The 57,671-nt window shown below is 59.0% G+C and carries 45 protein-coding genes, 1 tRNA gene and 3 pseudogenes (2 of these 49 cut by a window edge); 20 read left to right on the forward strand and 29 right to left on the reverse strand.

From position 1 onward, the window contains the following. The 10 genes from bioB to AB4P94_RS09080 all read left to right on the forward strand — a co-directional run. Window positions 1–42: the 3' portion of a biotin synthase BioB gene (gene bioB / locus AB4P94_RS09035; protein WP_395610267.1), read on the forward strand. It extends 1,014 nt beyond the left edge of the window; the window shows 42 of its 1,056 coding nt (coding positions 1,015–1,056); the start codon falls outside the window, past its left edge; its stop codon occupies window positions 40–42. 166 nt (window positions 43–208) lie between these two features. Further along, complete coding sequence (gene bioF / locus AB4P94_RS09040; protein WP_395610268.1) at window positions 209–1,390, forward strand: 8-amino-7-oxononanoate synthase; 1,182 nt, start codon at window positions 209–211, stop codon at window positions 1,388–1,390. Then, entirely contained in the window at window positions 1,383–2,114 is a 732-nt protein-coding gene (locus tag AB4P94_RS09045) for an alpha/beta fold hydrolase (RefSeq protein ID WP_395610269.1), read from the forward strand. The genes bioF and AB4P94_RS09045 overlap by 8 nt, the downstream gene beginning before the upstream one ends. After that, window positions 2,107–2,919 carry a malonyl-ACP O-methyltransferase BioC gene (gene bioC, locus AB4P94_RS09050; RefSeq protein WP_395610270.1) on the forward strand — a complete coding sequence of 271 codons (813 nt, stop codon included), beginning with the start codon at window positions 2,107–2,109 and terminating at the stop codon, window positions 2,917–2,919. Before AB4P94_RS09045 ends, bioC begins: the two co-directional genes overlap by 8 nt. Further along, on the forward strand, window positions 2,916–3,596 hold the full coding sequence (gene bioD / locus AB4P94_RS09055; protein ID WP_395610271.1) for a dethiobiotin synthase: 681 nt from the start codon (window positions 2,916–2,918) through the stop codon (window positions 3,594–3,596). The genes bioC and bioD overlap by 4 nt, the downstream gene beginning before the upstream one ends. A 106-nt stretch (window positions 3,597–3,702) precedes the next feature. Continuing rightward, window positions 3,703–3,984: a pyrroloquinoline quinone biosynthesis protein PqqE gene (locus AB4P94_RS09060; RefSeq protein ID WP_395610272.1), complete on the forward strand. Its 282-nt coding sequence runs from the start codon at window positions 3,703–3,705 to the stop codon at window positions 3,982–3,984. 339 nt (window positions 3,985–4,323) lie between these two features. Further along, window positions 4,324–6,129 carry a phenylacyl-CoA dehydrogenase gene (locus AB4P94_RS09065; RefSeq protein ID WP_395610273.1) on the forward strand — a complete coding sequence of 602 codons (1,806 nt, stop codon included), beginning with the start codon at window positions 4,324–4,326 and terminating at the stop codon, window positions 6,127–6,129. A 203-nt stretch (window positions 6,130–6,332) separates the two neighbouring features. Next, window positions 6,333–7,622 (forward strand): diguanylate cyclase, encoded by a 1,290-nt coding sequence (locus AB4P94_RS09070; protein WP_395610274.1) that lies wholly within the window; start codon window positions 6,333–6,335, stop codon window positions 7,620–7,622. Window positions 7,623–7,712: 90 nt separating this feature from the next. Further along, entirely contained in the window at window positions 7,713–9,482 is a 1,770-nt protein-coding gene (locus AB4P94_RS09075; protein WP_395610275.1) for an acyl-CoA dehydrogenase C-terminal domain-containing protein, read from the forward strand. A 248-nt stretch (window positions 9,483–9,730) separates the two neighbouring features. Further along, the gene (locus tag AB4P94_RS09080) at window positions 9,731–11,509 is read left to right on the forward strand and encodes an acyl-CoA dehydrogenase C-terminal domain-containing protein (protein WP_395610276.1); all 1,779 of its coding nucleotides are present in this window, start codon (window positions 9,731–9,733) and stop codon (window positions 11,507–11,509) included. Between the two features lie 226 nt (window positions 11,510–11,735). Here the strand turns inward: AB4P94_RS09080 and AB4P94_RS09085 are convergent, their stop codons facing one another. Continuing rightward, complete coding sequence (locus tag AB4P94_RS09085) at window positions 11,736–12,635, reverse strand: LysR family transcriptional regulator (protein ID WP_395610277.1); 900 nt, start codon at window positions 12,633–12,635, stop codon at window positions 11,736–11,738. Between the two features lie 209 nt (window positions 12,636–12,844). Here AB4P94_RS09085 and AB4P94_RS09090 point away from each other — a divergent pair, with 209 nt between their 5' ends. Continuing rightward, window positions 12,845–14,107, forward strand: a complete 1,263-nt coding sequence (locus AB4P94_RS09090; protein WP_395610278.1) for an aspartate aminotransferase family protein — start codon at window positions 12,845–12,847, stop codon at window positions 14,105–14,107. A 185-nt stretch (window positions 14,108–14,292) separates the two neighbouring features. Next, window positions 14,293–14,451, forward strand: coding sequence for a YqaE/Pmp3 family membrane protein (locus AB4P94_RS09095; protein ID WP_010207008.1), 159 nt, complete (start codon window positions 14,293–14,295; stop codon window positions 14,449–14,451). Between the two features lie 5 nt (window positions 14,452–14,456). Here the strand turns inward: AB4P94_RS09095 and pqqE are convergent, their stop codons facing one another. From pqqE to AB4P94_RS09140, 9 genes are all read right to left on the reverse strand, one after another. Beyond that, on the reverse strand, window positions 14,457–15,587 hold the full coding sequence (gene pqqE, locus AB4P94_RS09100; protein ID WP_395611314.1) for a pyrroloquinoline quinone biosynthesis protein PqqE: 1,131 nt from the start codon (window positions 15,585–15,587) through the stop codon (window positions 14,457–14,459). After that, window positions 15,580–15,855, reverse strand: a complete 276-nt coding sequence (pqqD, locus tag AB4P94_RS09105) for a pyrroloquinoline quinone biosynthesis peptide chaperone PqqD (RefSeq protein ID WP_046069808.1) — start codon at window positions 15,853–15,855, stop codon at window positions 15,580–15,582. Before pqqD ends, pqqE begins: the two co-directional genes overlap by 8 nt. Next, window positions 15,852–16,604, reverse strand: a complete 753-nt coding sequence (gene pqqC / locus AB4P94_RS09110) for a pyrroloquinoline-quinone synthase PqqC (RefSeq protein ID WP_122735992.1) — start codon at window positions 16,602–16,604, stop codon at window positions 15,852–15,854. Before pqqC ends, pqqD begins: the two co-directional genes overlap by 4 nt. An 11-nt stretch (window positions 16,605–16,615) precedes the next feature. Further along, the gene (gene pqqB / locus AB4P94_RS09115; RefSeq protein WP_032883902.1) at window positions 16,616–17,527 is read right to left on the reverse strand and encodes a pyrroloquinoline quinone biosynthesis protein PqqB; all 912 of its coding nucleotides are present in this window, start codon (window positions 17,525–17,527) and stop codon (window positions 16,616–16,618) included. Between the two features lie 71 nt (window positions 17,528–17,598). Continuing rightward, window positions 17,599–17,673 carry a pyrroloquinoline quinone precursor peptide PqqA gene (gene pqqA / locus AB4P94_RS09120; protein WP_003194766.1) on the reverse strand — a complete coding sequence of 25 codons (75 nt, stop codon included), beginning with the start codon at window positions 17,671–17,673 and terminating at the stop codon, window positions 17,599–17,601. 158 nt (window positions 17,674–17,831) lie between these two features. Further along, entirely contained in the window at window positions 17,832–20,195 is a 2,364-nt protein-coding gene (gene pqqF, locus AB4P94_RS09125) for a pyrroloquinoline quinone biosynthesis protein PqqF (RefSeq protein WP_395611315.1), read from the reverse strand. 48 nt (window positions 20,196–20,243) lie between these two features. Continuing rightward, a complete protein-coding gene (locus AB4P94_RS09130; protein WP_395610279.1) occupies window positions 20,244–21,038 on the reverse strand; it encodes a carbon-nitrogen hydrolase family protein in 795 nt (264 codons plus the stop codon). Window positions 21,039–21,048: 10 nt separating this feature from the next. After that, window positions 21,049–22,731, reverse strand: a complete 1,683-nt coding sequence (locus AB4P94_RS09135; RefSeq protein WP_395611316.1) for a flavin monoamine oxidase family protein — start codon at window positions 22,729–22,731, stop codon at window positions 21,049–21,051. A 167-nt stretch (window positions 22,732–22,898) separates the two neighbouring features. Continuing rightward, window positions 22,899–23,345, reverse strand: a complete 447-nt coding sequence (locus tag AB4P94_RS09140; RefSeq protein WP_078734923.1) for an Lrp/AsnC family transcriptional regulator — start codon at window positions 23,343–23,345, stop codon at window positions 22,899–22,901. An 889-nt stretch (window positions 23,346–24,234) separates the two neighbouring features. On the opposite strand from AB4P94_RS09140, the gene AB4P94_RS09145 reads away from it, so the two are divergent. The 3 genes and pseudogenes from AB4P94_RS09145 to tnpC all read left to right on the forward strand — a co-directional run bounded on the left by AB4P94_RS09145 (window position 24,235) and on the right by tnpC (window position 29,172). After that, window positions 24,235–26,967 carry a DNA methyltransferase gene (locus AB4P94_RS09145; protein ID WP_395610280.1) on the forward strand — a complete coding sequence of 911 codons (2,733 nt, stop codon included), beginning with the start codon at window positions 24,235–24,237 and terminating at the stop codon, window positions 26,965–26,967. Between the two features lie 316 nt (window positions 26,968–27,283). After that, window positions 27,284–27,643 (forward strand): IS66 family insertion sequence element accessory protein TnpB, encoded by a 360-nt coding sequence (tnpB, locus tag AB4P94_RS09150; protein WP_395610281.1) that lies wholly within the window; start codon window positions 27,284–27,286, stop codon window positions 27,641–27,643. 18 nt (window positions 27,644–27,661) lie between these two features. Continuing rightward, window positions 27,662–29,172, forward strand: a pseudogene (gene tnpC, locus AB4P94_RS09155) (IS66 family transposase). Between the two features lie 50 nt (window positions 29,173–29,222). Here the strand turns inward: tnpC and AB4P94_RS09160 are convergent. From AB4P94_RS09160 to rpsU, 7 genes and pseudogenes are all read right to left on the reverse strand, one after another. Then, window positions 29,223–29,950 (reverse strand): annotated as a pseudogene (locus tag AB4P94_RS09160) (IS3 family transposase); the annotation flags it as partial. Window positions 29,951–30,010: 60 nt separating this feature from the next. Next, a pseudogene (locus tag AB4P94_RS09165) lies at window positions 30,011–30,684 on the reverse strand (tyrosine-type recombinase/integrase); the annotation flags it as partial. Between the two features lie 128 nt (window positions 30,685–30,812). After that, a tRNA-Ile gene (locus AB4P94_RS09170) sits at window positions 30,813–30,889 on the reverse strand. A gap of 16 nt (window positions 30,890–30,905) precedes the next feature. Beyond that, window positions 30,906–34,649: an EAL domain-containing protein gene (locus AB4P94_RS09175; RefSeq protein WP_395610282.1), complete on the reverse strand. Its 3,744-nt coding sequence runs from the start codon at window positions 34,647–34,649 to the stop codon at window positions 30,906–30,908. Window positions 34,650–34,783: 134 nt separating this feature from the next. After that, window positions 34,784–36,634 (reverse strand): RNA polymerase sigma factor RpoD, encoded by a 1,851-nt coding sequence (gene rpoD / locus AB4P94_RS09180; protein WP_395610283.1) that lies wholly within the window; start codon window positions 36,632–36,634, stop codon window positions 34,784–34,786. Window positions 36,635–36,701: 67 nt separating this feature from the next. Next, window positions 36,702–38,672 (reverse strand): DNA primase, encoded by a 1,971-nt coding sequence (gene dnaG, locus AB4P94_RS09185; RefSeq protein ID WP_395610284.1) that lies wholly within the window; start codon window positions 38,670–38,672, stop codon window positions 36,702–36,704. Window positions 38,673–39,119: 447 nt separating this feature from the next. Continuing rightward, window positions 39,120–39,335 carry a 30S ribosomal protein S21 gene (gene rpsU / locus AB4P94_RS09190; protein WP_002551877.1) on the reverse strand — a complete coding sequence of 72 codons (216 nt, stop codon included), beginning with the start codon at window positions 39,333–39,335 and terminating at the stop codon, window positions 39,120–39,122. 202 nt (window positions 39,336–39,537) lie between these two features. Between rpsU and tsaD the strand changes: the two genes are divergently transcribed. Next, window positions 39,538–40,563 carry a tRNA (adenosine(37)-N6)-threonylcarbamoyltransferase complex transferase subunit TsaD gene (tsaD, locus tag AB4P94_RS09195; RefSeq protein ID WP_395610285.1) on the forward strand — a complete coding sequence of 342 codons (1,026 nt, stop codon included), beginning with the start codon at window positions 39,538–39,540 and terminating at the stop codon, window positions 40,561–40,563. 20 nt (window positions 40,564–40,583) lie between these two features. Here tsaD and plsY read toward each other — a convergent pair whose 3' ends face one another. Beyond that, window positions 40,584–41,153 carry a glycerol-3-phosphate 1-O-acyltransferase PlsY gene (gene plsY / locus AB4P94_RS09200; protein ID WP_395610286.1) on the reverse strand — a complete coding sequence of 190 codons (570 nt, stop codon included), beginning with the start codon at window positions 41,151–41,153 and terminating at the stop codon, window positions 40,584–40,586. Between the two features lie 74 nt (window positions 41,154–41,227). Between plsY and folB the strand changes: the two genes are divergently transcribed. Both folB and folK read left to right on the forward strand, forming a co-directional pair. Further along, window positions 41,228–41,581 (forward strand): dihydroneopterin aldolase, encoded by a 354-nt coding sequence (folB, locus tag AB4P94_RS09205; protein WP_348056543.1) that lies wholly within the window; start codon window positions 41,228–41,230, stop codon window positions 41,579–41,581. Next, window positions 41,572–42,090, forward strand: coding sequence for a 2-amino-4-hydroxy-6-hydroxymethyldihydropteridine diphosphokinase (gene folK, locus AB4P94_RS09210; protein WP_395610287.1), 519 nt, complete (start codon window positions 41,572–41,574; stop codon window positions 42,088–42,090). The genes folB and folK overlap by 10 nt, the downstream gene beginning before the upstream one ends. 124 nt (window positions 42,091–42,214) lie before the next feature. On the opposite strand, the gene AB4P94_RS09215 is transcribed toward folK, so the two are convergent. The 11 genes from AB4P94_RS09215 to AB4P94_RS09265 form a co-directional block, all read right to left on the reverse strand. Continuing rightward, window positions 42,215–43,444, reverse strand: a complete 1,230-nt coding sequence (locus AB4P94_RS09215) for a multifunctional CCA addition/repair protein (protein WP_395610288.1) — start codon at window positions 43,442–43,444, stop codon at window positions 42,215–42,217. A gap of 63 nt (window positions 43,445–43,507) precedes the next feature. After that, a complete protein-coding gene (locus tag AB4P94_RS09220; RefSeq protein ID WP_395610289.1) occupies window positions 43,508–45,073 on the reverse strand; it encodes a SpoVR family protein in 1,566 nt (521 codons plus the stop codon). Next, entirely contained in the window at window positions 45,070–46,341 is a 1,272-nt protein-coding gene (locus AB4P94_RS09225; RefSeq protein WP_395610290.1) for a YeaH/YhbH family protein, read from the reverse strand. Before AB4P94_RS09225 ends, AB4P94_RS09220 begins: the two co-directional genes overlap by 4 nt. Window positions 46,342–46,454: 113 nt before the next feature. Further along, window positions 46,455–48,377 (reverse strand): PrkA family serine protein kinase, encoded by a 1,923-nt coding sequence (locus AB4P94_RS09230; protein WP_026013778.1) that lies wholly within the window; start codon window positions 48,375–48,377, stop codon window positions 46,455–46,457. A 285-nt stretch (window positions 48,378–48,662) separates the two neighbouring features. Beyond that, complete coding sequence (gene glpE / locus AB4P94_RS09235; RefSeq protein WP_395610291.1) at window positions 48,663–48,992, reverse strand: thiosulfate sulfurtransferase GlpE; 330 nt, start codon at window positions 48,990–48,992, stop codon at window positions 48,663–48,665. Between the two features lie 9 nt (window positions 48,993–49,001). Continuing rightward, a complete protein-coding gene (locus AB4P94_RS09240; RefSeq protein WP_395610292.1) occupies window positions 49,002–49,853 on the reverse strand; it encodes a symmetrical bis(5'-nucleosyl)-tetraphosphatase in 852 nt (283 codons plus the stop codon). Further along, complete coding sequence (gene apaG / locus AB4P94_RS09245) at window positions 49,853–50,233, reverse strand: Co2+/Mg2+ efflux protein ApaG (RefSeq protein WP_395610293.1); 381 nt, start codon at window positions 50,231–50,233, stop codon at window positions 49,853–49,855. The genes AB4P94_RS09240 and apaG overlap by 1 nt, the downstream gene beginning before the upstream one ends. Window positions 50,234–50,491: 258 nt before the next feature. After that, window positions 50,492–51,304, reverse strand: a complete 813-nt coding sequence (rsmA, locus tag AB4P94_RS09250; RefSeq protein WP_395610294.1) for a 16S rRNA (adenine(1518)-N(6)/adenine(1519)-N(6))-dimethyltransferase RsmA — start codon at window positions 51,302–51,304, stop codon at window positions 50,492–50,494. Next, window positions 51,301–52,290 carry a 4-hydroxythreonine-4-phosphate dehydrogenase PdxA gene (pdxA, locus tag AB4P94_RS09255; protein ID WP_395610295.1) on the reverse strand — a complete coding sequence of 330 codons (990 nt, stop codon included), beginning with the start codon at window positions 52,288–52,290 and terminating at the stop codon, window positions 51,301–51,303. Before pdxA ends, rsmA begins: the two co-directional genes overlap by 4 nt. Then, window positions 52,287–53,627, reverse strand: coding sequence for a peptidylprolyl isomerase (locus AB4P94_RS09260; RefSeq protein ID WP_395610296.1), 1,341 nt, complete (start codon window positions 53,625–53,627; stop codon window positions 52,287–52,289). Before AB4P94_RS09260 ends, pdxA begins: the two co-directional genes overlap by 4 nt. Further along, window positions 53,602–56,400 carry an LPS-assembly protein LptD gene (locus AB4P94_RS09265; RefSeq protein ID WP_395610297.1) on the reverse strand — a complete coding sequence of 933 codons (2,799 nt, stop codon included), beginning with the start codon at window positions 56,398–56,400 and terminating at the stop codon, window positions 53,602–53,604. Before AB4P94_RS09265 ends, AB4P94_RS09260 begins: the two co-directional genes overlap by 26 nt. Before the next feature lie 130 nt (window positions 56,401–56,530). On the opposite strand from AB4P94_RS09265, the gene AB4P94_RS09270 reads away from it, so the two are divergent. Together AB4P94_RS09270 and murU are read left to right on the forward strand one after the other, a co-directional pair. Beyond that, on the forward strand, window positions 56,531–57,556 hold the full coding sequence (locus AB4P94_RS09270) for an aminoglycoside phosphotransferase family protein (protein ID WP_395610298.1): 1,026 nt from the start codon (window positions 56,531–56,533) through the stop codon (window positions 57,554–57,556). Further along, on the forward strand, window positions 57,553–57,671 hold the 5' end (the start) of the coding sequence (gene murU, locus AB4P94_RS09275; RefSeq protein WP_395610299.1) for an N-acetylmuramate alpha-1-phosphate uridylyltransferase MurU. 556 nt of this gene lie beyond the right edge of the window; only the first 119 of its 675 coding nucleotides appear in the window; the start codon lies at window positions 57,553–57,555; its stop codon lies beyond the right edge, outside the window. The genes AB4P94_RS09270 and murU overlap by 4 nt, the downstream gene beginning before the upstream one ends.

Here is a 57,671-nt window from a genome sequence, read left to right on the forward strand (position 1 = left end):
GAGCAAAAGAGCAGCGAGCAGTTCTATAACGCCGTGGTTTGACGCCTAGCTCTTCATTTGGAATGCCTTCCAAATGTGGGAGCGGGCTTGCTCGCGAATACGGTGTGTCAGCCAGCACATCCATCACTGACCCACCGTATTCGCGAGCAAGCCCGCTCCCACATTTGATCGCATTCAGTCTCTAGTTCTTTGATTCACCGAGGCCAGCATGTCTTTCGATCTCGCCGCGCGCCTCGCTGCCCGCCGTGCCGAACACCTCTACCGCCAACGCCCGCTGCTCGACAGCCCCCAAGGCCCGCAAGTGGTGGTCGACGGCCAACCCTTGCTCGCCTTCTGCAACAACGACTACCTGGGCCTGGCCAACCATCCGCAAGTGATCGAAGCCTGGCGCGCCGGGGCGTCCCGTTGGGGCGTGGGCGGTGGCGCCTCGCACCTGGTGGTCGGCCACGCTACACCGCACCATGAACTGGAAGAAGCCCTGGCCGAGCTGACCGGGCGCCCCCGCGCCTTGCTGTTTACCACCGGTTACATGGCCAACCTCGGCGCGGTCACCGCGTTGGTGGGGCAGGGCGACACGGTGCTGGAAGACCGCCTGAATCACGCGTCATTGCTGGATGCAGGCTTGCTGTCCGGCGCACGGTTCAACCGCTACCTGCACAACGACGCCGACAGCCTGGCCAAACGCCTTGAGAAGGCCACCGGCAATACGCTGGTGGTCACCGACGGCGTGTTCAGCATGGACGGCGACCTGGCCGACTTGCCCGCGCTGGCCCGCCAAACCCGTGCCAAAGGCGCCTGGCTGATGGTGGACGATGCCCATGGTTTCGGGCCGCTGGGTGCAAACGGTGGCGGTATCGTCGAGCATTTCGGCCTGAGCCAGGAGGATGTGCCGGTATTGGTCGGCACGCTGGGCAAAGCGTTCGGTACTGCCGGGGCCTTTGTGGCGGGCAGTGAAGCGTTGGTCGAAAGCCTGATCCAGTTCGCCCGGCCCTATATCTACACCACCAGCCAGCCACCCGCTCTGGCGTGCGCCACGCTGAAAAGTTTGGAGCTGCTGCGCACCGAGCATTGGCGCCGTGAGCACCTCAATGGCCTGATCCGCCAGTTCCGCCAGGGCGCAGAGCAATTGGGGCTGGACTTGATGGACAGTTTCACGCCGATCCAGCCAATCCTGATCGGCGACAGCGCAAGGGCTGTGCGCCTTTCACAGATGCTGCGCGAGCGGGGGTTGATGGTCACTGCGATCCGCCCGCCGACCGTGCCGGCCGGCAGCGCGCGTTTGCGCGTGACCCTGACGGCGGCCCACAGCGAAGCGCAGGTGCGACTATTGTTAAACGCATTGGAGGAGTGTTTCCGGTTGTTAAACATTACGGAGCCCGACCATGCGTGACCGATTGATCTTGCTGCCCGGCTGGGGCCTCGGCGTTTCGCCGCTGGAACCTTTGGCCGCCGCCTTGCGCGGGCTCGACGAACATCTGCAGGTGCATATCGAGCCCTTGCCTGTGCTGGACTCCAGCGACCTGGGTGAGTGGCTCGACGAACTCGACGCCACGCTGCCAGACAACGCTTGGCTAGGCGGCTGGTCCCTGGGCGGCATGCTCGCCTCCGAGCTGGCGGCGCGGCGCGGCGAGCGTTGCTGCGGCCTGCTGACCCTGGCGAGCAACCCGTGTTTTGTCGCCCATGACGGCTGGCCGAATGCGATGCCCGCCGAAACCTTCGACGCGTTCCTGGCCGGTTGCCACGCCGATTCCCAAGTCACCCTCAAGCGCTTCGGTCTGCTGTGTGCCAAAGGCGCCGAAGACCCGCGCGGGCTGTCGCGACTATTGGTCAGCGGCGCACCGACTGCGCCGTCCAGCGTGCTGATGCCCGGCCTGGAACTGCTCGCCCAGCTCGACACGCGCGCAGCCTTGCTCGCCTATCGCGGCCCGCAATTGCATGTGTTCGCTGGCCTGGATGGGCTGGTACCCGCTGAAGCTGCGAGGGACCTGCTGGCTTTGTTGCCGGATGTTGAAATCGGTTTGATTGAACAGGCCGGTCACGCTTTTCTACTGGAAGACCCCCACGGTGTCGCGGGGGCCATTCAGGCTTTTTTGCACGAGTATGTTGATGACTGATTTAAACCACCCCCCACTGCCGGGCGCCTTGCCGGACAAGCGCCAGGTGGCGGCGTCCTTCTCCCGTGCGGCCGCCAGCTACGACAGCGTGGCCGAACTGCAACGCGCGGTGGGCCATGAATTGCTGGCTCGCCTTCCACAGGCAATCGCACCGCAGCGCTGGCTGGACATGGGGTGTGGCACCGGTTTTTTCAGCCGCGTGCTGGGCGAGCGCTTGCCCGCCAGCCAAGGCGTGGCGCTGGATATTGCCGAAGGCATGCTTAACCATGCGCGGCCATTGGGCGGCGCCGAGCAGTTCATCGCCGGTGATGCCGAACGCCTGCCATTGCAGGGCGGCAGTTGCGGGCTGATCTTTTCCAGCCTGGCGGTGCAGTGGTGCGCGAACTTCGATGCGGTGCTCAGCGAGGCTTGTCGCGTGCTGCAACCTGGCGGTGTGTTCGCGTTCGCGAGCCTGTGCGTGGGCACGCTGGATGAGCTGCGTGAAAGCTGGCGTGCTGCGGACGGCTTGGTTCACGTCAACCGTTTCCGCCCCTTCGAGGCCTATCAACAGTTGTGCGCCAACAGCGGTTTGCGCGTGCGCAGCCTGGAGCGCCAACCCCATGTGCTGCATTACCCGGATGTGCGCAGCCTGACTCACGAACTGAAAGCGCTGGGCGCGCATAACCTCAACCCGGGCCGGCCGGGAGGGTTGACGGGCCGCGCGCGGATTGTTGCACTGGTGGACGCTTACGAGCAGTTCCGTCAGGCCAAGGGCCTGCCCGCCACGTACCAAGTGGTGTACGCCGTACTGGAGAAACCGCTATGAGCGCCGCTTATTTCATCACCGGCACGGACACCGATGTCGGCAAGACCACCGTCGCCGCCGGCCTGCTGCATGCCGCACGGCTGGCGGGGAAAAGTACCGCCGCCGGAAAACCTGTGGCTTCGGGCTGCCAGTTGACGAGCAAAGGCCTGCGCAACAGCGATGCGTTGGCACTGCTGGCCGAGTGCTCATTGGCGCTGACGTATGAGGAGGTCAACCCGGTGGCTTTCGAACCGGCCATCGCGCCTCACTTGGCGGCACGGGAGGCGGGCGTCGGGCTGACGGTGCAGTCGTTGTTGAAGCCAATGCAGCAGATTCTGGCGCGTCAGGCGGACTTCACCCTGATCGAGGGCGCAGGCGGTTGGCGCGTGCCGCTGGCTGGGCAGGACAACCTGTCGGACCTGGCCATGGCGCTCAAGCTGCCGGTGATTCTTGTGGTAGGCGTGCGCCTGGGCTGTATCAGCCATGCCTTGCTCACGGCTGAAGCCATTGCGCGGGACGGTTTGCCGTTGGCGGGCTGGGTGGCCAATATCATCGACCCCAAGACCTCTCGTCTGGAAGAGAACCTCGCCACCCTGGCTGAGCGCTTGCCGGCGCCCTGCCTGGGCCGGGTGCCTAAACTCAAGCACGCCGGGGCCGCAGCGGTGGCCGAGTACCTGGAGTTGGACCTGCTTGACTGATTTTGGCTATCGCGAAGGCATTATGCCATTAGTGTTTTTGACGGGCATTTTGCCGGGATGTCTGCTTCAATTCAGGTTCATGATTCTCTAAAGGCAGGCTTACGCCATGGAAATCTCTGGAAGCAGCGCGTTTTATTCGGGGCTGAGCAGCATTCAGACCGGGCAGAACCGTGTCGACCAGGCGGCCGGCAAAATCGCCGGTAACGCGACGACCCAGCCCTCGGATGCACAAAGTGATCGTCTGCAAGCCAACGATCGCGCCCAGCCGTCCAATTCGGCGAGCAACATGGTCGAAATGGCTCAGGGCAAGTTTCAGGTGGAGCTGGGCGCGAAAGTCGCCAAGGCTTCGGATGAAATGCTCGGCACGTTGATCGACACCTACGCTTAAACCCCCTCTTTATTGGCATACGCAACTTCCCTGTGGGAGCGGGCTTGCTCGCGAATGCATCACCTCGGTATTCAGCCAAACCGAGTTGCCTGCATTCGCGAGCAAGCCCGCTCCCACATTTGCTCTGTGTTGTCCTCTTGAACTTCTACACTTTCTGAATCACGTGGCAACCCGTCGCAGGCCTTGCCGTGCGCGCCATTGATCCGCGTCATGACAAACGGCTTCGGTGCGACGCTTGACATCCCCAGGTCGTAAACGTATGTTTCAAACACCTGTTTGACCGCCACAACACATCCACGCGGTTGTTCATCCCAGATACATCAGCAGAGGTTTATCGCTATGCCTGACTACAAGGCCCCCTTGCGTGATATTCGCTTCGTTCGTGACGAACTGCTTGGCTATGAAGCGCACTATCAGAGCCTGCCGGCTTGCCAGGACGCTACCCCGGACATGGTTGACGCCATCCTTGAAGAAGGCGCCAAGTTCTGTGAGCAAGTGCTGGCACCGTTGAACCGCGTGGGTGACATCGAAGGTTGCACCTGGAGTGAGTCAGGCGTTAAGACCCCTACTGGTTTCAAAGAAGCCTACAAACAATTCGTTGAAGGCGGCTGGCCTAGCCTGGCCCACGACGTGGAGCACGGCGGCCAAGGCCTGCCGGAATCCCTGGGCCTGGCGGTAAGCGAAATGGTTGGCGCCGCCAACTGGTCGTGGGGCATGTACCCTGGCCTGTCCCACGGTGCGATGAACACCATTTCCGAGCACGGTACCCCTGAGCAGCAAGACGCCTACCTGACCAAACTGGTGTCGGGCGAATGGACCGGCACCATGTGCCTGACCGAACCGCACTGCGGCACCGACCTGGGCATGCTGCGCACCAAGGCTGAGCCTCAGGCCGACGGTTCCTACAAAGTCTCCGGCACCAAGATCTTCATCTCGGCCGGTGAACACGACATGGCCGACAACATCGTCCACATCGTACTGGCCCGCCTGCCGGACGCACCGGCCGGCACCAAAGGCATCTCGCTGTTTATCGTGCCGAAATTCCTGCCAAACGCCGACGGTTCGGTGGGTGAGCGCAACGCGGTGACCTGTGGCTCCCTGGAGCACAAGATGGGCATCCACGGCAACGCCACCTGCGTGATGAACTTCGACGCGGCCACCGGTTTCCTGATCGGCCCGGCGAATAAAGGCTTGAACTGCATGTTCACCTTTATGAACACCGCTCGCCTGGGCACCGCGCTGCAAGGCTTGTCCCACGCTGAAATCGGCTTCCAGGGCGGCCTGAAATACGCGCGTGACCGCCTGCAAATGCGCTCCCTGACCGGCCCGAAAGCGCCAGACAAAGCCGCTGATCCGATCATCGTGCACCCTGACGTGCGCCGCATGCTGCTGACCATGAAAGCCTTCGCCGAAGGCAACCGTGCGATGGTGTACTTCACCGCCAAGCAAGTGGACATCGTCAAGTACGGCACCGACGACGAAGCCAAGAAGCAAGCCGACGGCCTGCTGGCCTTCATGACCCCGATCGCCAAGGCCTTCATGACCGAAGTTGGTTTTGAGTCTGCCAACCACGGCGTGCAGATCTACGGCGGCCACGGTTTCATCGCCGAGTGGGGCATGGAGCAGAACGTTCGCGACAGCCGCATTTCGATGCTGTACGAAGGCACCACCGGCATCCAGGCGCTGGACCTGCTGGGCCGTAAAGTGCTGATGACTCAAGGCGAAGCGCTCAAGGGCTTCACCAAGATCGTGCACAAGTTCTGCCAGGCCAACGAAGGCAACGACGCCGTAAAAGAGTTCGTTGCACCGCTGGCTGCATTGAACAAAGAGTGGGGCGAGTTGACCATGAAGGTCGGCATGGCCGCGATGAAAGACCGTGAAGAAGTCGGTGCCGCCTCGGTGGATTACTTGATGTATTCCGGCTACGCCTGCCTGGCTTACTTCTGGGCCGACATGGCGCGCCTGGCGGCCGAGAAACTGGCTGCCGGCACCACCGAAGAGGCGTTCTACAACGCCAAGCTGCAGACGGCGCGCTTCTACTTCCAACGCATCCTGCCGCGTACCCTGGCCCACAAAGCCACCATGCTGTCGGGTGCCAACAACCTGATGGACATGAAAGAAGAAGACTTCGGCCTGGCTTACTAAGCCTTCCGGTTCTCTTGAAAACCGCCGCTTCCCTTGGGAGCGGCGGTTTTTTTATACGCGATAAAAAACACAGCGTGGCACTCAGGGATTGCAGTTGGCGGCCGTTACAGTAGTGGCAATGTGATACAGGTCACATTGAATGTGCTTAACTGTGTGCAGTGAAGGCACTGTGCCATCTGTCTGGGCGGGTCGGAGCTTTACCCTTGTCACGCGTGTCTGCTGTACGTTTCAGTCATTTTCTTCCTTCGTTGCTGCTGTTAATGGCCGGGCTCTCGGCTGCGTACGTCAAAGACCTCAACGTGTTCTTCACCTCGCTGTTCAACGTGCTGCCCACTCTGGTGCTGTTGCTTGGCGGTTCGTATTGCGCGGTGTATCGGCGCCAACGCGAGCTGTTCCTGATGATCACGGTGTACATCGTCTACTTCTTGCTGGACACCCAGACCGATTTCTACCGCGACAACGGCCGTGTGCGCGAAGACGCCGCCGTAGTGTTTCACCTGTGTTGCCTGCTGCTGCCGTTGCTGTTCAGTATTTACGCGCTGTGGCAGGAAAAAACCCACCTGTTCCGCGACTTCATCGCACGCTGCGCGGTATTGGTGGCCGTGGGCAGCGTGGCATTGGCCCTTGAGCAAAGCTTTCCCCAGGCCGTGCTGAGCTGGTTGGCGGAAATTCGCTGGCCGGCATTGCATGGCAGCTGGATGAGCCTGATCCAGCTGTCGTACCCGATGTTCCTGATCGGCTTTCTTACCTTGGCGGCGCAGTACTGGTACCAGCCGCGCCCGCTGCACGCCGCGCAATTGGTTGGTTTGCTGGGGCTGTTCTGGATGTTGCCGCAAACCTTCATCCTGCCGTTCACCCTGAACATCATGTGCAGCCAAGTGATGCTCATGATTGCCGCCGGTGTGGCCCACGAGGCGTACCAAATGGCGTTCCGCGACGAGTTGACCGGCCTGCCGGGGCGCCGAGCACTGAATGAACGTATGCAGCGGCTGGGCCGCAACTATGTGTTGGCGATGACTGACGTCGATCACTTCAAGCGCTTCAACGACACCCATGGCCACGACGTAGGCGACCAGGTGCTGCGCCTGGTGGCGAGCAAACTGTCGAAGGTCAACGGCGGCGGGCGTGCCTACCGTTATGGCGGAGAAGAATTCGCGGTGGTGTTCGCGGGCAAGACCCTGGATGAATGCATGCCGCATCTGGAGGAGATCCGCGAGATCATTGCCGACTACGACATCAAGCTGCGCAACCCGGACCGCCCGCACGACGACCATCAGGGCCGCCAGCGCCGCGTGGGTAGTGGTGCGTCGAGTGTGTCGGTGACGGTCAGCATCGGCGTGGCCGAGCGTCAGGCCGAGCAGCGCACGCCGGAAGAAGTGCTCAAATCCGCCGACCAGGCGCTGTACGCCGCCAAGGGCGCCGGGCGCAACTGCGTGGTCGCGGCCGGGCAAACCCGGCGCGGCGCGGTGCGCATGGAAACCGCTGCCGGTTGAGTGATGGCGGTGTATTCAGCGGTTCTACAGTGATTGTTCGAGGCGCTGGCCGGCAGTAGGTTGAAAGCATCTGCTGCCGGAGACATTGCCATGCCTGACTACAAAGCTCCCCTGCGCGACATGCGCTTTCTGATCGACAACGTGTTTGATTTCCACGGCCATTACGCGGCGCTGGGCGCTACCGACGCCAGCCCGGACATGGTCAATGCGATCTTCGAAGAAGGCGCCAGATTCTGCGAAAACGTGCTCTCGCCGCTCAACCGCAGCGGTGATGAAGAGGGCTGCCATTTTGACAATGGCGTGGTCACCACGCCCAAAGGTTTCAAGGAAGCCTTTGCGCAGTATGTTGAAGGCGGCTGGCACGGTTTGGCGGCGGACCCGGCCTACGGCGGCCAAGGTTTGCCGTCGTCCCTGGGCCTGGTGCTCAGCGAGATGATCGGCTCCAGCAACACCTCCTGGGGCATGTACCCCGGGCTGACCCACGGCGCGATGACGGCGATCCATGCCCATGGCACCGAAGAGCAAAAAACCACTTACCTGAACAAACTCACTGCGGGCGAATGGACCGGCACCATGTGCCTGACCGAAGCCCACTGCGGCACCGACCTGGGCTTAATCAAGACCCGCGCCGTGCCCCAGGCGGACGGCAGCTATGCGGTCACCGGCAGCAAGATTTTCATCTCCGCCGGCGAGCACGACATGAGCGCCAATATCATCCACTTGGTGCTGGCCAAGTTGCCGGACGCGCCGGCGGGCACCAAGGGCATCTCGCTGTTTATCGTGCCCAAGTTCCATGCCGACTCGGGCGAGCGCAACGCGGTGCACTGCGGCTCCATCGAACACAAAATGGGCATCAAGGCCTCGGCCACGTGCGTGTTGAACTTCGATGGCGCCAAGGGCTTTCTGATCGGCGAGGCCAACAAAGGCCTCAACTGCATGTTCACCATGATGAACCACGCGCGCCTGGGCACCGGCATGCAGGGTTTATGCAATGGCGAGGCAAGCTTTCAGGGCGCGATCAAATACGCCAACGACCGCCTGCAAATGCGCTCGCTGACCGGCGCCAAAGCCCCGGAAAAAGCTGCCGACCCGATCATCGTGCACCCCGACGTGCGCCGCATGCTGTTGACCATGAAGGCCTTCAACGAAGGCAACCGCGCGCTGACCTACTTCACCGCACAATTGCTCGACACCGCGCACCTGAGCAGCGACACCGCCGCACGCCAGGAAGCCGAAGACCTGCTGGCGTTCCTCACACCCATCTGCAAAGCCTTCATGACCGACACCGGCCTTGAGGTGACCAACCACGGCATGCAGATATTCGGCGGCCACGGCTACATTCGCGAATGGGGCATGGAACAGTTGGCGCGTGATGCGCGGATTGCGCCGATCTATGAAGGCACCAACGGCATTCAGGCCCTCGACCTGCTGGGGCGCAAGGTGTTGGGTAGCCAGGGCAAGCTGCTGCGTGGGTTTACCAAGATCGTGCACAAGTTCTGCGCGGCGAATGCCGAGCATCCGCAGCTCAAGGCTTATGTGGCGCAGCTTGATCAGCTGAATGGGGAATGGGGCGAGCTGACGATGAAAGTCGGCATGGCGGCGATGAAAAATCCCGACGAAGTCGGCGCGGCGGCTGTGGATTACCTGATGTACAGCGGTTACGTCATCCTTGCCTACTTGTGGCTGCGCATGGCGATCGCGGAACAATCACATGACGACGCTGAGTTCGCCCAGGCCAAATTGGCCACCTGCGATTTCTACTTCAAGCGTTTATTACCGCGCACGGCCACGCATCGAGCGGCTGTGGAGGCGGGCAGTGAGTGCCTGATGAGCTTGCCTGCTCAGCTATTTGCCCTATAGACGCTGGCACCGCGCGGTTTAAGTGTGGGAGCGGGCTTGCTCGCGAATGCGCCGGATCAGTCAACAAATTGGGTGGCTGACCCACCGCATTCGCGAGCAAGCCCGCTCCCACATTGGCTCTGTGTATGACTTATAAATACTAAGTGGTCACAAAAGGACCCTATGTGTCTGAAAAGTTGTTCGGGTACACTCTGAGCCTGTAAAACCGATCCTGTCGAATTACTTTTCATGTTCTCACGAGGTTTGCCATGGCTGATTACAAAGCGCCGCTGCGTGATATGCGCTTCGTCCTCAACGAAGTTTTTGAGGTCGCCAACACTTGGGCCCAATTGCCGGCATTGGCAGACACCGTTGATGCCGAAACCGTCGAGGCAATTCTCGAAGAAGCTGGCAAAGTAACAGCCAAATCCATCGCTCCGCTGAGCCGTAGCGGCGATGAACAAGGCTGCCGCTGGGACAATACCGCCGTGTTCACACCGGACGGTTTCCCTCAAGCCTACAAAACCTACGCCGAAGGTGGTTGGGTGGGCGTGGGCGGTGACCCGGTATTCGGCGGCATGGGCATGCCCAAGGCGGTGTCGGCTCAAGTTGAAGAGATGATCAACTCGTCGAGCCTGGCATTTGGCCTTTACCCGATGCTGACTTCTGGCGCCTGCGTATCGATCAATACCCACGCCAGCGAAGAACTCAAGGCCACTTACCTGCCGAAGATGTATTCGGGCGAGTGGGCCGGTTCCATGTGCTTGACCGAAGCGCATGCCGGCACTGACCTGGGGATTATCCGCACCAAGGCTGAGCCACAGGCGGACGGTTCCTACACCATCAGCGGCACCAAGATCTTCATTACCGGCGGCGAGCACGACCTCACCGAAAACATCATCCACTTGGTGCTGGCCAAGCTGCCGGACGCACCGGCCGGGCCCAAGGGCATTTCGTTGTTCCTGGTGCCGAAGTTCATGGTCAATGCCGACGGCAGCCTGGGTGCGCGCAACCTGGTGAGCTGTGGCTCGATCGAACACAAGATGGGCATCCAGGCTTCCGCGACTTGCGTCATGAACTTCGACCAAGCCTTAGGCTTCCTGGTGGGCGAGCCGAACAAGGGCTTGGCGGCGATGTTCACCATGATGAACTACGAGCGTTTAGGCGTGGGCATCCAGGGCCTGGCGTCTGGCGAGCGTTCCTACCAGAACGCGATTGAGTATGCGCGTGACCGTCTGCAAAGCCGTTCGCCGACGGGTGCCAAGGCGAAAGACAAGGTCGCCGACCCGATCATCGTCCACCCGGACGTGCGTCGCATGCTGCTGACCATGAAAGCCGCAAACGAAGGCGGCCGCGCGTTTTCCACCTATGTGGCCACGCAACTGGATATCGCCAAGTTCAGTGAAGACGCCGCTGCCCGCGAGCGCGCAGACAACCTGGTGGCCTTGCTGACCCCGGTTGCCAAGGCGTTCCTCAGTGATCTGGGCCTGGAAACCACCGTGCTGGGCCAACAAGTGTTTGGCGGCCACGGCTATATCCGCGAGTGGGGCCAGGAGCAGCTTGTTCGGGATGTGCGCATCACCCAGATCTACGAAGGTACCAACGGCATTCAGGCCCTGGATTTGATGGGGCGCAAGATCGTCGGCAGCGGTGGCAAGTTCTACACCTTGTTTGCGGACGAGATTCGCCAGTTCATCGCCACCGCAGGTGCCGAGCTGGGTGAGTTCACCCGGCCGCTCAGCACTGCAGTGGATAACCTGGATGAATTGACCGCCTGGGTGCTCGACCGCGCCAAGACCGACCCGAATGAAATCGGTGCCGCCTCGGTGGAGTACCTGCATGCGTTTGGCTACGTGGCCTACGCCTATATGTGGGCGCGTATGGCCAAAGCCGCATGGGGCAAGGAGGCCGAGGAAGATTTCTACGCCAGCAAGCTGGGCACTGCGCGCTTCTACTTCGCGCGCTTGTTGCCGCGTATTCATTCTCTGAGTGCGTCGGTAAAAGCCGGTAGCGAATCGCTGTTCCTGCTCGACGAGTCACTGTTCTAAGGGCTTGGAGGGCGTGTAAGCAATCTCTTACATGACGTGCTGCTATTCGTCCTCTATCGCCAAATTGGATCCACGGATAATCTACTTCACATGGACGTCGCGCAGGAAGCGCAAAGCAACAACAGGGACACGTAGGATTCTGCCAGGATGGCGGAGTGAAATGGATGTCAGGGAAACAGTCTGCAAAGCCCCGCTTCGGCGGGGTTTTCTTTTGCCCGCGAAAAAGTCAGGCGCTTGCCTGCGGGGCGTTCATTACGTCTTCCAGCAAGGTGCGCAGCAACGCCACCGTCGCTTGCTGGCGCTGCACGTCGCGGCACACCAACCCCACTTTCAACGGCACCCTCGGTTCACTCAAGGGTTTCCACAGCAATGCCTTGCTGTTGTGCTCGTCCTGGGAGCGCCCAGGCAGCACCGTCGCCAGTTTTGTGTGAGGCAGGCTGTCGAGAATCCCCGCCATCGTATTCAGCTCAGCCTGCACCTGCGGGCGCCGCCCGAGGTTTGCGAGCTGGCCCTGCCAGATTTGCCTGACTTGAAACTCTTCACCCAACAGCAGCATTGGCAGCTCCGCCGCCTGCTTCAGCGAGACTTTCTTGAATTCCCGCAAGGGATGGTCTTCGGGTATGACGACCTTCAACTCATCTTCGTACAACAGCACGCCGGTCAACCCAGGTTGTCGCGGCGGCAAGTAGCTGATGCCGATATCCAGCGAGCCATTCAACAACCGCCGCTCAATCTCAAGCCCGGTCAATTCGTAGATCTGCACCACCAGATGCGGCTGGGCCTTGCGCACCCGTTCCAGCATCTGGGGCACCAGGCTGGTGTGCACGGTTTGCAGTACGCCGATAGCCAGGGTGCGCATCGCCTGGCCCTTGAAGTTGCGCAAGGCTTCGACCGCTTGCTGCATACCATCAATCAGCGGCAGCGCGTGGTTATACAAGGTATGCGCCGCCAGAGTGGGCAACAGGCGCTTGCTACTGCGTTCGAACAGGCTGACATCAAGGTTCTGTTCAAGTTGGCGAATCTGCTGCGATAAAGCGGGTTGAGAGATCGACAGACGCTCCGCAGCGCGCCCTACGTGGCCTTCCTCATACACCGCGACGAAATAACGCAGTTGCTTGAAATCCATAAGACTTACTTATCGAAAAAGCTGGAAAATCGAAATGGCCGCTGGCCCCTTGGGCGCCTAGTCTAGCGCCTATTCGCAGGGCTTACAGGGCCAGATCAGGCAATGAACAGCGTTTATGTTGATGGCGTTTGCATAGGCAAGACAAAAAACCTCCAGCCAGGCTGCACAGGGTGGGCCGACCAAGGTCCGGTTGCCAGTGGGGGTGAACTGTGAATCTGTTTCGCCGACCTGCGCCGAGCCTGGACGATCTGGTTCTCGATGCCCCGCGTGATGATCTTTCCAGTGAATGCCTGATGCCCACGGTTGTACGCCCTCCGCAAGTCTTTGTGCGAGGCGACGGCTCCTGGCTTTCGGACAGCGACGACCGTGCCTACCTGGACTTCAGCCAGGGCGGCGGCGCCAATAGTCTCGGCCACCGTTCACCAGCAGTGCTCAGTGCCTTGACCGAGCAGATGCACGCAGTAGTTAACCCAGGGGGAGGCCTGTACAACCGGGCTCAACTCAACCTTGCCGACCGGCTGTGCCACCTCACCGGCAGCGACCAGGCGTACCTGCTCAATAGCGGCGGGGAAGCTTGCGAAGTGGCGATCAAGCTCGCGCGCAAATGGGGCCAACTGCATCGCGGTGGCGCGCACCACATCATCACGGCCGGCGGAGGTTGCCATGGCCACAGTTTTGCCGCGATGGCCGCATCGGCCGGCTCTGGTAACAATCGTTTCGAGCCGCAATTGCCGGGTTTCAGTCACGTGCCTTTCAACGACCTGCCGGCGCTGCATGCTGCTGTCGATGCGCAAACCGTGGCGATCATGCTGGAGCCGATCCAGGGCGCAGCCGGCGTGATTCCTGCGACGCAACACTACCTCAAAGGTGTGGAGCGTCTGTGCCGCGAACTGGGTATTTTGCTAATTCTCGATGAAGTGCAAACAGGCATCGGCCGGTGCGGCTCCTTGCTGGTGGAAGAACACTATGGTGTGCGCGCCGACATCATCGCCCTCGGCAAAGGCCTGGGCGGCGGCGTGCCACTGGCGGCGCTGCTGGCGCGCGGCAGGGCCTGTTGCTTTGAAGTGGGCGAACTTGAAGGCACCCATCACGGTAATGCACTGATGGCCTCTGCCGGTATCGCGGTGCTGGACGCCGTGACGCAAAACGGTTTTCTCCAACAGGTACGTGAATCCGGCTTGTGCCTGGGCGAAGGACTCTCCCGCCTGGCCTACCGTTACGAGCACGGTCAATTACGCGGTAACGGGCTGATGTGGGGCCTGACTTTGTCGGATGATTCTGCGGATGCGGTGGTAAAAGCTGCGCTGCATGAAGGTCTTATTCTCACCGCCCCGCAGCCCGACTGTCTGCGGTTCACCCCAGCGCTCAACGTCAGCAAAAATCACATCGACGAAATGCTCCTGCGCCTGGCTCGTGCCTTCTCCCGCGTGCGTACCGCGCAACTGCAATGCCGCAAGGGCATCGCCGTTTAACACCCCTGCTTCCCGAACCGTCTCGCGGCATACGCGGCGCCTCCGGCCTGATTTTTTTGGCTGGGGGCGTTTTTTTGTGGGTCAGTTAAAGGATGGCGCAATGCCAGATTCCACTGAACCCTCACAAACCCCCAAGGTCGATTAGCTTAACGGCTCACACGAGCCGATTTTCTGGAGCTGACCCCATGGACATCATTCGTATCATCATCGCCATCCTGCTGCCGCCACTGGGTGTGTTCCTGCAAGTGGGTTTCGCCGGCGCGTTCTGGCTGAATATTCTGTTGACCCTGTGCGGTTACTTCCCCGGCATCATCCACGCGGTGTACATCATCGCCAAGCGCTGAGGCCGTCAGCCTTTTGCGATGAGCCTTGAGTTGCGCTCGTTGCGAAAGGCCAACTGCTCGATGGTCTGGGTGGCGTGTTCGGCTTCTTCCCGTGCCTGAAGGATGATGCCGTGCTGCTCGGACTTGCTGCACACCGGGTCGGCGTTGCTCGCGTCACCGGTGAGCATGAACGCCTGACAGCGGCAGCCGCCGAAGTCCTTTTCCTTTTCATCGCATGAGCGGCAGGGCTCGGGCATCCAGTCGTAGCCGCGAAAACGGTTGAAGCCAAACGAGTCGTACCAGATGTGCTGCATGCTGTGGTCGCGCACATTGGGAAATTGCACCGGCATCTGTCGGGCGCCATGGCAGGGCAGGGCGGTACCGTCCGGCGTCACTGTCAGAAAGATGCTGCCCCAGCCGTTCATGCAGGCTTTCGGGCGTTCCTCGTAATAGTCCGGCGTCACGAATATCAATTTGCACGGGTGGCCTTCGGCTTCCAGCTTGGCACGGTATTCATTGGTGATACGTTCGGCGCGCACCAGTTGCTCGCGAGTCGGTAACAACCCCACACGATTGAGTTGCGCCCAGCCGTAGAACTGGCAGGTGGCGAGCTCGACGAAGTCCGCTTCCAGCGCAATGCACAGTTCGATGATGCGATCGATCTTGTCGATATTGTGCCGGTGAGTGACGAAGTTCAGCACCATCGGATAACCGTGAGCCTTGACCGCGCGGGCCATTTCGAGCTTTTGCGCGAAGGCTTTTTTCGAGCCGGCCAGCAGGTTGTTCACCTGCTCATCGCTGGCCTGAAAGCTGATCTGGATATGGTCCAGACCGGCCTTTTTGAAGTCGCTGATTTTCTGCTCGGTCAGGCCGATGCCGGAGGTGATCAGGTTGGTGTAGAAACCCAATTGGCGTGCTTCAGCGATCAGCTCGGCAAGGTCCTGACGCACCAGCGGCTCACCGCCGGAAAACCCAAGTTGCGCTGCCCCCATCTCCCGGGCTTCGCGAAATACCTTGATCCACTGCTCGGTACTCAACTCCTTGCCCTGCTCGGCGAAATCCAGCGGGTTGGAGCAATACGGGCATTGCAGCGGGCAGCGGTAAGTCAGCTCGGCGAGCAGCCACAGCGGCAGGCCGATGGGCGGTTTTTCAGGCAAGGGTGATCCAGTGCTCAGCACGGGCGACCTCCATGAATTGCTCGATGTCTTCACCGAGCTCGGGCACGCCGGGAAACTGCTTGTCCAACTCGGCGATGATGGCGGCCACGTCGCGCTCACCGTCGATCAAGCCTCCGATCAGCGCGGCGCTGTCATTGAGCTTGATCATGCCTTCGGGGTAGAGCAGCACATGGCCCTTTTGCGCGGGTTCGTATTGGTAGCGATAGCCCTGACGCCAGGTCGGTTTTTTGCTGCGATCAAAGCTCATAAGGTGATCCCTTTATGCCAGACCCGCTGCTCGGTCACGCTGTGGTAAGGCGGGCGTTTCAGTTCGTAGGCCATGCTCATGGCATCGAGCATGCTCCACAGAATGTCGAGTTTGAACTGGAGAATCTCCAGCATGCGTTCCTGGCCTTCACGGGTGGTGTAGTGCTGCAGGGTGATTGCCAGACCGTGTTCCACATCGCGCCGCGCCTGGCCCAGGCGGGTGCGGAAATATTCATAACCGGCCGGATCGATCCAGGGGTAATGCTGCGGCCAGCTGTCGAGGCGCGACTGGTGGATCTGCGGTGCAAACAGCTCGGTCAGCGAGCTGCTGGCGGCTTCCTGCCAGCTTGCGCGACGGGCGAAGTTCACATAGGCATCGACCGCAAACCGCACGCCAGGCAACACCAGTTCCTGGGAGCGCAACTGGTCGGGGTCCAAGCCGACGGCCTGGCCCAGACGTAACCAGGCTTCGATGCCGCCGTCTTCGCCGGGGGCACCATCGTGGTCGAGCAGGCGCTGGATCCACTCGCGACGGATTTCGCGGTCCGGGCAATTGGCCAGGATCGCCGCGTCTTTCAGGGGAATGTTCACCTGGTAGTAAAAACGGTTGGCGACCCAGCCCTGGATTTGCTCGCGGGTGGCGCGGCCTTCATACATCGCCACGTGGTACGGGTGATGGATATGGTAGAAGGCGCCCTTGGCACGCAGGGCGGCTTCAAATTCCGTGGTGGTCAGCGGCGTGTCAGTCATTTCGTCAGCTCCTACAATTCAATGCTCATGCCGTCGTAAGCCACTTCGACATTGCGCCGCACCAGTTCCGCTCGCTCGGGGGAGTCTTCATCGAGGATCGGATTGGTGTTGTTGATGTGGATAAGCACCTTGCGCTGTTCGGGCAACTGCTCCAGCACTTCCAGCATGCCGCCGGGGCCGTTCTGCGCCAGGTGGCCCATCTCGCGCCCGGTACGGGTACCGACGCCACGGCGCTGCATTTCGTCGTCATCCCACATCGTGCCGTCCACCAACAGGCAGTCGCTGCCGGCCATGATTTCCAGCAACGGTGCGTCGACCTTGCCCAGCCCCGGGGCGTAGAACAGTTTGCCGCCGGTGCGCAGGTCTTCGACGATCAAGCCGATGTTGTCGCCCGGGTGGGGGTCGAAGCGGTGTGGCGAGTAGGGCGGCGCGGCGCTGCGCAATGGCAGCGGGGTGAAGCGCAGGTTGGGGCACGCCGGGATGGTGAAGCTGGCGTCCAGTTCGATGCGGTTCCAGGCCAGGCCACCGTTCCAGTGGGTGAGCATGGTGAACAGCGGGAAGCCGGTGCTGAGGTCTTCATGGACCATGTCGGTGCACCACACCTGGTGCGGGCAGCCTTCGCGCAGGCTCAAGAGACCGGTGGTGTGATCGATCTGGCTGTCCATCAGGATGATCGCGCTGATGCCGGTATCACGCAGGGCGCGGCCGGGTTGCATCGGTGCGAAGCCTTGCAGTTGCGCGCGAATATCCGGTGACGCATTGCACAGCACCCAATTCACGCCATCGTCGGAGATCGCAATGGACGATTGGGTACGCGCTTGGGCCCGCAGGCTGCCATCGCGAAAACCTGCGCAGTTCACGCAGTTGCAGTTCCACTGCGGGAAGCCACCGCCGGCGGCGGAACCTAGGATCTGGACAAACATGGACGCTCCATCAGGCAAAGCTCAAAACAAAAACGCCCCGGGCGAACCGAGGCGTTGTATTACCAGGCGTATCAGCGGCTGGCGAAGTACATGGTGACTTCGAAACCGATGCGCAGATCAGTGTAAGCAGGCTTGGACCAGGTCATATTCATTCTCCTGTGGAGGGATGGGACGTTCACTACTGAGTCATACATATAGTCCACCTCCAGTCGGAGATGTTCAGATATTGCGTATGAATGTTACTTAATTCTTTTCAGGATAGCGCTACCCTGATGGAAAAAGCCTGTTGCAGGGTTGGCAACGATCAGCCTGCCGCTTGCCAGGAATCCGAGGTGCGCGGGCCATTGGCCACGCAGCGCCAGCCGCCTGTAGCGTGGTTGAGTTGCTGGGCGGCGAGCAATAAATCCTCGCGTGTGCGGGTCTGGATGAGCTGTTGAAGCTGTTCCAGATAACCCGACGGATGGCCGGCCCGCTGTGCCTGCCAAAGCAAATCGGCGGCTTGGGCGAGCGGCAGTGCAGTGAATTGCTGCGCCAGCGTCTCGTTGCCCAGGTCAGTGCTGCTTTCGATCAACGACGGCAGTTGCTTCAGGAAGGTTTGCAGGTGATCGACGATTCCTTCCAGGGATACGCTGGGGGATTGCACGCCGAACAGCAGGCCAGTTTGCCCATTGATCTGTCGGACGCCGCTGAAGACGGCGTAGCCGATTTGCAACTCTACACGCAGGCGCTGGTAGAACGACCCTTGAAGCAGATGACCGAGCAGGCGCCATATGGCCTCGTCAGCCAAAGAATGGGTGGGTGCTGGGCAGAACAGTAGCAGCGCGGCTTCGCTGGCGTCAGTTTTCACCTTGTGCCACAGATGTTGGCTGTCGAGGGCTGGCGACAGGCGCTCAAGGGTTGCCGGTTGCCCGGGTAAGCGCAGCGCAGCGCTTCTGACCGCCGCTTCGCATGGCGAAGGTAGACCGAATGCCATTCCTTGCCAGCGCGCGGTGGCCCACGACGCAGGCGTGTCTCCGGGTTCGGAATGCGTGGCGGCACAGCAGGCGGGCAGCGCCTTGAGCAGTTCACGAATAGCGATTAAGGGCGTTGTTGCAGGCGGCGCGTCCAGCGGCTGGTTCAGCTGATGCGCCAGCGCCTCCAGCACGGCGGGCATGGGCTCATGCAGGCCGACCATTTTTACCAGCCAATCATTGGCAATGGTTTCGAAAGAAACGTCGAGCCCCGCCTGACGGGCGTTTTCGCGCAATGGCTGCAAGGTGCTTTCCAGCCCGGCGGGCACGGGCGAATCAAAGCGCCAGTGCAGGTACAGTGCGCCCTCTTCGTTGTCGTTAGCCAACGCCTGGCTGAAGATCAGTGCTGAGGTCTCCCTGCGCCCCCGTGAACGATCCTGCGCAAAGGTGCGCAAACCACGGTGGGCACTGGTCTGCCCGCGAATCAGGCCTGCGCGTTCCTCTTTCTGGGGCGGGCGCAGGAACGGGTTGTTGGGTGGGAGCTGCCACGTGTGCCGGGGCGCAGGCAAGTGCAGTGAACCGAGCATGTCCTTGAGGCTGGCGATAGCGTGTTCCGACAAGTCTTCGCGATCATTGCGTGCCAATGCCAGCGCGCCTTGGGTGTGTTGTTGGCGTGCGGCAAGCAGGGCGAACTCTTCTCGCAGTGGAGTCCAGTCGCTGTGTGCGAAGAAGCTCAGCCAGTCGTGCAGAAGCGCCTCGATTCGCGTAGCCGAATCGCTTGGAGTCACGAGGGTGAAGTCGATATCCAGCACGGCTTGCCCGGCGAACTGGTAAAGCACGGACGCATGCAGCGCGGTGGCCAACCTGTGTGCTTTCAGTTCAGCCAGTAAACCGCCGGGCGCCGTGGCGTTGAGCCAGGTACAGAGGAACTCCAGGGCTTCACGCGGCGCGTCGCAGGTGACGACATGGTGCAGGTGGTTGTTTGCAATGTGCTGATAGCGGCGCACTTCATCAAGCATCAAGGCGGGCGGAACGGCTTGGGGGCGCAACGGCCCCGAGGTCAATGGTTCGCTGAATGCCTGAGCCAGTGTTTCCAGTTCTGCCAACGACTGCGGGCCCGCAAGGCTCAAGGTCATCTGCCCGCTCTGATAGAAGTGAGCGTGGAACTCCTGCAATGCCTGCTGAAATGTCTCACGCTCAACCGGCAGGCTGTCCCGGTTCCCGGCATGAAAGCCGCGTAAAGGATGATCCGCAGCCAAGCCTTGCAGCAACGCAACCTGTTGCTGCGCCGCTGCGTCCTGGGACCAGGCGACGAACTCCGCGTGCAGCACCTCGCGCTCGCGCAGCTGATCGTCAATCGTCAGGCGTGGATGGGTCAGCATGTCGCCCAAACGCTCCAGCCCACCTTTACAACTCGCCACCGGCAACTCAAAGAAAAAGTCCGTAGTGCGCTCGCGGGTGCTGGCATTGACCTGCCCACCGTGACGCTGCACGTAGGCCATCAACCCTTCGCCTGTGGGAAACCGCTCGGTACCCAAAAACAGCAGATGCTCCAGAAAATGCGCCAACCCCGGCCACGCCAAGGGTACGTCGTGGCTGCCGGCAGCCACCCGTAAAACAGCGGCACAGCGCTTCAAGCGCGGCGCATGGCGCAGGGAAACCCGCAGGCCATTGGCCAGGGTCAGGTGAAGGTGCTGAGGGTGGGCCGGCGCAGGCATGGGCACTTCCGAAACGTAGAATGTGGCCATGTTAACAAACCGGCTGGCTCAGGGTTTATACAGCGCGCCGTAGAGCTCCGGCCGGCGGTCTTGCAGGTAGTGGTTGGCCGCACGGGCATCAATGATCGACTGGCGATCCAGCTCGCCGACAATCAACGCCTCATCCAGGCCCGCCTGGGCGATACGCTGGCCATTCGGCGCAGCAATGCTGCTTTGCCCGCAATACTGAATCTCGCCTTCATGCCCGCAGTAGTTGGCGTAGGCCACGAAGCACTGGTTTTCAAAGGCGCGCGCCCGCACGGTGACGTCGGCCACAAAGTCGAACGGCACCATATTAGCGGTGGGCACCAGGATCACTTCGGCGCCTGCCAAGGCTAAACGCCGGGTGTTTTCGGGGAACTCGAGGTCGTAGCAGATCAGAAAACCCAGCGTCCAGCCATTGAGCTCCACCAGCGGGAAATCATCTTCTCCGGCGCTGAACATCGAGTGGTCCAGATCGCCGAACAGATGAGTCTTGCGGTAGTTGCACAGGCGCTGGCCGTGGGCGTCGATCAGCTGCACGGCGTTGTAAACCTGCCCGTCCTCGGCTCGCTCCGGGTAGCCGTATACAATCGCCAGCCCGGCGCTTTTTGCCAGGTCGGCAATCACCTGCGCCGATGGCCCGTCCGGCGCTTCGGCCAAGGCGCCGACGGCTTCCGCGCCGATGTTGTAGCCGGTCAGAAACATCTCCGGCAGCACCAGCACATCGGCGCCGGATGCCTCGTGCGCCAATTGATGCAGACGCGCGAGGTTGCCAGCCACATCCAGTGGCAGCGGCGGGCATTGGTAGAGGGCTACGCGCATGTTCAGCTCCTTAATCGGCCAGGGCGATTGGCCCGATTTCGTCGAATACGTCACCCGGCCCCGGGTTTTCCGGGTGGGTGCTGCCGCCGAAGTGGTTCATGATGCCCCACACCGCGTTCAGCGAGGTTTGCACTGCGCCTTCGACCCACGCCGGGGTCCAGGACACGTCGTCACCGGCGATGAAAATTCCGCGCTGTTCGGCAGGCATGTCCTTTTGCATGAAGTGCGCATACATGCGCTGGTTGTAGCGATAGTGGCCGGGTAACGCGCCTTTGAAGGCCCCGAGGAAATGCGGGTCGGCTTCCCATGACACGGTAATTGGGTCACCGATGATGCGTGCCTTGATGTCGACTTTCGGGTAGATCTTTTTCAGCGCGTCGAGGGCCAGTTTCACGCGCTTGTCGATAGGCTGCGGGAGCATTTTCAGCGCGTCGCTCATCCACGAGTACGACAGGCAAATCACGCCGGGCTTGTCGTCGCCGTTGTCGAACAGGTAGGTACCACGGGTCAGGCGGTCGGTGAGGGTCATGCTCATCAGGTCGCGGCCGGTTTCAGGGTCTTTGTCTTTCCAGAACGGGCGATCGACCATCACGAAGGTTTTCGATGACTGCATGTAGCGCGTGCGGTCCAGGGCCATCCACATCTTTTGCGAGAACAGGGTTTCGTCGCATTCGATTTGAGTGGTCAGCAGCCAGCTTTGGCAGGTGGTCAACACGGCGGCGTATTCGCGAGTGTCGCCGTAGTTGTCGGTCACTGCAAAACGGCCATCCGGCGCGTGGGCGATGCGTTTTACACCAGCCCTTGGCGCGCCCCGGTGCAGCGAGCTGAGGCTGGTGCCTGCCGGCCAGTGGGCGCAACGCTCCGGCACATGGCGCCAAATGCCCATGGGTACTTGGGCCACGCCGCCGACCACCAGGTGCTGGTGATCGTCGCAGTTGGTCATCACCACGCGGAAGATTTCCAGCATGGAGTTGGGGAAGTCCGAGTCCCAGCCGCCGGTGCCGAAGCCCACTTGGCCAAACACCTCGCGGTGCAGGAACGAAAGCTTGGCGAACGCTTTGGAGGTGGCGACGAAGTCGTAGAACGTGCGGTCGTCCCACAGCGGCACCAGCTTGTTCCACAGTTCTTTCAAGCGCGGTACATCGCGGTCGCGGATGGCTTGCTGGATATCGCCGAACTGCGAACCCGCCTCCAGGGCATCGGCCCAGGCATCGGCAACTTCCTGGAACAGCACCGGCAAGTCAGCGAGTTTTTGTGCGTAGTGAGTCTGGCCTTCGAGGTCGATCACTGTGCTCCCGGAAGCCGGGGTCAGCGGGTTCGGGAAAGGTTTGGTCTCAAGGCCCAGCTTGTCCACATAGTGGTAGAACGCGGTGGACGACACCGGAAACCGCATGCCACCCAACTCGGCGATGATGCCCTCAGCACCTTCAAACGCTTGGGAGCGCAAGCGACCGCCCATCTTCGAGGCTTCATACACCACCGGCTTGAGGCCCAGCTTCATCAGCTCGTAAGCAGCTACCAGGCCGGCGATACCCGCGCCGACAATCGCCACTTCGGCGCCATGGTTGGCGGCGGGAATACTGCCCAAGCCGGCCGGGTGCTCGATCCAGTCATCAAAGGCAAACGGAAAGTCCGGGCCGAAAATGGTGATGGGTTTTTTACCGTCGGCGGGGTGGCGATTGGTCTTGCTGATGGTGCTGGACGGAATGCTCATGGCTGACCTTACTGGCGACTCGACGGGACGCTGCCCGTTGAGTATCGGAAAAGATGGCAGCCAGTTTAGGGAGCGTTGCGCTCGTTATTAAGACGCAATGTGTCGTCGGATTGGATTTTTTTTAGTCAAAGTGACGAATGGGGTGATCAGATTGGCTGGCCACGATCCAGTTTGTTGCTGAGGATGATCGAGGTGGTGGTTTTCTCCACACCGTCGACGCTGCCGATCTGGTCCAACAGTTGATCAAGCTGTTCCGGCGAATCCGTGCGCAGCCACGCCACGTAATCGAACTCGCCACTCACCGCACACAGCTGTTGAACCTGCGCCATTGCACTGAGCCTGCGCAGTACTTCCTTGCCCGAACGCGCTTGCACGGTGATCCCGACATAAGCCTGCAAACCGCCGTCGACCACGCGCTGCCCGAGGCGTACGCCGTAACCGGTGATCACCTGGGTTTTTTCCAGGCGCGCCAGGCGCGAGGTGACCGTGGTGCGCGCAATGCCCAACTGCCGGGCGAGCATGGCCACGCTTTCGCGAGCGTTGATCTGCAGGGCGGCGATCAGTTGGCGGTCGATTTCATCGAGGACGGGCAAGGTGGGCACTCCAGTGCGGGTGGCAATGGGGCTACATGTTACAGGCTTCCAGACACACAAAAGCCGCGCAATGCGCGGCTTTCTTGTTTGGTGGGCCCAGTAGGACTCGAACCTACAACCAAGGGATTATGAGTCGCCGACTGATGCACCGCGGTCAATGAAGTCTAGGCTAGGTACCGCAAGGGCACAATAGCTTTAACCAGTTGATTATAGGAAGATTTGGCTAGTTTTCCCTAGGCTAGGAAAGCTGAGCACTGTACCGCTGCTGTACCTTTTTTTTTCGCAGACAAGTAGCGGGTGGTTGAATAGTATTGGCCTTGGCGTTCGCTAAAATGATGGGTGTGACCGCTAGTGAGGGGTCGCGTACGGTAACGAGGACAGTGGACATTGGTTAGCGATTCCTGCATTTATCCGACGTCGATTGAGTCTGCATGGTAAAGGCTATATGGCATCATGCTGGGTCTTCGGAGTGGTGCAGTGAAATCAAGATACCCGGCTGGAAAGCCAAGCTTTCCAGGTGTCCATAATGAGTGTTGGACGGATACTTCACTGATGCGGAGGAAGAGCTGCGCCGAGCTACCTGCATGCTTGATACGTGGCGTGCCATGAACCGTGTTGTTGGTGGTGACAGTAGCAGTGGCTTCTTCTGGCTGATCTAAACGAAGGACCTGTCGAGCGAATATTTAGCTTTCTAGCCAATCATTCACCAGATGCTCACGTTAGTTGCTCGCAATGTCTTACGCCACTAGTACAGAGAATTTATGTAAAAAGAAGGCTCCGGTGCTGCTTGCTACGGTACAAATTCCGGCACTCGCGCTAAGTAAAAATGGCGGAGGCAGCCAACAGAAATCTGGCCATGTAGGCCTAAATGTAAAAATTAGGGAATGACATGACGCTTAGCCGTAACGAAATTAGAAATAGAGCTCTTGCCTTCTCAAGAGAATGGGCAGACGAGTCAAGTGAAAGCGCAGAGGCCAAAACTTTTTGGGACGGTTTTTTCACTATTTTTGGCATGAAGCGGCGGCGGATGGCCAGTTTTGAGTATCCAGTAAAAAAATCTGATGGGGCGCAAGGTTTCATAGATTTGCTGTGGAAAGGCGTTTTGTTAGTCGAGCATAAGTCGAGAGGGAAAAATCTTGATCGGGCAGATCGACAAGCGAGAGACTACTTCCCAGGATTGAAGGATAGGGATTTACCACGATATGTCCTTGTTTCTGACTTTGAAAAGTTCAAGCTGTATGACTTGGATGCTGAGGTGGCTCATGAATTTGATCTTGTTGATCTTCATAAAAATATAGGATTGTTTGGATTTATTTCTGGTTACGAAAGTCAGTCTTTAAAGCCCGAAGATCCAGTCAATATTGATGCTGCAGTTAGAATGGGGAAGCTGCATGATCAACTTAAATCTATAGGCTATGTTGGCCACTCTCTTGAGTTGTATTTGGTTAGGTTGCTATTTTTGCTGTTTTCAGAAGATACCGGTATCTTTGAAAAAAGGCAGTTTCAGGACTATATTGAACAGCGAACTGGTGAAGATGGGAGCGACCTCGCGCATCATTTAGCTACCTTGTTTCATGTGTTAAACACTCCAGTTGAAGAGCGTCTGAAAAATCTCGATGAACAGCTATTTGCTTTTCCGTATGTTAATGGAAAGTTATTTAAGGAAACTCTGCCGCCTGCATCTTTCGATACTGCAATGCGTGAGACTTTACTAGAAGCGTGCGGACTTAATTGGAGCCAAATTAGCCCTGCGGTTTTTGGTAGTCTCTTCCAGAGTATTATGGATTCAGTCGCAAGGAGGAGTTTAGGGGCGCACTATACAACTGAAAAAAATATTCTTAAATTAATAAAGCCTTTATTTTTGGATAGGCTTTATGAAGAGCTTGGCAAGATAAGAAAACAGCCTAAAAAGCTCGTGGAGTTTCATTTGAAATTGGCAGGTCTAAAGTTTTTTGACCCTGCATGTGGTTGTGGTAATTTTCTTGTTATAGCTTATCGGGAGCTGAGAAAGCTCGAGATTGAAGTGTTACGATTGCTATACGATCCCGAGAAGGGCGGGCAGTTGGATATCTCGACAATGATTTTGCTTGATGTCGACCAATTTTACGGCATAGAGATAGAAGAATTTCCTGCGCAAATTGCTCAAGTTGCGCTTTGGTTAACTGATCATCAAATGAATATGAAGATCAGTGTGGAGTTTGGTCAGTATTTCTGTAGGCTTCCATTGAGAAAGTCTGCGGCTATCATTCATGGTAATTCCCTTTCTTTGGATTGGATGGAGATATGTGGGAAGGCTGATTATATTTTAGGTAATCCACCGTTTTTAGGAAAAAAAGAGCAGTCCGCGACGCAGAAAAAAGAACTAGTCAGCGCACTGTCGAATCACAAGAACGCAAGCAGTTTGGATTATGTTTCAGCCTGGTACTCCAAAGCCGCTGCGTACATGGTTAACTTTCCTGATGCTCAAACGGCTTTTGTCTCAACTAATTCGATAACTCAGGGAGAGCAGGCAGGGATTTTATGGCCTTTTTTGCTAAACAAAGGGGTGAGAATAAATTTTGCTCATCGGACTTTTGAATGGACATCAGAGGCTAGAGGTAAAGCTGCTGTCCATTGTGTGATAATTGGGTTTGGTCTGGTTGACTCAGAAGAAAAAATTATTTTTGAGTATCATAGTATCAAGGAGGATCCATTCGCCATCCAAGTCTCGAAAATCAATCCGTATTTAGTTGAGGCTGATGATTTGGTTCTTCAAGCGCGTCGTGATTGTCTTGATCCTAAGGCGCCGGATATGCGATTTGGTTCAATGCCAAATGATAAAGGTCATCTACACCTAACACCTGAGGAGAGAGCAAACTTACTACGGTGCGAGCCGGGTGCTGAACCTTGGCTAAAGAGAATTATGGGGAGTAAGGAATATATCAACAGTATTGAACGTTGGTGTTTGTGGCTGGTTGACATTAAATCACCGCAATTGCGGTTGCTTGCTCAAGTAAAAGCACGCGTTCAAAAAGTAAAAGAGATCCGGCTGGATAGTTCTAGGGAGGAAACTAGAAGGTTGGCTGATACTCCATATGCTTTTGGAGAGATTCGCCAGCCGACTAGCACTTATATTGCAGTTCCTAAGACATCGTCCGAAAATAGAGCATTTATCCCAATCGGGTTTTTAGAGGCTGACGATATCGCGAATACAGAATTGTTTACTGTTGCAGAGGCCTCTTTATATAATTTTGGGATCTTGACCTCGACGATGCATATGGCGTGGATGCGGACCGTGTGTGGTCGCTTGAAAAGTGATTATCGCTATTCTGCTGGGATTGTTTACAATAATTATCCTTGGCCAAGTCCTTCAGAAAAACAAATTTCAGAAATTGAATTGGCCGCTCAAGATGTCCTTGATGCCAGATCCATGGTAGCTGGAGCATCTCTTGCAGATCTGTACGATCCATTGAGTATGCCGGTACCCCTGGTAAAAGCACATCAAAAGCTAGATAGGGCTGTTGACTCTGCTTACGGTAAAAGAGGTCTGAAGTCCGAAGCAGAAAGAGTATCTTTTTTGTTTGATCTACATAAAACTTTATTGGCCAACATTCCTGTAAAGGTTAGAAAAAAAATTCGTTAGAATATCGAGTGTTCCGAAGGCGCCCTGCGTCTTCGGATTCCATCTTTGATATGAGTAATGGTGAAATAGTAGAAATTTGTTCTTTTGAACACGCTGAAACAAATGATCGAATCCGATGTGTTACTTCAGGCATGCCTATCCAGATACAGGCTTATTTTGCCTTTCTCGGGCTTTTCGCTTTATAAGTGACACCCAAAGTGCAACAGTATTAGTAGAACGTCCTAACTGATACGTAAGCGCTCCATGAACCCCACATTCCAAGCGCTTATCTGATGCTCGATGCTGTGCTCCCGATTCTCTCAGGAGCCCGTTCGCCATGATGCGTCCCGACGCAAAAGTTGAAAAGGTGTATCTCTACCCCAAGCCTGTCGACTTCCGAAAATCCATCGACGGCCTGGCTGCCTTGGTCGAACTGGATATCAAGGTCGCGGTGTTCGATCCCGTGCTTTTCGTCTTTCTGAACAAACCCCGCAACGGTGTGAAGATTTTGTACTGGGAGCGAAACGGCTTCTGCCTTTGGCTCAAGCGTCTGGAATCCGAGCGTTTCAAAACGTCGCCCGACGTGACGGACGAAGCGATTGTCCTGACTGTCCAGGAACTCAACTGGATGCTCGACGGTTTTGACCTCTGGCGTAACCGGCCTCATCAGGTTTTGACGCCACGATTCGTGGCCTGATTCGGTATAATCCAGGGCATGAATTCTGTGCCCGAAAACCTCCCCGACGATCTTCAACTACTCAAGCAGATGTTTGCGAAGATGCAGTCGCGGGTCGGTTTTCTTGAAGAGGAAAATGCGCTGCTGCGTCAACGCTTGTTCGGACGTAAGTCCGAGCAAACAGCTGATCCTGCTACGCCTCAGTTGGCCCTTTTCAATTAAGCAGAAAGCATCGTCGACGTGGCAGATGAAGACGCGGAAGAAGATGTCGTCTCACCCGCCAAGCGCCGTGGCAAGCGCAAACCACTGCCTGCGGATCTGCCGCGCATCGAAGTCATTCACGAACTGCCCGAGCATGAGCTGACCTGCGCCTGCGGTTGTAGCAAACATGCCATTGGCGAGGAAATCAGCGAGCAACTTGAAATCGTCCCGATGCAGATACGGGTGATCAGACACGTTCGTAAAGTTTACGGTTGCCGCGATTGCGAGGTTGCTTCGGTCACGGCGGACAAACCGGCTCAGGTGATTGAAAAGAGCATGGCCAGCCCCTGCGTTCTGGCTATGTTGCTGACCACCAAATATGTGGACGGTTTGCCGCTTCACCGCTTTGAAAAAGTACTGGGCCGCCACGGCATCGCTATCCCTCGCCAGACCTTGGCACGCTGGGTTATCCAGTGCGGTGAGCACTTCCAGCCGCTGCTGAATTCGATACGCGATAGTCTGTTGGCCAGTCGCGTTATCCATTGCGATGAAACGCGGGTGCAGGTGTTGAAAGAGCCTGACCGCGAGCCAAGCAGCCAGTCATGGATGTGGGTGCAAACCGGCGGCCCACCGGATAAGCCGGTCATCCTTTTTGACTACTCCACCAGCCGAGCGCAGGAGGTGCCTAGGCGCCTGCTCGAGGGCTATCGTGGCTACGTCATGACCGATGATTATGCCGGTTACAACGCACTGGGCGCCCAAGCTGGAGTTGAGCGTTTAGGATGCTGGGCCCATGCTCGTCGTAAATTTGTTGAAGCACAGAAAGTGCAGCCTAAAGGCAAAACGGGACGCGCGGATATCGCGTTAAACCTGATCAACAAGCTTTACGGCATCGAGCGCGGCCTGAAGGACTACGGCGACACCGAGCGTAAGATGGGTCGTCACGAAAAAAGCCTGCCGATACTGGCTCAGTTGAAAAGCTGGATCGAAAAGACGCAGCCACAGGTCACCGCACAGAATGCCTTGGGCAAAGCCATCAGCTATCTGGCAAGTAACTGGAGCAAACTTGAGCGGTACGTCGAGGAAGGCACTTGCCGATCGACAATAACGCCGCCGAACGTGCGATCCGCCCCTTCGTAATCGGAAGAAAGAACTGGCTGTTTAGCGACACGCCTAAGGGCGCGACGGCCAGTGCTCAACTTTACAGCCTGGTCGAGACTGCCAAAGCCAACGGCCAAGAGCCTTATGCGTGGCTGCGCCACGCACTGGAGCGCCTGCCGGCGGCCTCATCAGTTGAAGACTACGAAGCGCTGCTGCCCTGGAACTTCTCACCGGTCTCGCCCAGCTAAGCGCACCAGCCATCATGAAGTTGGTGGGGTTTATGGAGCGCTTACAACCGATCCAGCACCACGGCCAAATACAGCCAGCCCTCGTACGTACGAATGTAGGTGATGTCGGTGACCCAAACCTTGTTGGGCTCTACGACATCGAACTGGCGCTTCAGCAAATTGGGTGAGGCGACCGCTGGCTTACCGCCGTACTTTCCAGGGCGGCGTCGATAACCTGTCTGAGAACGCAGTCCTTCAAGACGCATCAGCCTCGCCACACGATGGCGCCCGCAAACTTCACCGACCTCGCGCAGATCGTCATGGATTTTGCGATAGCCATAAACTCCGCCGCTCTCCAGCCAGGAATGCTTGATCAACCCCAGAAGTCTCTGGTCGTCTTGGGCGCGTACAGATTGCCGCTCAGACAACCAGGCGTAATAACCACTGGGGTGGACTTTCAGCGTCTGGCAAAGCAGTCGAATGGAGTAGTCGCCCGCATGCTGCTTGATAAAGGCGTACTTCAGCCGCACTCCTTGGCAAAGTACGCGGCGGCCTTTTTTAAGATGTCTCGCTCTTCAGTGACGCGCTTGAGTTCCGCTCGCAGACGACGCAGTTCAGCATGCTGATCATCATCCTGCTGCCGTTCTTCTTGAGGTTTGCTGTAGCGCTTTATCCAGGCATAGAGGCTATGCGTCGACACGCCGAGACGTGCTGCCACATCGGCGACAGGCAGCTTTTTTTCAGTCACTTGATTGGCCGCTTGGATTTTGAATTCTTCGGGATAACGTGGGTTGCTCATGGCACCTCCTGATTGGCCTCAGTTTAAGGCAAAGAGGTGTCTACGAAACCCGGGGCTATTCACTATGGGACGGTCGGCATCAACCTGAGGCCGGCGTAACGACGCGATCTCAGTCGAGCGCATGCCCGTCTCCAGAGCGATGCCAACAATCCAGCCGAGCATGGGGTTGCTGTGTTTATTTACGGCGGCCAGCAGACTGCGTTCCTCCTCATGGGAAAGGCGGCGGTTACGGCCCTCGCCTGGGCTAGGCTTGCGGATGTTCAGGACTGGGTTGAACGTGAGCCCTAATCCCCATTCTTGAATTGCGACGGTGAATAAGTGGCTCAGCAGAGCGAGTTCCAGGCGCACGGTATTGTTGCTGATAGTCCCGGCACGCCCCTTTTCGTTGAGGCGCTTGTCGCGGTAGCTCGCGATGATTTCAGCAGAAAGTGCAGCGAGTGAATACTTGCCCAGGTGCTCTGTGAGCTTCTTTGCCTTCGAGGTTTCGCCACGTTGGGTGCTGGCTTCTTGGTGGGGGTGATGTCGCTCAGGTAGCGCTTGAGTGCTGCCTCCAGCGTCATCTTCTCTGAGCCGCTACGCCGGATGTACACACCACGAACCATTTCTTCTTCAGTGCGCCGAGACCAATCCTCCGCATCACGCTTGGTGCGGAAGGTTTTAGCCACGGTCGGCCAGCCAGTTTTGCGAATCAGCGCCTTCCAAGTACCAGAAGGAGTTTTGACAATTGTAGCCATAGGGGAGGGGGCTCCTAGGAGGCTGGTGATCCAGCACTGTACCTAATTTGTACCCTTGGAGCGTAGGACTGTAAAAGCAGGGCTTCACCCAGAAACACAAAAGCCGCGCAATGCGCGGCTTTTAAAGTTGGTGGGCCCACACGGACTTGAACCGTGGACCAAAGGATTATGAGTCCTCTGCTCTGACCAACTGAGCTATAGGCCCTGTAACAGGTCGCGGATTATAACGATGGTTTCCCCGCTGTGCCATCCGAAAAGTCTGAAACGCGCATGCGAAGAAAAGTCTCGGCGAAAAGCTCTGGTGGCAGGGGCAGGCTGACGATGTAGCCTTGCATCTGCTCACAGCCTTCTTCGGCGAGGAAGGCCTGCTGCTCGGGGTTTTCCACGCCTTCGGCGATGATGGTGAATTGCATGCTGTGGCCCAAGGCGATGATGGCGCGCACGATGGCGGCGTCGTGGGGGTCGTCGGGCAGGCCGCGCACGAAAGACTGGTCGATTTTCAGGAAATCCAGCGGCAGGCGCTTGAGGTAGCTGAGCGATGAATAGCCGGTGCCGAAGTCATCGATCGCCAGTTGCACGCCCAGGCGTTTGAGCTGGTGCAGCACTTCCAGGGCTTCTTCGGCCTGGCTCATGATGAAGTTTTCGGTGATTTCCAGCTGCAGGCAGCCGGGTTCCAGTGCGTGGTCGCGCAGCAGCTGTTTGATGCGCGCCAACAGGTTGGGGTGGCGCAATTGTGCGCCCGCGAGGTTCACCGACAGTGGGCCGAAGTCTTCGAAGGCATCTTTCCAGGCGTGCATCTGCTGGCAGGCCTGTTCCAGCACCCAGTCGCCAATCTGCAGGATCGTGCCGTTTTCTTCGGCGAGGGCGATGAAGTGTTCGGGCGGCACGTCGCCAAAGGTCGGGTGGTGCCAGCGGATCAGTGCCTCGGCGCCGATCAGTTCCTGGGTCATCAAGCTGAGTTTGGGTTGGTAGTAGAGGCTCAACTCATCACGCTCGATGGCGCGGCGTAGTTCATGTTCCAGGGCCACGCGCTCGTTTGCCTGCGCGGTGAGGTCGCGGGTGTAGCTTTCGACTCGGTTGCGGCCCTTGGCCTTGGAGCGATACATCGCGGCGTCGGCGTTTTTGACCAGCGTGGCGACGTCGGTGCCGTCCTCGGGGTAGAGGCTGGTGCCGATGCTGGCGCTGATAAAGAACTCGTGCTCGCCGGCCTGGAAGGGCGGGGTGAAGCAGGCAAGCAGTTTATTCGCCAGGTGCTGCGCGTCGCTGGCTTGTTGCAGGCCGGGCAGCAGGATGATGAATTCGTCGCCGCCCAGGCGGGCCACGGTGTCGACGTCGCGCAATTGCTCCTTGAGGCGCACGGCGATGTCTTTGAGCAGCAGGTCGCCGATGGGGTGGCCGAGGCTGTCGTTGATGTGTTTGAAACGGTCGAGGTCGAGGAACAGCACCGCGCCCTGTTTGCCACTTTCCTGTTGGCCGTTGAGTGCGGCCTGCAGGCGGCTTTCAAACAAGGTGCGGTTGGGCAGCCCGGTCAGCGGGTCATGGTGCGCCTGGTAGTCGAGGCGGGCCTGGGCCAGCTTGAGGCTGGAAATGTCGGCAAATACCGCCACAAAGTGCGTGATCAGTTGTTCGCGGTTGCGCACGGCGCTGATGGTCAGCCAACTCGGGTACAGCTCGCCGTTTTTGCGGCGGTTGGAGATTTCGCCCTGCCAGTGGCCCTGGGCCGTCAACTGGTGCCACATAGCGGCGTAGAACGCGCTGTCATGCAGGCCGGAAGCAAGCAGGCGAGGCGTCTGGCCGAGGGCTTCGGCTTCGCTGTAGCCGGTAATCTCGCTGAAGGCGCGGTTGACGGCACTGATGTTCTGGCGCGTGTCGGTGATCAACACGCCTTCGGCGGTACTCTCGAAGACCGTGGCGGCTTGTTGCAGTTTTTCCTGCATGAATTGGCGCTCGGTGATGTCCCGGGCGATGGTCAGCATGCAGTCATCGTCGCCGATGGGCAGTGGGCGGCTGGACAGCTCGCACAGGCGAATCTGGTTGTCGGCGCGGCGGATATGGCAGACGAAATCTTGAACAAAGCCATCGCGATGCATCAATTCCAGCATGTGTTTGCGTTCGTTCAGATCGACCCAGATGCCCAGGTCCAATGTCGACTGGTCCAACGACGTGGCGCTGGTGAAGCCAGTCAGGCGGCTGAACCCTTCGTTTACCTCTATCAACAGCCCGTCGCGCTGACGGCTGAGCAGCAAGCCGTCGGGCGATGCGTGGAAGGCCTTGGCGAACTTCTCTTCGGACGTTTGCAACAGTTGCTGGGTTTCCTTGAGCTGGGTGATATCGCGCACCACCACGACCAGGGCCTCGGTCGTGTCGAGCTGGAAGGGCTCGGCCGAGATCAGGCCGGTGAACGCTTGGCCGTTGCTGCGCCGAAACGGCATCTCCAGGTTGCGGATGCTGGTGGTCTGCACCCGTTGCAGCAGGTCGGGGCCAACGCCTTGAATGCCCCAGATATTAAGCTCAGTGGCGGTTTTGCCGACCACGTCCTCGGCAGTCAGGCCGATCTGATCTTCGAAGGCTTTATTGACCTCCAGCAGGCAGCCGTCGGACAGCCGCGCGATCACCAGAATATCCGGGCATTGCTGGAACACCGAGGCAAATTTCTGCTCGGACAATTGCAGTGCTTCCTCGGTGCGCTTGGCTTCGCTGATGTCGATCATCAAGCCGCGCAGCACCGGCTCATGGCCGTGTTCGATCAGGCTGACAATATCGCGCACCCATAAACATCGGCCATCGGCGGTGATCACCCGGTAATCAAGGCTGTGGTCGCGGTTGGCGCGGGTCTCCCGGTAGCAGTAAGCCTCGGCGCGCGTCAGGTCGGCAGGGTGGATGATGTTGCGCCAGAAGCCCGGAATCAGCCAGTGGGCGCGAGGGTAGCCCAGCAAGTCTTCGGCATGCGGCGACACGTAGCTGTAAGTGAAATCGGTGACGCTGGCTTCCCAGGCGATAGCGGACAGGCTCTCCACGAGGCCGCGATAGTGGTATTCGCTGCTGCGCAGTTCCTGCTCCAGGGCAACACGGCGCGAAATTTCCGAACTGAGCCGACGATTGATCCGAATCACAATGGCCAATACGGTGCTCAGTAGCAGCACTGCTGGCAGGCCGTACATCAACAAGTCGGCCCAGAAGGTACGGTGGTCAGTGATGCTGCCGACCCAGTGTTGTTGGATGGCGTCGGTTTCGTCCGAGCTGAGGTCGGCGAGGACTTTGTCCAGAATACCCACCAGCATTTTCTCGTCGCGTGGCACACCCATCGCCAGTTGATAGCGGTAGGGCGTTTCGCCGCTGACGTATAAACCGTCCAGTTTGAGTTGGCGCAGGCTCCAGACGCTGGACGCCAGGTCGCCAACCACCGCATCCACTTCGTCCGTAGCCAGTGCTTGCAGGGTCGAGCTGACATTGGGCATCGCCACCAGATTGAGGTCGGGGTGGTGGGTGCGCAGTAATTCGTGGGGCGCGTAGTTTTCCACCACGGCGATCTTTAGCCCGTACAGGTCTTTGAGGTTGCGCGGGGTTGCGCCGCCCTCATGGGCAAGGATGACGATGGGGAAGTCGAGGTACGGGCGTGTGAAGGCCAGGAAGCTCTGGCGTTCCGGCGTGGACATGATCCCGGGCAGCAGGTCGAGTTGATTGTTTTTCGCCTGTTCGAGCACGGCGGTCCAGTTCACTGGTTCGATCAGCTTGACCCGCACGCCCAGGCGGTCCTGGATCAGGCGCACATAGTCGGCGGCCAGGCCCTGGTAGCGGCCATTTTCATCACGGTATTCAAAGGGTGGCCAGGAAGCGTCCACCCCCAGGCGCAGCTCCTGATGGTCCGACAGCCAGCCACGCTCATCATCAGTAAGAGTCAACGCGCCAGCCGTTGCGGTCCAGGTCAGCAGCGACAGCAGTAACACGGTCGGCAGTCTGGGCATAACGGTCTCGTTATGGCACGGGGAATGTTTCGAGTGTAGACGGGCATTGCGGGGAGGGGAGGCGCGGGGCCATTAATCTATAGAAAGAAATCCATAGAAAACAAAACCCCCGGCCTGGGCCGGGGGTTCTGGTATCACTCGTCGAGGAAGGAGCGCAGATGCTCGCTTCGCGTCGGGTGGCGCAACTTGCGCAGCGCCTTGGCTTCGATCTGACGGATCCGCTCGCGGGTCACGTCAAACTGCTTACCGACTTCCTCAAGGGTGTGGTCGGTATTCATGTCGATGCCGAAACGCATGCGCAGTACCTTGGCTTCACGGGCAGTGAGGCCGGACAGTACGTCGCGAGTCGCTTCTTTGAGGCTCTCAACGGTAGCAACATCGATTGGCGACTGCATGGTCGAGTCTTCGATGAAGTCACCCAGATGGGAGTCTTCGTCATCACCGATCGGGGTTTCCATGGAGATCGGCTCTTTAGCGATCTTCAATACCTTGCGGATTTTATCCTCAGGCATTTCCATGCGTTCGCCCAGCTCTTCCGGGGTCGGTTCGCGACCCATTTCCTGCAGCATCTGGCGGGAAATACGGTTGAGCTTGTTGATCGTCTCGATCATGTGCACCGGAATACGGATGGTGCGGGCCTGGTCGGCGATCGAGCGAGTGATCGCCTGACGGATCCACCAGGTGGCATACGTCGAGAACTTGTAACCACGACGATATTCGAACTTGTCCACAGCCTTCATCAAGCCGATGTTGCCTTCCTGGATCAGGTCGAGGAATTGCAGACCACGGTTGGTGTACTTCTTGGCGATGGAGATCACCAGACGCAAGTTCGCTTCAACCATCTCTTTCTTCGCGCGGCGGGCCTTGGCCTCACCGATCGACATGCGACGGTTGATGTCTTTGATCTCGGCGATCGTCAGACCGGTTTCGGTCTCAAGCGCAGTCAGCTTTTGCTGGCAGCGGATGATGTCCGGCTGCAGGCGACCAATGGCTTCGGCGTATTTCGCCTTGCCTTTGGCCAGTGCGTCGGTCCAGCTTTCATCTACTTCATTGCCCGGGAACTGGCGCAGGAAGTCAGCACGCGGCATACGGGCATCACGCACACACAGCTGCATGATTGCGCGCTCTTGGGCGCGCAAACGCTCAAGGGCACTGCGAACACGCTCAACCAGGCCTTCGAATTGCTTCGGTACCAGCTTGATCGGCATGAACAGCTCGGCCAACGCTACCAGCTCGGCAATCGCCTGCTTGTTGGTGCGGCCGTGCTTTTTCAGCGCCTTGCGGGTGATTTCCATTTGATCGGAAACCGCACCGAAACGCTGAGCCGCAATGATCGGGTCCGGACCGCTTTCAACTTCGTCTTCGTCGTCGCCGCTGGATTCAGCGTCGTCGTCTTCAGTGTCGTCGTCGGCTTTTGCAGCCTTTGCGTCGACTGGCGGTGGTACTTCGGCGGCTGGCGGCGCGATGCCGTCGTCCGGGTCGATATAACCGCTCAGAACGTCGGACAGGCGGCCACCTTCGGTGGTCACGCGGGTGTACTCGGAGAGAATGTGGTCAACCGTGCCAGGGAAGTGCGCGATTGCGCCCATCACTTCACGGATACCCTCTTCGATACGCTTGGCGATTTCGATCTCGCCTTCGCGTGTCAGCAGCTCGACGGTACCCATTTCACGCATATACATGCGCACAGGGTCGGTGGTACGACCGATATCGGTCTCCACAGCAGCCAGCGCGGCAGCCGCTTCTTCAGCGGCAGCCTCGTCGGTATCGGCGTCCGCCAGCATAAGGGAATCCTTATCTGGCGCAGCTTCGAATACGTTGATCCCCATGTCGTTAATCATGCGGATGATGTCTTCCACCTGCTCTGGATCTGAAATATCCTCAGGCAGGTGGTCGTTGACCTCCGCGTAAGTCAGGTAACCCTGCTCACGACCGAGAACGATCAACTCTTTGATACGAGACTGCTGTTGCGCTTTTCCGGACATAACACCCTATCCACTGAAGGTCTTGGCGGGCAAAAAACAAGCCGAGGATTATACCCGAGCTATGACCTCACACGCCAGCTGAGGTCGGGTTTGATGCGGAAACATTCTGTTTTAAGAGGTCGCGCATCTGTTTTGCTATCTGAATTTGCTCTTCAGCCGACAATCCCGGCTGTCTTGCTCTTTTGATCAGTTCGTCGAGGGTCTGCGTGTGCTGACCTTCGGATAACCTAGTAATGGTGTCTAAAAACTGTTGTTCAAGGTTTTCGCCGTCAATTAGCCACTCCTTTTCCGCGAGTGCTTTCAACAAGCGGCCCTGTTCGGTGCCATGCCAGCGCGCCATCAACTGAATTGAGTTTAGCTTAGGATTTTTCTGAACCGCCTCGATCAAGGCGATCAGCACCTGAGCATAAGTGTTGCTGGCGTTGGCAAAGTGGTCGGCGCTCTCAACCTTGCCTGCCAATTGCGGGTGGTGGATAAGCGTGCGCAACGCAATGAGCGTTGGAGCTTCTACGGCGACAGGAGTTCGCGGTGCATAGGCTTCATCGCGATCACCGCGCTTGCCGTCCTTGCTCCAGGGTTTCTTGTCCCATTTCTTGCCGCCGGCGCCGGGTTTCTTCGGGGTCCACTCCTGCTGGGGCGCATAGGCCTCTTGCGGTTGGTGGAAGTCGGAATAGTCCGGCATGGCGTCGTAGTTGATGCCGGGGTCGTAAGTGGGCGGCGCATCCTGCGGTGCGCTGTGTACCAGCTGGCTGACGGCTTCGCCGCTCAACCCGGTGATTTCCAGCAGGCGCATGCGCATCAGCGATTTCAAGTTGGCGCCGGGGACTTTGTCGATCAGCGGCGCCGCGAGCGTGGCCATGTGGGCCTTGCCTTCGAGGGAGCGCGGGTCGGCTTCTTCGGTCAATTGCTGGAAGAAATAGTCCGCCAGCGGTTGTGCATGCTGGTTGATGCGCGCGCGGAATGCGTCGGTGCCTTCGGAGCGCACCAGGGTATCCGGGTCTTCGCCCTCCGGCAGAAACAGGAAGCGCGCGCGGCGCCCATCTTGCAGGCTCGACAGCGTGGCTTCGAGCGCGCGCCAGGCGGCGTTGCGGCCTGCCTGGTCGCCATCGAAGCAGAACAGCACGCTGGGCACCACGCGAAACAAGCGCTTCATGTGTTCTTCGCTGGTGGCGGTGCCGAGTGTGGCCACGGCGTTGCGCAGGCCTTGCTGGGCGAGGGCGATAACATCCATGTAGCCTTCAACCACGATGATTTCATCGAGGTTGCGATTGTTCTTGCGCGCTTCGAAAAGGCCATACAGTTCCTGGCCTTTATGGAATACCGGCGTTTCCGGCGAGTTCAGGTACTTGGGCTTGTCGTCGCCCAATACCCGGCCGCCGAAGGCGATGATGCGCCCGCGACTGTCGCGGATCGGAAACATCACACGGTCGCGGAAGCGGTCGTAGCGCTTGCCGGTTTCGGCGTTTTCCACCAGCAGGCCGGCGTCGATCATGGCTTTTTGCTGGAGCGTATCGCTGCTCAAGTGCTTGTAAAGGTTGTCCCAGCCAGGCGGGGCGAAGCCGAGGCCGAAGTCGCGGGCGATTTCGCCGGTAAGGCCGCGCCCCTTAAGGTATTCGACGGCGGCCTTGCGCTGCGGATGGCTTTTAAGCGCCTGGCGGTAGAAGTCGGCAGCGGCAGTCAGCAGTGGGTAGAGCGGCGAATCGGTGGGCTGTCGCGGTTTGTGCGGGCGGCCGCTTTCTTCGCGGGGCACTTCCATGCCGGCAGCTTTTGCCAGGTCCTCGATGGCCTGGGGGAAGTCCAGGTTGTCGTGGTCCATGAGAAAACCCAGGGCGTTGCCGCCCGCGCCGCAACCGAAGCAGTAATAGAACTGCTTGTCGGGGCTGACGCTGAATGATGGGGTCTTCTCTTTGTGAAACGGGCAGCAGGCAGTGTAGTTCTTGCCGGCTTTTTTCAATTGCACGCGCGAGCTGACAACATCGACGATGTCGGTGCGGTTCAGAAGGTCGTCAATAAAGCTCTGGGGAATCAGCCCGGCCATGGCGTTCTCGTCATCACTGCGTGTAAATGAGGGCCCGTGAAGTGTTCAAGCGCACGTGTCGGGTGCTTGAGCATCTAGTGTCTGCATGGGTTGTTCAGGAAGTGTATCTGCCGAACGTTCGCTGACGTTAATTTAAGGTCAGTTTTCGACGTGGAAATGTTGCCCCGGGCGTCCGGTCTTGACCAGCGGTTGGTCTCGGATGCTCATTTAAGGGCACAGTCGACCGGTTCGATCGCCTGGATGAAGAATAAGTGTGCTCGTCAGTAGCCTTGTTAGGCTCGTCAGAAGAGACGTGCACCGCTGGCAAAAGAGCCAGTCCTGACGTGTGAAGCAGTTGTATCGGTCGCGTGTGCGGCGTCAACAGTGAAGCATCAAGCGATATCCGCAAATGCCAATAGCCCGGCTGAGGGCCGGGCTTGGCAGAAGCTTGCTACGAACGTCTGTGTATTAGTACAGACGAACGGCGCGGCGCTGTTCGCGCTGAACTTTCTTGGCGTGACGCTTAACAGCGGCTGCTGCTTTGCGCTTACGCTCAGAAGTTGGCTTCTCGTAAAATTCGCGGCTACGAACTTCAGCCAGTACACCGGCTTTTTCGCAGGAGCGCTTGAAACGACGCAGAGCTACGTCGAAGGGTTCGTTCTCTTTAACTTTGACGGCTGGCATCCAGAGCTACCTTCTTTCATTACCGGGATCAACGTTCTCGTCGCAAAAAATTCGCGGCTGAGGTCGTCGGTTTTTAAGGGTTGCGGATGTTAACCCCTCATTGCCCGGAATGCAAAGCCTCTGATCGAAAACCGCTAGTCGGGAGGGGGACTGGCGACTATTATGCGCGCCTTCGAATTCAGCCTCTACAAGGCGCAAACCCATGCTAGTACTGGGACTTGAAACCTCCTGCGACGAAACCGGTGTCGCACTTTACGACAGTGAACGCGGGCTTTTGGCCGATGCACTGTTCAGTCAGATCGACCTGCATCGTGCTTATGGCGGTGTGGTGCCGGAGTTGGCGAGCCGCGATCACGTCAAGCGCATGCTGCCTTTGATTCGCCAGGTGCTGGACGAGGCCGGCTGTGTGCCGACCGAGATCGACGCCATTGCCTACACCGCCGGCCCCGGATTGGTCGGAGCCCTGCTGGTTGGGGCCTCTTGCGCCCAGGCACTGGCGTTTGCCTGGGGCATTCCAGCCCTCGGCGTGCACCATATGGAAGGCCATCTTCTGGCGCCCATGCTGGAAAAAACACCGCCAGAGTTCCCGTTCGTCGCTTTGTTGGTTTCGGGTGGTCATACGCAACTGGTTCAGGTCGATGGCATCGGCCAATACACCCTGTTGGGCGAATCCCTGGACGACGCTGCCGGCGAAGCATTCGACAAGACTGCGAAGATGATGGGCCTCAATTATCCGGGCGGTCCGGAAATCGCGCGCCTGGCCGAAAAAGGCGTTGCCGGCCGCTACACCTTCCCGCGCCCGATGTGCGATCGCCCGGGCTTGATGTTCAGCTTCAGCGGCTTGAAAACCTCGGCGTTGAACACCTGGCAGCAGAGCGTCAGCGCCGGGGACGACAGTGAACAAGCCCGTTGCGACATCGCGCTGGCGTTCCAGCAGGCCGTGGTGGAGACTTTGACCATCAAGTGCAAGCGCGCCCTTAAGCAAGCGGGCATGAAGCGCCTGGTGATCGCTGGCGGCGTCAGCGCCAACAAGGCCTTGCGCGTTTCGCTGGAGAAAATGCTCGGCGACATGAAGGGCGATGTGTTCTACGCCCGCCCTGAATTCTGCACCGACAACGGCGCGATGATCGCTTATGCCGGTTGCCAGCGCTTGCAGGCTGGGCAGCACGAAAGCTTGGCGATCAGCGTGCAGGCACGTTGGCCAATGGAGCAATTGTCGCCGCTGTAAGCCGGGCTTATGGACGGTATTTAAAAATGCCGTTCGCGCCCGGCAAACAGGTCGCGTAAATTGCCGCGGTGGCGCCAGACGATCAGCAGCGTCAGCACGCTCATCGGCAACAGCGCTGCCGGTTCCTGCCAGGCCAGCAGTGGCAGGGTCAGCGGAGTGGCGATCAACGCGGCTAATGAGCTGGTGCGGGTCAGGTAGAACGTCAGCAGCCAGGCCAGCACGGCCAGCAGCGCGGCCGGAGGGTAAATCCCCAGCAGCATGCCGGCGGCCGTGGCGACACCTTTGCCGCCGCGAAAGCGGAAGTACAACGGAAACAGATGGCCGAGGACGGCGCACACGCCGACCCAGGCCTGCTGCTGCAGGGTAAGACCGGCGAGGCTGGCGATCAGTACGGGCAACAAGCCCTTGCAGACATCACCGAGCAGCGTCAGCACGGCGAGTTTTTTGCCGGCCAGGCGCAACATATTGGTGGCGCCGGCGTTGCCTGAGCCACTCATTCGCGGGTCGGGGTTTCCCGTCAGGCGGCTGAGCAAAATGGCGAAGGACAGCGAGCCGAGCAGGTAGGCGAAAATCGCCAGTGACCAAAACATGCTAACTATTCCGGGCGAGGACGCCCTGATTCTAACGGGGCATCGCGCCCTTGTCGTGCTGCGGAGAAGAGTGCTTGGACAGAGTGTTTATCGAAGGCCTGGAAGTCGACACCGTGATCGGGGCCTACGACTGGGAGCGCGGCATCAAGCAATGCCTGCGCCTGGACCTGAGCTTCGCCTGGGACAACCGCCCGGCCGCGGCCGGTGACGACCTGACCCTGGCGCTGGATTACGCCAGTGTATCCACGCGTATCCAGGCCTTTGCCGAGCAGTCCCAGTACCAACTGGTGGAAACCTTCGCCGAGCGCTTGGCTGAAGTGCTGATGAGCGAATTCCAGATTCCCTGGCTCCACCTCAAACTGACCAAGCCTGGCGCCGTACCGGCCGCCAGGGGCGTGGGCGTGGAGATCGAGCGCGGATGTCGCTAACTCAGGTTTACCTTGGCCTTGGCAGCAATATCGAGCGCGAGCCCCACTTGCGCGCGGGTCTGGATGCGCTGGCGAGCTTTTTGACTGACGTGCGTTGTTCGCCCGTGTTCGAAAGCCAGCCGGTGGGTATCAAGAGCGGGCCGTTCTTCAACCTGGTGGTGTCGGCCTGGACCGACCTGCCGTTGATGGAACTGGATCGCCGTTTGAAATTCATCGAGGCCGACAATGGCCGTTACGCCCCGGACCGTAAAGGCTTGCCGTTGGACATCGACGTGCTGCTGTATGGCGATTGGGTGGGGAATTTCGACGGGTTGATCCTGCCGCGTGCTGAAATTCTGAAAAATGCCTTTGTGCTGTGGCCGCTGTCGCTGATGGCGCCGGACCGCGTGCATCCCGAGGCGGCCAAGAGTCTGGCTGATCTTTGGCGTGATGCGCAGATCGATCAAGTGCTGGCGCCTGTGGGCTTTGAGTGGCAGGGCCAGCAACTGACCCCGTCGAATCTCCTGTAGCTGGCGATTCTCCTGGCTTGATCGAATCCAAATGTGGGAGCGGGCTTGCCCGCGAAAGCGATGTGTCAGTCAACATCAATGTTTGCTGGGCCGACCTCTTCGCGGGCAAGCCCGCTCCCACAGGCTAGGCGTTGCGCTGTTCCTTGTAGGCTTTCAGTGCCTTGAGCCGTTCGCGCTTGAGAGCTTCACCCAGCTCCGGGCCCTTGAAACCTTTCTCCAGCAACGGCGCCACTGCCACTTCGCGGGCTACTTTCGCCGCATCGCGCAAATAATCAGCCTGTGGATAACTTCGCTGTTCAAAGCCCTTGCGGCCACGCGCATCCATTTCGCATGCCACCACAAATTCTTCAAAGCGCTGCGGCCGCCGGTATACGTCAAAGCTTTGCAGCAACTCCAGCAATGTCGAGGCTTTCAGCTCAAGCGCACGATGGCCATGGGTGTGATATTGGCCCACCAGCAGCGCCAGTTCCTGGCAATCCTTCGGCACTTTGAAGCGCTCATTGACGGCCTTGATCAGCTTCAAACCCGTGTGTTCGTGGGCGATATGCTGCGGCCACTTATCCACAGGTGTCAGGCCCTTGCCCAAGTCATGCAGCAGGCAGGCCCAGCGCACGGTCAGCGGTTGATGGTGCAAGGCCGCTTGCTCCAGCACGCTCAGGGTGTGCACGCCGGTGTCGATCTCGGGGTGATGGGCTTCGGGTTGCGGCACGCCGAACAGAGCATTCACTTCCGGCATCAGGGTTTTCAGCGCATCGCAGTCGCGTAACACCTGGATAAATACCTGGGGCTGGTTTTCCATCAGCGCCCGGGAGATTTCCTTCCAGCTGCGTTCCGGCGTCAGGGCTTGCAGTTCGCCGGATTCGCTGAGTTGGCGCATCAGCTCCAACGTTTGCGGTGCGACGGTAAATCCCAAATGGGCGTAGCGTGCAGCGAAGCGCGCAACGCGCAGCACACGCAGTGGATCTTCGGCGAACGCGGGAGAAACGTGGCGAAGTACGCGGGCCTCAAGGTCACGCTGGCCGTGGTAAGGGTCGGTCAGATTGCCGTCATCATCCTCTGCCATTGCGTTGATGGTCAGGTCGCGCCGAATCAGGTCTTCTTCCAGTGTGACGTCCGGGCTGGCGTGAAACACAAAGCCGCCATAACCGCGGCCGCTCTTGCGCTCGGTGCGGGCGAGGGCGTATTCGTCACCGTTTTTCGGGTCCAGAAATACCGGGAAGTCAGAACCTACAGGCTTGTAGCCCTTGGCCAGCATTTCTTCGGCAGTCGCACCGACGACGACACGGTCGACATCGGTGACCTCGATGCCCAGCAAGCGGTCACGCACCGCGCCACCGACTTTGTAGATTTTCATGAAAAAGCCTCCATTAGCGGCACAGGATACCGCCTGCGCCTGGCCAGTGGAGGCTTTGCTGTTTCAGAGATGAACGACGGCGAGGTCCAGGCGGCCGTAGTCGTTGTCGTTGTGGTCGGTACGTGGCGGTACATGGTGGGTTTTCATCACTTGGTCGCCCTGCAGGGTTTCCAGATGGATATCGAACCCCCACAGCCGATGCAGGTGCTTGAGCACTTCCTCGGTGGATTCGCCCAACGGCTTGCGGTCATGTTGCTGGTGACGCAGGGTCAGGGAGCGGTCGCCGCGCACATCGATGCTGTAGATCTGCACGTTGGGTTCACGGTTACCCAGGTTGTATTGCGCCGCCAGGGTTTCGCGGATGGTGCGGTAGCCGGGTTCGTCGTGGATCGCGGGCACCACCAAGTCGTCCTTAAGGTCGTCATCCATGATGCTGAACAGCTTGAGGTCGCGAATCACCTGGGGCGACAGATACTGCAGGATGAAACTCTCATCCTTGAAGCTGCTCATGGCGAACTTGATGGTCGACAGCCAATCACTGCCGGCGATTTCCGGGAACCAGCGGCGGTCTTCTTCGGTGGGGTGTTCACACATGCGCCGAATGTCGCGGTACATGGCAAAGCCTAGCGCGTAGGGGTTGATGCCGCTGTAGTACGGGCTGTCAAAGCCAGGCTGGAACACCACGCTGGTGTGAGACGTGAGGAATTCCATCATGAAACCGTCGGTGACCAAGCCCTCGTCATACAGGTCATTCATCAAGGTGTAGTGCCAGAACGTGGCCCAACCTTCGTTCATGACCTGGGTTTGGCGCTGTGGGTAAAAATACTGGGCGATCTTGCGCACGATACGCACGATTTCCCGCTGCCAAGGCTCCAGCAGCGGTGCGTGTTTTTCCAGGAAGTACAGGATGTTTTCCTGAGGTTCGGCGGGGAAGCGCGCATTGTCCTTGTCGCTGTTTTTGCCGGTTTTTTTCGGAATGGTGCGCCACAAGTCGTTGATCTGTTTCTGCAGGTGCTCCTCGCGCTCCTTCTGGCGCAGGCGTTCTTCCTCGGCGGAAATCGGGTAAGGGCGTTTGTAGCGATCAACCCCGTAATTCATTAACGCGTGGCAGGAGTCGAGCAAGTCCTCCACCGCGTCGATGCCGTGGCGCTCCTCGCACTGCATGATGTACTGCTTGGCGAACACCAGGTAATCAATGATCGAGCTGGCATCGGTCCAGGTGCGAAACAGGTAGTTACCCTTGAAGAAGCTGTTGTGCCCGTAGCACGCGTGCGCCACCACCAGCGCCTGCATGCAGATGGTGTTTTCCTCCATCAGGTAGGCGATGCACGGGTCAGAGTTGATGACGATCTCGTAGGCCAGGCCCATCTGTCCACGGGTGTAGGACTTTTCGGTGCTCAGGAAATGCTTGCCGTAGGACCAATGGTGGTAGCCCAGGGGCATGCCCACCGAGGCGTAGGCATCCATCATCTGCTCGGCGGTGATCACTTCGATCTGGTTGGGATAGGTGTCCAGGGCATAACCCGCCGCAATGCGGCTGATTTCCCGGTCATAAGCCTGGATCAGTTCGAAGGTCCATTCGGACCCCGTGGATATGGGTTGGCGCTTATGCTCTTTTTTGGCGGTCATGACACTAACCTGCGCTGGAAGAGTTCACGGAAGACCGGATAGATATCGCCGGCCGAGACCAGTTGCTGCTGGGCGAAGGTGTCGGCGAAGGCTTCGCCGATGCGCTCGTATTCGAACCACAGGGCCTGGTGCTCACGGGGGGTAATTTCGACGTAGGTGTAGTACTGCACGAACGGCATGATCTGGTTGATCAGGATGTCGCGGCAGATCGGCGAATCGTCGTTCCAGTTGTCGCCGTCGGAAGCTTGGGCTGCGTAGATGTTCCACTCGTTGGCCGGGTAGCGCTCGGCCATGATCTCCTGCATCAACTTTAAGGCGCTGGAAACGATGGTGCCGCCGGTTTCCCGTGAATAGAAAAACTCTTCTTCGTCCACTTCCCGGGCGCTGGTGTGATGGCGGATGAACACCACGTCAATCTTGTCGTAATTCCGCTTCAGGAACAGGTACAGCAGGATGAAGAAGCGCTTGGCGATGTCCTTGGTGGCTTGGGTCATCGAACCGGACACGTCCATCAGGCAAAACATCACGGCCTTGGAGCTGGGGTTGGGTTGCTTGACCAGCAAGTTGTATTTCAAGTCAAAGGTGTCGAGAAACGGCACGCGGTGAATCCGCGCGCTGAGTTTTTCTATTTCGGCTTCGATCTCCTGAATATCACCGAAGTTGTCCGGCTCCTCGCGTTTCAGGCGCGCCAGCTCTTCCTTGGCTAGTTTCAGTTTGGCGCGGCTGCTGCCCGACAGCGCGATACGGCGGGCGTGGGCCGAGCGCAGGGTGCGGATGATGTTGATGCGCGACGGGTTGCCTTCGTTGCTGATCCCCGCGCGTACGGTCTTGAAGGTGTCGGTGCCGGTCAGGTTGCGTTTGACCAGGTTGGGCAGCTCCAGGTCCTCGAACATGAATTCGAGAAACTCTTCCTGGGTAATCTGGAACACGAACTCATCCATGCCCTCGCCGGAATTACCGGCCTTGCCCGGCCCTTTGCCGCCACCGCCGCCTTGGGGGCGTTGGATATGCTCGCCGGTGGTGAATTCCTTGTTGCCGGGGTGCACGACGGTTTGTTTGCCGCCCCGGCCGTGGTGCAGCACCGGTTCGTCGATGTCGCGCCCGGGAATGCTGATTTGCTCGCCATGCTCCATATCCGTAATGGAACGGCGGCTGACGGCCTCTTCGACGGCCTTTTTGATGTGGTCACGGTAGCGCCGCAGGAAACGCTGGCGGTTTACCGTGCTCTTGTTCTTGCCATTGAGGCGTCGGTCGATCACATAGCTCATGGGGAGCCCTCCGGGCAGCTTCACGTTACAAGCTTCAAGCCGCGAGCTGGAAGCTTAGAGACAAGCGGTCGGCTGCCGGGCCGTGGGCCCGGCAGCGTTCGCCTGTCGCTGCCTTACTGTGATTTACGCACCCGCAGGTACCACTCGGAAAGCAGGCGTACCTGTTTGTCGGTGTAGCCACGCTCGACCATTCGTGTGACGAAGTCGTTGTGTTTTTGCTGGTCCTCCTTGCTCGCCTTGGCGTTGAAGCTGATGACCGGCAGCAGGTCCTCGGTGTTGGAGAACATTTTCTTCTCGATGACCACCCGCAGCTTCTCGTAGCTGAGCCAGGTCGGGTTCTTGCCATTGTTGTTGGCCCGGGCGCGCAGCACGAAGTTGACGATCTCGTTGCGAAAATCCTTCGGATTGCTGATGCCGGCCGGTTTTTCGATCTTCTCCAGCTCCTCGTTGAGGGCCACGCGGTTGAGGATTTCGCCGGTTTCCGGGTCGCGGTATTCCTGGTCCTGGATCCAGAAGTCGGCGTACAGCACGTAGCGGTCGAAGATGTTCTGGCCGTACTCGCTGTAGGACTCCAGGTAGGCGGTCTGGATTTCCTTGCCGATGAACTCGATGTAGCGCGGCGCCAGGTACTCCTTGAGGAAGCGCAGGTAGCGCTCGCGGGTTTCGGCCTGGAACTGTTCCTGTTCGATCTGCTGCTCCAGCACATAAAGCAGGTGCACCGGGTTGGCGGCGATTTCGTGCGGGTCGAAGTTGAAGACCTTGGACAGAATCTTGAACGCAAAGCGCGTCGACAGGCCGTTCATGCCCTCGTCCACGCCCGCCGTGTCGCGGTATTCCTGGATCGATTTGGCTTTTGGGTCGGTGTCCTTGAGGTTTTCGCCGTCGTACACGCGCATCTTCGAATAGATATTCGAGTTTTCCGGCTCCTTGAGGCGCGACAGCACAGTGAACTGGGCGAGCATCTTCAGCGTGTCCGGCGCGCAATGGGCCTTGGCCAGGGAGCTGTTAAACAGCAGCTTGTCGTAAATCTTGATCTCGTCGCTGACCCGCAGGCAGTACGGCACCTTGACGATGTAGATCCGGTCGATGAAGGCTTCGTTGTTCTTGTTGTTGCGGAAGGTGTGCCATTCCGATTCGTTGGAGTGTGCCAGCAAGATCCCGGTGAACGGAATCGCGCCCAGGCCTTCGGTACTGTTGTAGTTGCCTTCCTGGGTGGCCGTGAGCAGTGGGTGCAGCACCTTGATCGGCGCCTTGAACATCTCCACGAACTCCATCAGGCCCTGGTTGGCCCGGCACAATGCGCCCGAGTAGCTGTAGGCGTCGGCGTCGTTCTGCGGGAATTCCTCGAGTTTGCGGATATCGACCTTGCCGACGAGGGCCGAGATATCCTGGTTGTTCTCGTCGCCCGGTTCGGTCTTGGCCACGCCAATCTGGTTAAGGATCGACGGGTAGAGTTTCACCACGCGGAACTGGCTGATGTCGCCACCGAACTCGGACAGGCGCTTGGTCGCCCAGGGCGACATGATGGTGTTGAGGTAGCGCCTTGGGATGCCGAAGTCTTCTTCGAGGATCGCGCCATCTTCCGTGGCGTTGAACAGCCCCAAAGGCGACTCGAAGACCGGTGAGCCCTTGATCGCGTAGAAGGGCACCTTCTCGATCAGTTGTTTGAGTTTTTCGGCCAGGGACGATTTACCACCGCCAACAGGGCCAAGCAGATAAAGAATCTGTTTCTTCTCTTCCAGGCCTTGGGCGGCATGGCGGAAGTAGGAGACGATCTGATCGATGCATTCTTCCATGCCATGGAAGTCTTCAAAGGCCGGGTAGCGGCGGATCACCTTGTTGGAGAATATTCGCGACAGGCGCGAGTTGTTCGAGGTGTCTACCAGCTCCGGCTCGCCGATCGCCAGCAGCAGGCGTTCGGCGGCAGACGCGTAAGTGCTGCGGTCCTTTTTGCACAGCTCAAGATACTCCTGCAGCGTGAGTTCTTCCTGCTGTGTGGACTCGAAGCGTTGTTGGAAGTGGCTAAAGATACTCATGACGTCGTCACCTCGCTCGATACGTGGAGCCGACGCCGGATCAATCAGTCGATGCTGGCAGCCATCAGCGATCGCCAATGGCCGTTTTCCCCCCAGAACACCCTGAAACGCTACCGATGACCCGCACGCCGGTGTACCGGCTCTCCCCTGATTCGGATGGCCTGCGCTTAAGGATAGTTCGGAATCGGGGAGGTCAAGGCGGGATACGTAATTAGTTTGGCTGCGCCGTTCGTCAGAAACGGCGCGAGCCCAAGCGTCACGCGGGATAGCGGGGTGTGAAAAAAATTATTGCGAATCGCCCGAAGTAATTTCCGCAGGATAAGTCGTACGCCACAGTTCGAAGCCGCCGTCCAGGCTATAGACGTCGCTGAAGCCCTGGCTGATCAAATAGGCCGCCGCGCTCTGGCTGGAGTTGCCGTGGTAGCAGGCCACGATGACCGGCGCGTCGAGGTCGGCGGCGCGGATGAAATCGGCAATGTTGTGGTTGTCCAGGTGCTGCGCGCCTTTGATGTGGCCTGCTGCGTAGGCTTGGGGGTCACGAATGTCCACCACGACTGCGGCTTGCTCGCGCAGGGCTTGGGCTTGTTGGGGAGGGATGCGTTTGAATTCGCTCATGGGAGGCTCCTAGGGCTTGGCGGCAGCCGGCTGTGTGGCAGAAAGAGGGGAATCACACTGGCAGCTCAGGCGCTCGCCGGTGTCGATGTTCATCAGGGTCATGCTGCCACCCCACACGCAACCGGTGTCGAGGGCGAACACGCCAGGTTCGTCGCATTTGCCTTCCAGGGCTGCCCAATGGCCGAAAATGATCTTCGTGTCACGGGTCTTGCGCTCCTTGTGGGCAAACCAGGGTTTGTAACCCGGCAGCGCGGTGTCGGCGCCTTCCTTGCTCTTGAGGTCCAGTTTGCCCTCGGCGGTACAGAAGCGCATGCGCGTGAAGTAGTTGGTGATCACGCGCAGGCGGGTCACGCCGGTGAGGTCGTTGTCCCATTTCACGGGCTCGTTGCCGTACATGCCGTCGAGGTAGGCGGTGTAGAGGTTGTCGTCGGCCAGGGCGCTTTCGACTTCGGCGGCGCACTTGAGGGCTTTCTTCAAGGTCCACTGGGGCGGGATGCCAGCATGGACAAGGGCAACGTTGCGGTCTTCGTCGTAATGCATGAGCTTTTGCCGACGCAGCCAGTCCAGCAGTTGGGCGCGGTCAGGGGCTTCGAGGATTTCCCTCAGCGTGTCGCCCTTTTTCAGCCGCTCGATGTTATTGCCCGCCGCCAGCAGATGCAGGTCATGGTTGCCGAGCACGCACACCAGGGCGTCGCGCATCTTATAAAGGTAGCGCAGGGTTTCCAGGGACTCGGGGCCACGGTTGACCAGATCACCGACCAGCCACAGACGGTCTTTTACGGGGTCGAAGGCCACACGCTCAAGCAGGCATTTGAGCGGCTCCAGGCAGCCTTGCAGGTCGCCGACGGCATACGTTGCCATCAGTGCAGGGCTCCCGGCACTGCAAGGCGGAACGGCGCGATGATGGCATCGAACAGTTTTCCGTCGGTCGCCTTCATTTGATATGAGCCCTGCATGGTGCCGACCTTGGAGGTCATCACCGTTCCGCTGCTGTAGGTGTGGCTGGCGCCGATATCGATCAGCGGTTGTTGACCGACCACGCCCGCGCCGCGGACTTCTTCGACCTGGCCGTCACCGTCGGTGATCACCCAGTGGCGCGACAGCAGCTTGGCCGGCACCAGCCCGTTGTTCTTTACGGTGATGGTGTAGGCGAAGGCGAAGCGGTTCTGGTCAGGTTGCGATTGGTCCGCGAGGAAGCGGGTGACGACGCTGACGTCGATCTGGTAGCGGGGATCGGACATGCAAGAGACCTTAAAAGCAAAGCGCAGGACAGCAGATGCGGGTCAGTCTAGGCCAAGAGGCGGGCACTAGGCCAGACATGCTGTCTGTGCAGTCGGCAATGGCACCTTGGCAGATGAAGCGCTATCGGCATAACGCGGAGCAAGTGTGGGAGCGGGCTTGCTCGCGAAAGCGGTGGGCCAGCTATACATCTGGCGACTGACACACTGCATTCGCGAGCAAGCCCGCTCCCACATTAGATCGCGCCAAGCTCCTACAGGTTATTCGGCTGTTGGCGCAGGCTGGATGGCAAGCTGGTCAGCCAGGCGAACGAATGCGGCGAGGTCCAGTTGCTCGGGGCGCAGGCCGCCATCGACGCCAGCAGCTTCGATTTCAGCGTTGCTCAGCAAGGCCTTGAGCGTGTTGCGCAGGGTTTTGCGGCGTTGGTTGAACGCTTCGCGCACCACGCGTTCCAGCAACTTGTGATCCTTGGCTGGGTGCGGCAGCACGGCGTGCGGCACCAGGCGCACGATAGCCGAGTCGACCTTCGGCGGTGGGTTGAACGCGCCAGGGCCGACGTTGAACAGGTGTTCCACACGGCAATGGTACTGAACCATGATCGACAGGCGGCCCCAGTCACCACCACCAGGGCCTGCGGCCAAGCGCTCGACCACTTCCTTTTGCAGCATGAAGTGCATGTCGCGGATGATCCCGGCGTTGTTCAGCAGGTGGAAAATCAGCGGTGTGGAGATGTTGTAGGGCAGGTTGCCGACCACACGCAGGCTGTTCGGCGCCGCATTCAGGCTGTTGAAGTCGAACTTCAGCGCATCGCCCTGGTGCAGGTTGAAGTTGGAGTGACCGGCGAACTGCTGGTTGAGGATCGGGATCAGATCCTTGTCCAGCTCAACCACATCCAGTTGGCCGCCACTGTTGAGCAGGCCTTTGGTCAGCGCGCCCTGGCCCGGGCCGATTTCCAGCAAGCGATCTTCAGGCTTGGCATGGATGGAGCGCAGGATACGGTCGATCACGCCAGCGTCGTGCAGGAAGTTTTGCCCGAAGCGCTTGCGCGCCCGGTGTTGGTATTGCTCGGTCATATACGGGTCTCGGCCATCTGATAGGCGGTTTCCAGGGCCACGTGCAGGCTGCCGGTATCGATCTTGCCGCTGCCCGCCAGGTCCAGGGCAGTGCCATGGTCGACGGAGGTGCGGATGATTGGCAGGCCCAGTGTCACGTTGACTGCAGCGCCGAAGCCTTTGTACTTCAGCACGGGCAGCCCCTGGTCGTGGTACATCGCCAGCACTGCGTCGCAGTGCTCCAGATATTTGGGGGTAAACAGAGTGTCTGCAGGCAATGGGCCACGCAGGTCCATGCCTTCTTGGCGCAGGCGCTCTAATGTCGGTTCAATGATGTCGATTTCTTCATGGCCCAAGTGGCCGCCTTCACCGGCGTGGGGGTTGAGCCCACAGACCAGGATACGGGGTTGGGCGATGCCGAACTTTTGTTGCAGGTCGGCGTGCAGGATGCGCGTCACGCGCTCCACGCGTTCGGCGGTGATGGCATCTGCGATGTCGCGCAACGGCAGGTGCGTGGTCACCAGTGCGACGCGAAGGCCGCGTGTGGCGAGCATCATCACGACCTGAGCGGTGTGCGTCAGCTCGGCAAGAAATTCGGTATGCCCGGAAAAGGCGATACCGGATTCGTTGATCACGCCTTTGTGCACGGGGGCGGTGATCATGCCGGCGAAATCGCCGTCGATGCAGCCTTGCCCGGCGCGGGTCAGGGTTTCCAGAACGAAGGCCGCATTGGCCTTGTCCAGTTTCCCGGCAACCACCTTGGCCGCAAGCGGGGTGTCCCACACGTAGAGGCTGCCTGCGGGAGCGGGCGAGTCGGGCCAGTTGCCCGGCGCCACGTCCAGCAAATTGACAGCCACACCCAGTTGCGCGGCCCGCTCAAGGAGCAGGTCGCGGCTGGTAATGGCAATCAGGGGGTGTGGCTGAGGTTGCGAGGCGAGCAGCAGGCACAGGTCTGGACCAATGCCGGCCGGCTCGCCGGGTGTTAACGCGAAACGCTGGGGTTTCACTGGGCTGCCTGATCGGCGCCTGTTTGCTCGGCGGCGGGCAGCTTGTTTTCTACGTAGGCTTCGTCGCGAATCTGACGCAACCAGGTCTGCAGCTCTTCGTCGTATTTGCGGTTGCGCAGTACGGTCAGTGCTTGTTGCTCGCGGGCTTGAGTGGTGTTGTCAGTGGCGCGACGGCCAAGGACTTCCAGCACATGCCAGCCGTATTGGGTCTTGAACGGCTTGGACAGCACGCCTTGCGGGGTCTTGGCCATGACGTCCTGGAACTCCGGCACCAAGGCTTTCGGGTCGATCCAGTTCAGGTCGCCGCCGTTGAGGGCCGAGCCCGGGTCTTCCGAGAAGCTTTTGGCCAGGGTGGCGAAATCTTCACCGCCTTCGATGCGGTCATAGATCTTCTGGGCCAGTTCCTTGGTTTGCGCTTCGGTGCGGATTTCGCTTGGTTTGACCAGGATGTGACGAACATGAACTTCGTCTTTCAGCGAGGTCTCGCCGCCGCGTTTGCCCAACAGCTTGAGGATAATGAAGCCACCCGGGGTGCGAGCGGGCTGAGTAATGCCGCCCACTTCCATGGCACTCAGCTCGCGGTCAAACGGAGGTGGCAACTGAGCGGCTTTACGCCAGCCCATGTCACCGCCGTCCAGAGCGTTGTCACTGCCGGATACGGCAATGGCGGTCTGGGCGAAGTCTGCACCGGCTTTCAGGCGGTCATAAACAGCCTGGGTTTTCGCGGCGGCGGCATTGAGTTGCTCGGCGTTGGCGCTGTCCGGGGTAGGGATCAGGATGTTGGCCAGGTGCAGCTCTTCGGAAAGCTGCTGCTTGCCGAGGTCTGAGGCCAGGAAGTTCTTCACTTCCTGTTCGGACACTTGGACGCGCTCGGCCACGCGGCGCTGACGCACACGGCTGATGATCATTTCACGCTTGATCTGGTCACGCGCGTCCTCATAGGACAGGCCGTCGTGAGCCAGGGCCGCGCGGAACTGGTCAATGCTCATGTTGTTGCGCTGGGCAATGGTGCCTACAGCCTGGTTCAACTCTTCGTCCGAAATACGGATGCCGGAGCGCTCGCCGATCTGCAATTGCAGGTTCTCGACGATCAGGCGCTCCAGCACCTGTGGTTCCAGCACGCTGGTCGGCGGCACACCACCACCGCGCTTGGCGATGGTTTGCTGAACTTCCTTGACCCGTTGGTCCAATTGGCTCTGCATGATCACGTCGTTATCGACGATGGCGGCCACTTTATCCAGTTGCTGGACCGCAGCGTGTGCCGAAACGGTACCCAGGAACAGCGCGCCCAGCACTAGCGGGCGCAAGCAATCAGAAAGCTTGGTCTTCACGTTCACGATAACCTTCAATGCCTTTGTCGAGGAAGCTCTCTACCTTGGCGCCGGTCAGGCCGCCGAGTCCTTTGAGGACGATCTGGAAGAAGAGCCCGTGGTCACCCTTTTCGTTCAACGGGGCGATCTGAGTGTATTCGTCGTTGGAAACCCAATAACGGTTGATCACGCGAAGTTTCCAGCAGCAGTTGTCGTACTCGAAACCACCGAAGGCTTCCAGGGTACGGTTGCGGGCATAGTCATACTGCCAGCGGGTGATCAGGTTCCACTGCGGAACGATCGGCCACATCATCGAGAAATCGTGTTGCTGGATTTTGTAGTAGTTCTTGATGAAGTTTGGGTTGCCTTCGGTACCGTAGTCACCGCCGAACTGCCATTTACCGGTCAGCTGGTTGTAGACCACCTGGTCGTTGCGATAGCGATAACCAACGTTGACAACCTTGTTGGGGTTATCTTCCGGCTGGTAGTGGAACATTGCGCTACCGGAACGCGGGCTGTGACTGGTTGGGTCCCAGTTGTAGTCGGCGGTGGCGCGCCAATCACGGTTAAACCGGAACGAGTAGTCAAGCGCGATCGGCGAAACATTTTCGTGGGCGTCGTCACGGGTTGCCGCGTCAACACCTGGCAGCTGTACTTCACGATCCTTGAAGTACACAGCCTGGCCGATACTCATGCGTTGACGTTCGAAACCGTCGTCTTGAATCCAGCGGCTGGTCAGGCCCAGCGACAGTTTATTCTCGTCACCGATACGGTCGCCGCCTGTAAAGCGGTTGTCGCGGAACAGCGAGTCGAAGCTGAACGGGGTTTCGCTGCTGTCAAAGACTGGAATGTCCTTCTGGTCCTTCTCTGGTACGTAGAGATAGAACAGGCGTGGTTCCAGGGTTTGACGGTAATTGCTGCCAAACCATTGGGTATCACGGTCGAAGTAGAGACCGCTGTCGATACTGGCAATTGGCACGGCACGGTCTTGGGAGCTGCTGAACGACTCACCCAGTGCCGAGGCGCCAAGTCTATTGACCAGCAAGTCGTTCTTGCCGGTGCTGTCCAGGTCAAGATCGTACTTGGTGTAGACATATTTAAGCTTTGGCGTGATGAAACCGTAGGTCCAGTTCAGCGGCAAAGACACGCTCGGTGCGGCAGTCAAGCGATTGCCGTTGGCACGGTTCAGACCCAGCACGTTGTTATCGAGACGGGAGGTTACTATCCCGTCTTCATCGGTATAGTTTCCTTTCTGCAGGTCTCGCTCGAACCTTACAGCCTCGGTTTCATAGTCGAAGTTCAAGCCGCCCGGATGATAAGGCAGCGAACCGTTGAAAGTGATCTGCGGCAGGCGGTCGTACGGAGTGAACTGCGAAACCGTTGCCAGCTGATAAGCCTGCAGGTTCAGGCGAGCCTGATAGGAGTCGCCGCGATAGGTCAAGGAACCCTGTTGGTTCACAAAGTCCTGGGCTTGAACACCTTCTTCGAAGGTCTTCAGATCCTGGAAGAAGTAAGGGTCGCTGATCTTGGTGTAGTCGACCTTGGTCGTCAGACGCGAATCCAGACCGCCTTTATGCTGCCAATTGAGCATGTAGCGGGTTCTTTCGTAGTCGGTCTGCTGTTCCCGTTCGTTGCTGTCGTCGTTCAGGTACGCGCCGCCGAACTGACCTTCGCTGGACTTGGTGAGGTAGCGGAACTCGCCTTCTACCATCATGCCGCGCTTGGTCATGTATTGCGGGTACAACGTGGCGTCGTAGTTCGGTGCCAGGTTGAAATAGTACGGCGTGACAAGCGTGAAGCCGGTTTTGCTGCCGGTGCTGAAGCTTGGCGGCAGGAAGCCGGACTGACGACGGTCGTCGATCGGGAAATAGATGTACGGGGTGTACAGGATCGGAATGTTCTTGATCCGCAACGTCGCGTTGGTCGCCGTACCGAAACCGGTGGCGGGGTTCAACGTGATGTTGTTGCCCTTGAGCTGCCAGGCGTTGCTGTCCGGCTCGCAGGTGGTGTACGTACCGTCCTTGAGACGGATGATCGCGTTTTCGGCACGCTTGGCGTACAGCGCGTTACCGCGAATGCGCGACTTGTGCATGACGTATTCGGCGTTGTCGATCTGTGCAGCGCCGGTATCGAGCTGGACCTGGGCGTGGTCGCCGACGATCAGGGCACCGTTGTCGCGCAGACGGACATTGCCGTTCAGCTCGCCACGGTTTTCGGCCTGATACAGGCTGGCTTCCTGAGCCTCCAACTGCATGCTGCCCTGGCGCATGACCACGTCACCGGCCAGGGTCGCAACTTGTGATTCCTGCTCATAACGCGAGGCTTTGGCGCCGATAAAGGTCGGCGAGTCGCTCTTGTCCGTCTTGTCGTTCATGCCCGGACGCTGCGGCTCGATATACGCGCCGGAGCAATACGGGCCGGTTTCAGCCAATTGCGCTGCGGTCAGCTTATCGCGAGGCACCCAGTCCAGGTGGCTGTAGTCGGCGCTGCGCGAACGCAGGCCACGGCCCTTGGCCTCGGTGACCAAAGCGGTCTTCGGCTCGGCATCGGCACTGCCGCCGGCATTGGCCTGGGCCGTGCTGCCGGCGTCGCTGATGGCTGCACCGTCATGCACCGGGCGCGGTGGTAATGGGGCGGCGGCGGTTTTCGGCGCGCAATCCCAGGCACCCGAAGCAGAGACTGAGCAGTCATACTGTTCCGCGGCGACCACGAATGAGGTGGCGAAAGGTTGCATGGCCAGCAGACTGCCGGTTACCAGCAACGGAAATTTTCTACGAAACGCGGGGGATTTCAATGCCATCTTATTAGTCCGGGCTTCCTGCGTGCCATCTGCCCGCGGTGTGGGCCGCACGCCTCTCGATGGTCTGAAAAAGATGCGTGATAATAAAGCATGACCCGCTTGACGGCTAGCGCCGTCGGAGACCCTTGTAATGCCCGAGCAAGATCTACGTTTACAACAGCTGCAAGTCTGGCTGGATGAGCAGTTACCGATCCTTTTCAACGCTCAAGGCTGGGGTGCCGTACCCCCGGCCACATTGACCGCGGCCAGCAGTGACGCGAGTTTCAGGCGTTACTTCCGGTGGGAGGGCGGCGGTCAATCTTTCGTCGTCATGGACGCGCCACCCCCCCAGGAAAACTGCAAACCTTTCGTCGATATCGCCGATTTACTCGCGAAATCGGGAATTAATGTGCCAAAAATTTATGCAGAAGATTTGCCGCGCGGCTTTCTTTTGCTCAATGACCTGGGCAGAAAAACTTATCTGGACGTGATTGACGAGCAAAACGCCGATCAATTGTTTGCCGATGCCATTGATTCACTGCTGGCTTTTCAGCAATTGCCGATGGACGCGCCGCTGCCCAGCTATGACGTCGCCCTGTTGCGCCGTGAGCTGGAATTGTTTCCGGAGTGGTACGTGCGCCGGCATTTGGGTATCGAGTTCGATACCGGGCAGCAGGCCCTCTGGCAGCGCGTCAGCGATCACTTGATCGACAGCGCCCTGGCCCAACCCAAAGTGCTGGTGCATCGCGACTATATGCCGCGCAACCTGATGATCAGCGAGCCAAACCCCGGCGTGCTGGATTTCCAGGATGCGGTCTACGGCCCGGTCACCTATGACATCACTTGCCTGTTCAAGGATGCGTTCCTCAGTTGGCCAAAGGCGCGCGTACGGGATTGGCAGCGCGGCTATTGGGAGCGTGCCGGGCAACTGGGTATTCCCGTGCAGGCGGATTTCGACGAGTTCTTGCGGGCCAGCGACCTGATGGGCGTGCAGCGTCACCTCAAGGTAATCGGCATCTTCGCGCGCATTTGCCACCGCGACGGCAAGCCGCGCTACCTGGCAGACGTGCCGCGCTTCTTTGCTTATATAGAAGCGGTGCTGGCAGATCGCTCCGAGTTGAATGAACTGGGCGAGCTGCTGGCCAGCCTGCGCCAACCCGCCGAGGCGACAGTATGAAAGCGATGATCCTGGCGGCGGGCAAGGGCGAGCGCATGCGCCCGTTGACCTTGCACACACCCAAGCCGTTGGTGCAGGCCGGTGGCAAGCGCTTGATCGAGTATCACCTGGAGGC

Source organism: Pseudomonas sp. B22129 (genome assembly GCF_044218875.1).
Lineage (GTDB): Bacteria > Pseudomonadota > Gammaproteobacteria > Pseudomonadales > Pseudomonadaceae > Aquipseudomonas.

What these genes read in the sequence shown, in the direction of transcription:
- pqqF (WP_395611315.1), bottom strand. Translation starts at nt 20,195, where the DNA reads ATGCCTGCGCCGGCCCACCCTCAGCACCTTCACCTGACCCTGGCCAAT.
- AB4P94_RS09075 (WP_395610275.1), top strand. Translation starts at nt 7,713, where the DNA reads ATGCCTGACTACAAAGCTCCCCTGCGCGACATGCGCTTTCTGATCGAC.
- rpsU (WP_002551877.1), bottom strand. Translation starts at nt 39,335, where the DNA reads ATGCCAGCCGTCAAAGTTAAAGAGAACGAACCCTTCGACGTAGCTCTG.
- tsaD (WP_395610285.1), top strand. Translation starts at nt 39,538, where the DNA reads ATGCTAGTACTGGGACTTGAAACCTCCTGCGACGAAACCGGTGTCGCA.
- plsY (WP_395610286.1), bottom strand. Translation starts at nt 41,153, where the DNA reads ATGTTTTGGTCACTGGCGATTTTCGCCTACCTGCTCGGCTCGCTGTCC.
- tnpB (WP_395610281.1), top strand. Translation starts at nt 27,284, where the DNA reads ATGATGCGTCCCGACGCAAAAGTTGAAAAGGTGTATCTCTACCCCAAG.
- AB4P94_RS09065 (WP_395610273.1), top strand. Translation starts at nt 4,324, where the DNA reads ATGCCTGACTACAAGGCCCCCTTGCGTGATATTCGCTTCGTTCGTGAC.
- bioC (WP_395610270.1), top strand. Translation starts at nt 2,107, where the DNA reads ATGACTGATTTAAACCACCCCCCACTGCCGGGCGCCTTGCCGGACAAG.
- AB4P94_RS09085 (WP_395610277.1), bottom strand. Translation starts at nt 12,635, where the DNA reads ATGGATTTCAAGCAACTGCGTTATTTCGTCGCGGTGTATGAGGAAGGC.
- AB4P94_RS09045 (WP_395610269.1), top strand. Translation starts at nt 1,383, where the DNA reads ATGCGTGACCGATTGATCTTGCTGCCCGGCTGGGGCCTCGGCGTTTCG.
- pqqB (WP_032883902.1), bottom strand. Translation starts at nt 17,527, where the DNA reads ATGTTTGTCCAGATCCTAGGTTCCGCCGCCGGCGGTGGCTTCCCGCAG.
- bioD (WP_395610271.1), top strand. Translation starts at nt 2,916, where the DNA reads ATGAGCGCCGCTTATTTCATCACCGGCACGGACACCGATGTCGGCAAG.
- AB4P94_RS09270 (WP_395610298.1), top strand. Translation starts at nt 56,531, where the DNA reads ATGCCCGAGCAAGATCTACGTTTACAACAGCTGCAAGTCTGGCTGGAT.
- dnaG (WP_395610284.1), bottom strand. Translation starts at nt 38,672, where the DNA reads ATGGCCGGGCTGATTCCCCAGAGCTTTATTGACGACCTTCTGAACCGC.
- folK (WP_395610287.1), top strand. Translation starts at nt 41,572, where the DNA reads ATGTCGCTAACTCAGGTTTACCTTGGCCTTGGCAGCAATATCGAGCGC.
- AB4P94_RS09080 (WP_395610276.1), top strand. Translation starts at nt 9,731, where the DNA reads ATGGCTGATTACAAAGCGCCGCTGCGTGATATGCGCTTCGTCCTCAAC.
- AB4P94_RS09220 (WP_395610289.1), bottom strand. Translation starts at nt 45,073, where the DNA reads ATGACCGCCAAAAAAGAGCATAAGCGCCAACCCATATCCACGGGGTCC.
- AB4P94_RS09265 (WP_395610297.1), bottom strand. Translation starts at nt 56,400, where the DNA reads ATGGCATTGAAATCCCCCGCGTTTCGTAGAAAATTTCCGTTGCTGGTA.
- pqqD (WP_046069808.1), bottom strand. Translation starts at nt 15,855, where the DNA reads ATGAGCTTTGATCGCAGCAAAAAACCGACCTGGCGTCAGGGCTATCGC.
- pqqC (WP_122735992.1), bottom strand. Translation starts at nt 16,604, where the DNA reads ATGACTGACACGCCGCTGACCACCACGGAATTTGAAGCCGCCCTGCGT.
- AB4P94_RS09060 (WP_395610272.1), top strand. Translation starts at nt 3,703, where the DNA reads ATGGAAATCTCTGGAAGCAGCGCGTTTTATTCGGGGCTGAGCAGCATT.
- bioF (WP_395610268.1), top strand. Translation starts at nt 209, where the DNA reads ATGTCTTTCGATCTCGCCGCGCGCCTCGCTGCCCGCCGTGCCGAACAC.
- AB4P94_RS09095 (WP_010207008.1), top strand. Translation starts at nt 14,293, where the DNA reads ATGGACATCATTCGTATCATCATCGCCATCCTGCTGCCGCCACTGGGT.
- glpE (WP_395610291.1), bottom strand. Translation starts at nt 48,992, where the DNA reads ATGAGCGAATTCAAACGCATCCCTCCCCAACAAGCCCAAGCCCTGCGC.
- AB4P94_RS09215 (WP_395610288.1), bottom strand. Translation starts at nt 43,444, where the DNA reads ATGAAAATCTACAAAGTCGGTGGCGCGGTGCGTGACCGCTTGCTGGGC.
- apaG (WP_395610293.1), bottom strand. Translation starts at nt 50,233, where the DNA reads ATGTCCGATCCCCGCTACCAGATCGACGTCAGCGTCGTCACCCGCTTC.
- AB4P94_RS09225 (WP_395610290.1), bottom strand. Translation starts at nt 46,341, where the DNA reads ATGAGCTATGTGATCGACCGACGCCTCAATGGCAAGAACAAGAGCACG.
- AB4P94_RS09130 (WP_395610279.1), bottom strand. Translation starts at nt 21,038, where the DNA reads ATGCGCGTAGCCCTCTACCAATGCCCGCCGCTGCCACTGGATGTGGCT.
- rpoD (WP_395610283.1), bottom strand. Translation starts at nt 36,634, where the DNA reads ATGTCCGGAAAAGCGCAACAGCAGTCTCGTATCAAAGAGTTGATCGTT.
- AB4P94_RS09145 (WP_395610280.1), top strand. Translation starts at nt 24,235, where the DNA reads ATGACGCTTAGCCGTAACGAAATTAGAAATAGAGCTCTTGCCTTCTCA.
- AB4P94_RS09240 (WP_395610292.1), bottom strand. Translation starts at nt 49,853, where the DNA reads ATGGCAACGTATGCCGTCGGCGACCTGCAAGGCTGCCTGGAGCCGCTC.
- AB4P94_RS09230 (WP_026013778.1), bottom strand. Translation starts at nt 48,377, where the DNA reads ATGAGTATCTTTAGCCACTTCCAACAACGCTTCGAGTCCACACAGCAG.
- rsmA (WP_395610294.1), bottom strand. Translation starts at nt 51,304, where the DNA reads ATGACCGAGCAATACCAACACCGGGCGCGCAAGCGCTTCGGGCAAAAC.
- AB4P94_RS09175 (WP_395610282.1), bottom strand. Translation starts at nt 34,649, where the DNA reads ATGCCCAGACTGCCGACCGTGTTACTGCTGTCGCTGCTGACCTGGACC.